75 protein-coding genes and 1 pseudogene (1 of these 76 cut by a window edge) are annotated in these 54,535 nt (G+C 37.5%); 19 read left to right on the forward strand and 57 right to left on the reverse strand.

All coding sequences use genetic code 11. From position 1 onward, the window contains the following. From IGI38_RS11705 to IGI38_RS11750, 10 genes are all read right to left on the reverse strand, one after another. The coding region (locus IGI38_RS11705; protein ID WP_438730426.1) for a PBSX family phage terminase large subunit at positions 1 to 930 on the reverse strand (930 nt) is incomplete at its 3' end. After that, on the reverse strand, positions 923 to 1,378 hold the full coding sequence (locus tag IGI38_RS11710; RefSeq protein WP_438730428.1) for a terminase small subunit: 456 nt from the start codon (positions 1,376 to 1,378) through the stop codon (positions 923 to 925). The genes IGI38_RS11705 and IGI38_RS11710, both read right to left, overlap by 8 nt. Before the next feature lie 18 nt (positions 1,379 to 1,396). After that, the gene (locus IGI38_RS11715; RefSeq protein WP_438730431.1) at positions 1,397 to 1,621 is read right to left on the reverse strand and encodes a hypothetical protein; all 225 of its coding nucleotides are present in this window, start codon (positions 1,619 to 1,621) and stop codon (positions 1,397 to 1,399) included. Between the two features lie 157 nt (positions 1,622 to 1,778). Further along, on the reverse strand, positions 1,779 to 2,558 hold the full coding sequence (locus IGI38_RS11720; protein ID WP_438730434.1) for a toll/interleukin-1 receptor domain-containing protein: 780 nt from the start codon (positions 2,556 to 2,558) through the stop codon (positions 1,779 to 1,781). 456 nt (positions 2,559 to 3,014) lie between these two features. Beyond that, positions 3,015 to 3,434 carry a transcriptional regulator gene (locus IGI38_RS11725; protein ID WP_438730436.1) on the reverse strand — a complete coding sequence of 140 codons (420 nt, stop codon included), beginning with the start codon at positions 3,432 to 3,434 and terminating at the stop codon, positions 3,015 to 3,017. Positions 3,435 to 3,959: 525 nt separating this feature from the next. Next, positions 3,960 to 4,169 carry a hypothetical protein gene (locus tag IGI38_RS11730; RefSeq protein WP_438730439.1) on the reverse strand — a complete coding sequence of 70 codons (210 nt, stop codon included), beginning with the start codon at positions 4,167 to 4,169 and terminating at the stop codon, positions 3,960 to 3,962. A gap of 35 nt (positions 4,170 to 4,204) precedes the next feature. Next, complete coding sequence (locus tag IGI38_RS11735) at positions 4,205 to 4,441, reverse strand: hypothetical protein (protein WP_438730441.1); 237 nt, start codon at positions 4,439 to 4,441, stop codon at positions 4,205 to 4,207. Beyond that, positions 4,410 to 4,538, reverse strand: coding sequence for a hypothetical protein (locus IGI38_RS11740; RefSeq protein ID WP_438730444.1), 129 nt, complete (start codon positions 4,536 to 4,538; stop codon positions 4,410 to 4,412). Before IGI38_RS11740 ends, IGI38_RS11735 begins: the two co-directional genes overlap by 32 nt. A 55-nt stretch (positions 4,539 to 4,593) precedes the next feature. Further along, complete coding sequence (locus tag IGI38_RS11745) at positions 4,594 to 4,911, reverse strand: hypothetical protein (protein ID WP_438730447.1); 318 nt, start codon at positions 4,909 to 4,911, stop codon at positions 4,594 to 4,596. Between the two features lie 11 nt (positions 4,912 to 4,922). After that, positions 4,923 to 5,519, reverse strand: a complete 597-nt coding sequence (locus tag IGI38_RS11750; RefSeq protein WP_438730450.1) for a DUF1642 domain-containing protein — start codon at positions 5,517 to 5,519, stop codon at positions 4,923 to 4,925. 331 nt (positions 5,520 to 5,850) lie between these two features. Here IGI38_RS11750 and IGI38_RS11755 point away from each other — a divergent pair, with 331 nt between their 5' ends. Beyond that, positions 5,851 to 6,087, forward strand: coding sequence for a hypothetical protein (locus IGI38_RS11755; protein WP_438730453.1), 237 nt, complete (start codon positions 5,851 to 5,853; stop codon positions 6,085 to 6,087). A gap of 57 nt (positions 6,088 to 6,144) precedes the next feature. Here IGI38_RS11755 and IGI38_RS11760 read toward each other — a convergent pair whose 3' ends face one another. From IGI38_RS11760 to IGI38_RS11845, 18 genes are all read right to left on the reverse strand, one after another. Beyond that, positions 6,145 to 6,837, reverse strand: a complete 693-nt coding sequence (locus IGI38_RS11760; protein ID WP_438730456.1) for a DNA-methyltransferase — start codon at positions 6,835 to 6,837, stop codon at positions 6,145 to 6,147. Between the two features lie 81 nt (positions 6,838 to 6,918). Next, positions 6,919 to 7,179, reverse strand: coding sequence for a hypothetical protein (locus IGI38_RS11765; protein ID WP_438730292.1), 261 nt, complete (start codon positions 7,177 to 7,179; stop codon positions 6,919 to 6,921). 46 nt (positions 7,180 to 7,225) lie between these two features. Next, entirely contained in the window at positions 7,226 to 7,405 is a 180-nt protein-coding gene (locus IGI38_RS11770) for a hypothetical protein (protein WP_438730458.1), read from the reverse strand. A gap of 33 nt (positions 7,406 to 7,438) precedes the next feature. Continuing rightward, positions 7,439 to 7,693, reverse strand: a complete 255-nt coding sequence (locus tag IGI38_RS11775) for a hypothetical protein (protein WP_438730460.1) — start codon at positions 7,691 to 7,693, stop codon at positions 7,439 to 7,441. Continuing rightward, entirely contained in the window at positions 7,693 to 7,878 is a 186-nt protein-coding gene (locus tag IGI38_RS11780) for a helix-turn-helix domain-containing protein (RefSeq protein WP_438733365.1), read from the reverse strand. Before IGI38_RS11780 ends, IGI38_RS11775 begins: the two co-directional genes overlap by 1 nt. Before the next feature lie 134 nt (positions 7,879 to 8,012). Next, positions 8,013 to 9,014: a tyrosine-type recombinase/integrase gene (locus tag IGI38_RS11785; RefSeq protein ID WP_438730463.1), complete on the reverse strand. Its 1,002-nt coding sequence runs from the start codon at positions 9,012 to 9,014 to the stop codon at positions 8,013 to 8,015. A gap of 19 nt (positions 9,015 to 9,033) precedes the next feature. Beyond that, positions 9,034 to 9,237 (reverse strand): hypothetical protein, encoded by a 204-nt coding sequence (locus tag IGI38_RS11790; protein WP_438730466.1) that lies wholly within the window; start codon positions 9,235 to 9,237, stop codon positions 9,034 to 9,036. Further along, positions 9,234 to 9,533, reverse strand: coding sequence for a hypothetical protein (locus IGI38_RS11795; RefSeq protein ID WP_438730468.1), 300 nt, complete (start codon positions 9,531 to 9,533; stop codon positions 9,234 to 9,236). The genes IGI38_RS11790 and IGI38_RS11795 overlap by 4 nt, the downstream gene beginning before the upstream one ends. Beyond that, positions 9,530 to 9,814 (reverse strand): hypothetical protein, encoded by a 285-nt coding sequence (locus tag IGI38_RS11800; protein WP_438730471.1) that lies wholly within the window; start codon positions 9,812 to 9,814, stop codon positions 9,530 to 9,532. The genes IGI38_RS11795 and IGI38_RS11800 overlap by 4 nt, the downstream gene beginning before the upstream one ends. Next, entirely contained in the window at positions 9,811 to 10,668 is an 858-nt protein-coding gene (locus tag IGI38_RS11805) for a DnaD domain protein (RefSeq protein ID WP_438730474.1), read from the reverse strand. The genes IGI38_RS11800 and IGI38_RS11805 overlap by 4 nt, the downstream gene beginning before the upstream one ends. Before the next feature lie 2 nt (positions 10,669 to 10,670). Continuing rightward, a complete protein-coding gene (locus IGI38_RS11810) occupies positions 10,671 to 10,838 on the reverse strand; it encodes a hypothetical protein (protein ID WP_438730477.1) in 168 nt (55 codons plus the stop codon). Positions 10,839 to 10,852: 14 nt separating this feature from the next. After that, positions 10,853 to 11,476, reverse strand: coding sequence for a DUF669 domain-containing protein (locus tag IGI38_RS11815; RefSeq protein ID WP_438730479.1), 624 nt, complete (start codon positions 11,474 to 11,476; stop codon positions 10,853 to 10,855). Beyond that, the gene (locus IGI38_RS11820) at positions 11,477 to 12,142 is read right to left on the reverse strand and encodes an AAA family ATPase (RefSeq protein ID WP_438730482.1); all 666 of its coding nucleotides are present in this window, start codon (positions 12,140 to 12,142) and stop codon (positions 11,477 to 11,479) included. Continuing rightward, the gene (locus tag IGI38_RS11825) at positions 12,139 to 12,639 is read right to left on the reverse strand and encodes a hypothetical protein (RefSeq protein WP_438730485.1); all 501 of its coding nucleotides are present in this window, start codon (positions 12,637 to 12,639) and stop codon (positions 12,139 to 12,141) included. Before IGI38_RS11825 ends, IGI38_RS11820 begins: the two co-directional genes overlap by 4 nt. Beyond that, on the reverse strand, positions 12,626 to 12,754 hold the full coding sequence (locus IGI38_RS11830) for a hypothetical protein (protein WP_438730487.1): 129 nt from the start codon (positions 12,752 to 12,754) through the stop codon (positions 12,626 to 12,628). Before IGI38_RS11830 ends, IGI38_RS11825 begins: the two co-directional genes overlap by 14 nt. 1 nt (position 12,755) lies before the next feature. Beyond that, complete coding sequence (locus IGI38_RS11835) at positions 12,756 to 13,202, reverse strand: hypothetical protein (protein WP_438730490.1); 447 nt, start codon at positions 13,200 to 13,202, stop codon at positions 12,756 to 12,758. 68 nt (positions 13,203 to 13,270) lie between these two features. Further along, positions 13,271 to 14,056: a DUF6551 family protein gene (locus IGI38_RS11840; RefSeq protein ID WP_438730493.1), complete on the reverse strand. Its 786-nt coding sequence runs from the start codon at positions 14,054 to 14,056 to the stop codon at positions 13,271 to 13,273. Beyond that, positions 14,040 to 14,885, reverse strand: a complete 846-nt coding sequence (locus IGI38_RS11845; protein ID WP_438730496.1) for a ParB/RepB/Spo0J family partition protein — start codon at positions 14,883 to 14,885, stop codon at positions 14,040 to 14,042. Before IGI38_RS11845 ends, IGI38_RS11840 begins: the two co-directional genes overlap by 17 nt. A gap of 224 nt (positions 14,886 to 15,109) precedes the next feature. Between IGI38_RS11845 and IGI38_RS11850 the strand changes: the two genes are divergently transcribed. Beyond that, positions 15,110 to 15,340 (forward strand): hypothetical protein, encoded by a 231-nt coding sequence (locus tag IGI38_RS11850; RefSeq protein ID WP_438730499.1) that lies wholly within the window; start codon positions 15,110 to 15,112, stop codon positions 15,338 to 15,340. A 119-nt stretch (positions 15,341 to 15,459) separates the two neighbouring features. After that, positions 15,460 to 15,840: a DUF2513 domain-containing protein gene (locus tag IGI38_RS11855; RefSeq protein WP_438730502.1), complete on the forward strand. Its 381-nt coding sequence runs from the start codon at positions 15,460 to 15,462 to the stop codon at positions 15,838 to 15,840. On the opposite strand, the gene IGI38_RS11860 is transcribed toward IGI38_RS11855, so the two are convergent. Next, a complete protein-coding gene (locus IGI38_RS11860) occupies positions 15,821 to 16,024 on the reverse strand; it encodes a hypothetical protein (RefSeq protein ID WP_438730505.1) in 204 nt (67 codons plus the stop codon). The genes IGI38_RS11855 and IGI38_RS11860 overlap by 20 nt on opposite strands. Positions 16,025 to 16,113: 89 nt before the next feature. On the opposite strand from IGI38_RS11860, the gene IGI38_RS11865 reads away from it, so the two are divergent. After that, on the forward strand, positions 16,114 to 16,353 hold the full coding sequence (locus IGI38_RS11865) for a hypothetical protein (RefSeq protein ID WP_438730508.1): 240 nt from the start codon (positions 16,114 to 16,116) through the stop codon (positions 16,351 to 16,353). Here the strand turns inward: IGI38_RS11865 and IGI38_RS11870 are convergent. Beyond that, positions 16,343 to 16,498 carry a hypothetical protein gene (locus IGI38_RS11870; protein WP_438730510.1) on the reverse strand — a complete coding sequence of 52 codons (156 nt, stop codon included), beginning with the start codon at positions 16,496 to 16,498 and terminating at the stop codon, positions 16,343 to 16,345. The two genes, IGI38_RS11865 and IGI38_RS11870, sit on opposite strands and share 11 nt — an antisense overlap. An 86-nt stretch (positions 16,499 to 16,584) precedes the next feature. On the opposite strand from IGI38_RS11870, the gene IGI38_RS11875 reads away from it, so the two are divergent. Next, complete coding sequence (locus tag IGI38_RS11875) at positions 16,585 to 16,749, forward strand: hypothetical protein (protein ID WP_438730513.1); 165 nt, start codon at positions 16,585 to 16,587, stop codon at positions 16,747 to 16,749. Between the two features lie 22 nt (positions 16,750 to 16,771). On the opposite strand, the gene IGI38_RS11880 is transcribed toward IGI38_RS11875, so the two are convergent. Then, entirely contained in the window at positions 16,772 to 16,909 is a 138-nt protein-coding gene (locus IGI38_RS11880) for a hypothetical protein (protein ID WP_438730516.1), read from the reverse strand. Between the two features lie 116 nt (positions 16,910 to 17,025). Here IGI38_RS11880 and IGI38_RS11885 point away from each other — a divergent pair, with 116 nt between their 5' ends. The 3 genes from IGI38_RS11885 (at position 17,026) to IGI38_RS11895 (ending at position 18,525) form a co-directional block, all read left to right on the forward strand. Then, entirely contained in the window at positions 17,026 to 17,277 is a 252-nt protein-coding gene (locus tag IGI38_RS11885) for a hypothetical protein (RefSeq protein ID WP_438730519.1), read from the forward strand. A gap of 188 nt (positions 17,278 to 17,465) precedes the next feature. Further along, entirely contained in the window at positions 17,466 to 17,633 is a 168-nt protein-coding gene (locus tag IGI38_RS11890; RefSeq protein ID WP_438730522.1) for a hypothetical protein, read from the forward strand. A 184-nt stretch (positions 17,634 to 17,817) separates the two neighbouring features. Next, positions 17,818 to 18,525 carry a hypothetical protein gene (locus IGI38_RS11895; protein WP_438730524.1) on the forward strand — a complete coding sequence of 236 codons (708 nt, stop codon included), beginning with the start codon at positions 17,818 to 17,820 and terminating at the stop codon, positions 18,523 to 18,525. Between the two features lie 49 nt (positions 18,526 to 18,574). On the opposite strand, the gene IGI38_RS11900 is transcribed toward IGI38_RS11895, so the two are convergent. Then, a complete protein-coding gene (locus tag IGI38_RS11900) occupies positions 18,575 to 18,781 on the reverse strand; it encodes a hypothetical protein (RefSeq protein WP_438730526.1) in 207 nt (68 codons plus the stop codon). 12 nt (positions 18,782 to 18,793) lie between these two features. After that, entirely contained in the window at positions 18,794 to 19,030 is a 237-nt protein-coding gene (locus IGI38_RS11905; protein WP_438730529.1) for a helix-turn-helix domain-containing protein, read from the reverse strand. A 160-nt stretch (positions 19,031 to 19,190) separates the two neighbouring features. On the opposite strand from IGI38_RS11905, the gene IGI38_RS11910 reads away from it, so the two are divergent. The 3 genes from IGI38_RS11910 to IGI38_RS11920 all read left to right on the forward strand — a co-directional run bounded on the left by IGI38_RS11910 (position 19,191) and on the right by IGI38_RS11920 (position 21,996). After that, positions 19,191 to 19,925, forward strand: a complete 735-nt coding sequence (locus tag IGI38_RS11910) for a S24 family peptidase (protein WP_438730532.1) — start codon at positions 19,191 to 19,193, stop codon at positions 19,923 to 19,925. Positions 19,926 to 20,222: 297 nt separating this feature from the next. Next, complete coding sequence (locus IGI38_RS11915) at positions 20,223 to 20,543, forward strand: hypothetical protein (RefSeq protein WP_438730535.1); 321 nt, start codon at positions 20,223 to 20,225, stop codon at positions 20,541 to 20,543. Positions 20,544 to 20,607: 64 nt separating this feature from the next. Beyond that, positions 20,608 to 21,996 (forward strand): recombinase family protein, encoded by a 1,389-nt coding sequence (locus IGI38_RS11920; RefSeq protein WP_438730538.1) that lies wholly within the window; start codon positions 20,608 to 20,610, stop codon positions 21,994 to 21,996. 25 nt (positions 21,997 to 22,021) lie between these two features. Here IGI38_RS11920 and IGI38_RS11925 read toward each other — a convergent pair. The 4 genes and pseudogenes from IGI38_RS11925 to IGI38_RS11940 form a co-directional block, all read right to left on the reverse strand. After that, positions 22,022 to 22,399 (reverse strand): annotated as a pseudogene (locus tag IGI38_RS11925) (ABC transporter transmembrane domain-containing protein); the annotation flags it as partial. 22 nt (positions 22,400 to 22,421) lie between these two features. Then, positions 22,422 to 22,817, reverse strand: a complete 396-nt coding sequence (locus IGI38_RS11930; protein ID WP_438730541.1) for a hypothetical protein — start codon at positions 22,815 to 22,817, stop codon at positions 22,422 to 22,424. Between the two features lie 49 nt (positions 22,818 to 22,866). Beyond that, a complete protein-coding gene (locus IGI38_RS11935; RefSeq protein WP_438730544.1) occupies positions 22,867 to 23,787 on the reverse strand; it encodes an alpha/beta fold hydrolase in 921 nt (306 codons plus the stop codon). Positions 23,788 to 23,885: 98 nt separating this feature from the next. Continuing rightward, on the reverse strand, positions 23,886 to 25,352 hold the full coding sequence (locus tag IGI38_RS11940) for an ATP-binding protein (protein WP_438730547.1): 1,467 nt from the start codon (positions 25,350 to 25,352) through the stop codon (positions 23,886 to 23,888). Between the two features lie 252 nt (positions 25,353 to 25,604). On the opposite strand from IGI38_RS11940, the gene IGI38_RS11945 reads away from it, so the two are divergent. Beyond that, positions 25,605 to 26,504 (forward strand): hypothetical protein, encoded by a 900-nt coding sequence (locus tag IGI38_RS11945; protein WP_438730550.1) that lies wholly within the window; start codon positions 25,605 to 25,607, stop codon positions 26,502 to 26,504. Between the two features lie 65 nt (positions 26,505 to 26,569). Here the strand turns inward: IGI38_RS11945 and pnuC are convergent, their stop codons facing one another. The 9 genes from pnuC to IGI38_RS11990 form a co-directional block, all read right to left on the reverse strand. Then, positions 26,570 to 27,313: a nicotinamide riboside transporter PnuC gene (gene pnuC / locus IGI38_RS11950; protein ID WP_438730553.1), complete on the reverse strand. Its 744-nt coding sequence runs from the start codon at positions 27,311 to 27,313 to the stop codon at positions 26,570 to 26,572. 54 nt (positions 27,314 to 27,367) lie between these two features. Continuing rightward, a complete protein-coding gene (locus IGI38_RS11955) occupies positions 27,368 to 28,075 on the reverse strand; it encodes a deoxynucleoside kinase (RefSeq protein WP_438730556.1) in 708 nt (235 codons plus the stop codon). 218 nt (positions 28,076 to 28,293) lie between these two features. After that, positions 28,294 to 29,298, reverse strand: coding sequence for an SIS domain-containing protein (locus tag IGI38_RS11960; RefSeq protein WP_438730559.1), 1,005 nt, complete (start codon positions 29,296 to 29,298; stop codon positions 28,294 to 28,296). 19 nt (positions 29,299 to 29,317) lie between these two features. Further along, entirely contained in the window at positions 29,318 to 30,373 is a 1,056-nt protein-coding gene (locus IGI38_RS11965) for an SIS domain-containing protein (RefSeq protein WP_438730562.1), read from the reverse strand. Between the two features lie 15 nt (positions 30,374 to 30,388). Then, a complete protein-coding gene (locus IGI38_RS11970; RefSeq protein ID WP_438733366.1) occupies positions 30,389 to 31,213 on the reverse strand; it encodes a PTS system mannose/fructose/sorbose family transporter subunit IID in 825 nt (274 codons plus the stop codon). After that, positions 31,200 to 31,988: a PTS mannose/fructose/sorbose/N-acetylgalactosamine transporter subunit IIC gene (locus IGI38_RS11975; RefSeq protein ID WP_438730565.1), complete on the reverse strand. Its 789-nt coding sequence runs from the start codon at positions 31,986 to 31,988 to the stop codon at positions 31,200 to 31,202. Before IGI38_RS11975 ends, IGI38_RS11970 begins: the two co-directional genes overlap by 14 nt. Next, positions 31,958 to 32,479 carry a PTS sugar transporter subunit IIB gene (locus tag IGI38_RS11980; protein ID WP_438730568.1) on the reverse strand — a complete coding sequence of 174 codons (522 nt, stop codon included), beginning with the start codon at positions 32,477 to 32,479 and terminating at the stop codon, positions 31,958 to 31,960. Before IGI38_RS11980 ends, IGI38_RS11975 begins: the two co-directional genes overlap by 31 nt. A 16-nt stretch (positions 32,480 to 32,495) precedes the next feature. Then, positions 32,496 to 32,915 (reverse strand): PTS sugar transporter subunit IIA, encoded by a 420-nt coding sequence (locus IGI38_RS11985; RefSeq protein WP_438730571.1) that lies wholly within the window; start codon positions 32,913 to 32,915, stop codon positions 32,496 to 32,498. 81 nt (positions 32,916 to 32,996) lie between these two features. Next, on the reverse strand, positions 32,997 to 35,768 hold the full coding sequence (locus IGI38_RS11990) for a sigma 54-interacting transcriptional regulator (protein ID WP_438730574.1): 2,772 nt from the start codon (positions 35,766 to 35,768) through the stop codon (positions 32,997 to 32,999). A gap of 416 nt (positions 35,769 to 36,184) precedes the next feature. Here IGI38_RS11990 and IGI38_RS11995 point away from each other — a divergent pair, with 416 nt between their 5' ends. Together IGI38_RS11995 and IGI38_RS12000 are read left to right on the forward strand one after the other, a co-directional pair. Beyond that, positions 36,185 to 37,039 (forward strand): RNA polymerase sigma factor, encoded by an 855-nt coding sequence (locus IGI38_RS11995; protein WP_438730577.1) that lies wholly within the window; start codon positions 36,185 to 36,187, stop codon positions 37,037 to 37,039. Continuing rightward, a complete protein-coding gene (locus tag IGI38_RS12000; protein WP_438730580.1) occupies positions 37,029 to 37,721 on the forward strand; it encodes a DUF2461 domain-containing protein in 693 nt (230 codons plus the stop codon). The genes IGI38_RS11995 and IGI38_RS12000 overlap by 11 nt, the downstream gene beginning before the upstream one ends. A 237-nt stretch (positions 37,722 to 37,958) precedes the next feature. Here IGI38_RS12000 and dhaM read toward each other — a convergent pair whose 3' ends face one another. The 7 genes from dhaM to glpO form a co-directional block, all read right to left on the reverse strand. Continuing rightward, a complete protein-coding gene (gene dhaM, locus IGI38_RS12005; RefSeq protein WP_438730582.1) occupies positions 37,959 to 38,327 on the reverse strand; it encodes a dihydroxyacetone kinase phosphoryl donor subunit DhaM in 369 nt (122 codons plus the stop codon). Beyond that, positions 38,320 to 38,898: a dihydroxyacetone kinase subunit DhaL gene (gene dhaL, locus IGI38_RS12010; RefSeq protein WP_438730584.1), complete on the reverse strand. Its 579-nt coding sequence runs from the start codon at positions 38,896 to 38,898 to the stop codon at positions 38,320 to 38,322. Before dhaL ends, dhaM begins: the two co-directional genes overlap by 8 nt. 90 nt (positions 38,899 to 38,988) lie before the next feature. Then, on the reverse strand, positions 38,989 to 39,972 hold the full coding sequence (dhaK, locus tag IGI38_RS12015) for a dihydroxyacetone kinase subunit DhaK (RefSeq protein ID WP_438730586.1): 984 nt from the start codon (positions 39,970 to 39,972) through the stop codon (positions 38,989 to 38,991). 43 nt (positions 39,973 to 40,015) lie between these two features. Then, positions 40,016 to 40,381 (reverse strand): GNAT family N-acetyltransferase, encoded by a 366-nt coding sequence (locus IGI38_RS12020; RefSeq protein WP_438733367.1) that lies wholly within the window; start codon positions 40,379 to 40,381, stop codon positions 40,016 to 40,018. Positions 40,382 to 40,448: 67 nt separating this feature from the next. Beyond that, positions 40,449 to 41,171: an MIP/aquaporin family protein gene (locus IGI38_RS12025; RefSeq protein ID WP_438730588.1), complete on the reverse strand. Its 723-nt coding sequence runs from the start codon at positions 41,169 to 41,171 to the stop codon at positions 40,449 to 40,451. 94 nt (positions 41,172 to 41,265) lie between these two features. Beyond that, positions 41,266 to 42,774: a glycerol kinase GlpK gene (gene glpK / locus IGI38_RS12030; RefSeq protein ID WP_438730590.1), complete on the reverse strand. Its 1,509-nt coding sequence runs from the start codon at positions 42,772 to 42,774 to the stop codon at positions 41,266 to 41,268. Positions 42,775 to 42,798: 24 nt separating this feature from the next. Further along, positions 42,799 to 44,604, reverse strand: a complete 1,806-nt coding sequence (glpO, locus tag IGI38_RS12035; protein ID WP_438730592.1) for a type 1 glycerol-3-phosphate oxidase — start codon at positions 44,602 to 44,604, stop codon at positions 42,799 to 42,801. A gap of 405 nt (positions 44,605 to 45,009) precedes the next feature. Between glpO and IGI38_RS12040 the strand changes: the two genes are divergently transcribed. From IGI38_RS12040 to IGI38_RS12050, 3 genes are read left to right on the forward strand one after another with little or no spacing between them, the layout of a single operon-like run. Continuing rightward, the gene (locus tag IGI38_RS12040; protein WP_438730594.1) at positions 45,010 to 45,693 is read left to right on the forward strand and encodes a response regulator transcription factor; all 684 of its coding nucleotides are present in this window, start codon (positions 45,010 to 45,012) and stop codon (positions 45,691 to 45,693) included. Continuing rightward, complete coding sequence (locus IGI38_RS12045; RefSeq protein WP_438730596.1) at positions 45,690 to 47,123, forward strand: sensor histidine kinase; 1,434 nt, start codon at positions 45,690 to 45,692, stop codon at positions 47,121 to 47,123. The genes IGI38_RS12040 and IGI38_RS12045 overlap by 4 nt, the downstream gene beginning before the upstream one ends. A gap of 54 nt (positions 47,124 to 47,177) precedes the next feature. Further along, the gene (locus tag IGI38_RS12050) at positions 47,178 to 47,603 is read left to right on the forward strand and encodes a hypothetical protein (protein WP_438730598.1); all 426 of its coding nucleotides are present in this window, start codon (positions 47,178 to 47,180) and stop codon (positions 47,601 to 47,603) included. Between the two features lie 55 nt (positions 47,604 to 47,658). Here IGI38_RS12050 and IGI38_RS12055 read toward each other — a convergent pair whose 3' ends face one another. Both IGI38_RS12055 and IGI38_RS12060 read right to left on the reverse strand, forming a co-directional pair. Beyond that, on the reverse strand, positions 47,659 to 49,452 hold the full coding sequence (locus IGI38_RS12055) for a heavy metal translocating P-type ATPase (protein WP_438730600.1): 1,794 nt from the start codon (positions 49,450 to 49,452) through the stop codon (positions 47,659 to 47,661). A gap of 319 nt (positions 49,453 to 49,771) precedes the next feature. Further along, entirely contained in the window at positions 49,772 to 50,878 is a 1,107-nt protein-coding gene (locus IGI38_RS12060) for an LPXTG cell wall anchor domain-containing protein (RefSeq protein ID WP_438730602.1), read from the reverse strand. Between the two features lie 164 nt (positions 50,879 to 51,042). Here IGI38_RS12060 and IGI38_RS12065 point away from each other — a divergent pair, with 164 nt between their 5' ends. Beyond that, positions 51,043 to 51,990 (forward strand): IS30 family transposase, encoded by a 948-nt coding sequence (locus tag IGI38_RS12065; RefSeq protein ID WP_438725454.1) that lies wholly within the window; start codon positions 51,043 to 51,045, stop codon positions 51,988 to 51,990. Positions 51,991 to 52,112: 122 nt separating this feature from the next. After that, positions 52,113 to 53,621 (forward strand): helix-turn-helix domain-containing protein, encoded by a 1,509-nt coding sequence (locus IGI38_RS12070; protein ID WP_438730604.1) that lies wholly within the window; start codon positions 52,113 to 52,115, stop codon positions 53,619 to 53,621. A 75-nt stretch (positions 53,622 to 53,696) separates the two neighbouring features. Here the strand turns inward: IGI38_RS12070 and IGI38_RS12075 are convergent, their stop codons facing one another. Both IGI38_RS12075 and IGI38_RS12080 read right to left on the reverse strand, forming a co-directional pair. Beyond that, a complete protein-coding gene (locus IGI38_RS12075) occupies positions 53,697 to 54,386 on the reverse strand; it encodes a response regulator transcription factor (RefSeq protein WP_438730607.1) in 690 nt (229 codons plus the stop codon). An 11-nt stretch (positions 54,387 to 54,397) separates the two neighbouring features. Next, positions 54,398 to 54,535: the final stretch of a DUF4118 domain-containing protein gene (locus IGI38_RS12080; protein ID WP_438730610.1), read on the reverse strand. 2,433 nt of this gene lie beyond the right edge of the window; the window shows 138 of its 2,571 coding nt (coding positions 2,434–2,571); its start codon lies beyond the right edge, outside the window; the stop codon is at positions 54,398 to 54,400.

Here is a 54,535-nt window from a genome sequence, read left to right on the forward strand (position 1 = left end):
GGAAAGGTCACTAGGCGCCTTTTTTATTGCTTTTCCTTGTGGTGAATAGTAATACATATTCAAAAGTATTACGTTCCCTTTAGCAGTCAATCCGAAACATAGACAAACAGTAGCCGATGTTTGGTGCCCAACGTCTGTAGCGTAGTATAGTGCTACTATCCGATCATCATCGGGCAGCTCATCTAATTCATGAAATAGATTCATATTATAAACATTCGTTCCTAAACCAACTGGCTCACCAAGATACAAGTAACGGTAATAATCAAAGTCATTTTCTTTTACACGCTCTATATCGCTTAACATTTGATCGGTGACAAACCCCAACCTATCGTCTTGATAGCTGGATTCATGGATTAAATAATTTGAGTGCCCTTGTAGGGTTTCAACCCATTCATTGATCCAAGAGTAGGGATTTCTAGGTGGGTTGTATGACCAAAAAAACTGAACCTGAGTTGCTAGTGCATGTTTTTGCCTCATGAATGTGACGTTCGATTGGTCAAAATCCTCTGCATTGTTGAATTCTGCCGCTTCTTCGTACCAAACGGCAATAATATTACCAATATCATTTGATTTCAATTTTTGGAAATCATCTTGACCATAAAAATAAAAGGTCGATCCAGTTTTTTTGTGAGTGATTTTAAACGGGCTAACGGTGCATGAAAACTGATTAAATACAGCGAACTTATTTAACGCCCACTGAATCTTTAAATACACACTGTCTCGAATGGTATTCGCTACTTTACGAATGACGACAACATTTGCTTTTTCACCCTTTAAAATGTATTGAACCATCATAAAGACTAATTTGAGCGCAATCACCGATGACTTAAAACTGTTCCGTCCACCTTTCAGCACGTTATAAGGTTTTTTAGAAAGCCAAATGGGTTTAAAATGTGGGTTGACTTCCTTTTGGATATGAATCTTACTCATCAGAATCACTCCACTCATCAACGATAGTTATAGGCTCATTGTTCACATCAGGCTCTTTTTTGTCATAAGCGCCGGTCACTTTAAAATAAATATCTAACGCTTTTATTCGCTGGTCTGGATCAGCGGAATATTGATAAGTCATATCTTTAACTAATTTATTGCCTTGTAAGTGATCAATCTGCTTACTCTGACTTGTGATAGGCTTCCCAGTTAACAGATCGATTAGATTATTCATGGCATCTTCTATGCTAAAGTCTCGTTCTTCTTCAATAGGTTTCACTTTGCTGGCCATATATTTTACAATTTCAAGTTTTTTCAAGTTTTGCCCAGCAATTCTTCCAGCTGTTTTTTTACTGTATCCCGCTTTGATGGCGGCTTGAGTTGCATTACCACCGTTAATAATATATTCATCTGCAAAAGCTTTCTGTTTTGGTGTTAAGTTTGCCACATCAACGCCACCACCTCTCTATATGTATTTTCTGATGTTCTCTTGTATATGGTCATCTTTCCAATATCCGTTTCCACAATAGACTAGCTTGCAATAATCAATCTCTACTGGCGTTACCTCTCTGATCATTTCTACAATCGAATACTTCGCCTTCATTTGAACAGACATCACTACACGTTTATACTGTCCTTTCATTGGCAGCGGGTATTTATTGTTTAACGACACGTACCAGTAAGTTCTCATAATAATTAGTCCTTTTTTGTATTGTTTTGTGATCGTTACGATGCTATACTTTAGTTACAAACAACCCTAATATTCTTTTTCAGTATCTCTCTGACCACTGTTACCCGACGGTGGTCTATTTTTGTAGGCAAAATAAAACAGCCTCACGAGGAGACTGTTAAGAATTATTATTTGTTTGATACAGGTTCAGCCACCGCTCGTGTCTTTTCATCAATTTGACTTTACACATAAGCTGCCACCCATCCATATGAATGCCCATCCCTGCCTTTTTATTAACAACTATTTCAGCGACTTTCAATTCAAGCAATTCTGAAAATAGGTCTTTGTTTGAATTGTAGTCATAATCTGACATCGGAAAATTATATACTCCGCCTTTGCCACCTTCTAAGAATAAATTTTTTATAGCAGGAATTTTTGCGAATAGTTGATCCACTCGCATGAGTAAGTTGTCGTCGAGACTATTTTTTTGCTCAAACTTATTGATTGCTACTAAGAGATCGTCATTGGCTTTCAATATCGGATTGCTTTTATCCCCTTCAAGGCAATCAACTAGAACTTCAAAGATTTTATCTAAACCATATTTATTGCTTATCGAAACTGCTTGCAGGGAGTTAATCGGCGAAGGCAACTTCGACACAGTCATATTTGTATGACATGCTGGAATAACACTTATCCCTTTTTGCCACCCTGCACCCATTTCGAAGTTGACCCACGGTCGTTGTACGGATTCTTCACTGCAAAGGGCGATCATTACGTCCGCATTATTCAAAGCATTTGTAATTTGCTCTAACCACATCTTGCCAGTTTCGATACTGGATCCGTCCGATGAAACAAAAACATCTACAAGTCCAAGGAACTTTTTTTCAATTTCATCTTTTAGCAATTTAGCTAACGGCGCTTCTTCTGAAATATGGCTGATAAATATTGTTTTTTTCATACGTTTTCCTCCTTGTTCGGAACCATCGTATGTTTTAAAAAAATATTTGTCAATCCTGCCTCGGACAATATCTTCCACATTGATTGTTCCACTTTGAATTCCCATTTGTATCAACTCCTTTTCGCTAAAAATAAAAAGACCGCCCAAGTGGTCCGCATTGTTACACTATCAGCTAGGTTATTCACCACTTGGGCTGCGTCTTCTACTTCCGCCACAGTGACATAAAGACGGCACGTGAACTTTAAACGAAATGAAGTTTTTCAACTCCATTCATAGTTTATTTTTTTGTGTGCCGCCATTAAATCCACCAAGCTAGACGTTTTTATGTTAAGAGGTATAAGGAGAAACTTCATGCCAATAAAGTTAGTTTGAGTCGTCTGCTTGGCGGATTAATTCATAACTCTCTGATAATACTATTTTAGGGTATTGACAAGCGGAATAATACCGCTTTTTTTCTCATTCTGGTAGTATTCCACGTTGTTTTGCCAAAGTTTCTAGTATCTTATATCTTTTACGATATACACTGCCCGTTGAACAATGAACTTGTTCTGCTATTTCCGTCCAACCAAGATAGTCACTATCGCCCCACATAAATTTATCGACAATTTCTTTTAGTTCGTCACTAAGCAATTCATAGGCATTAGTAATATCAGCATACAACTTTGAGTAATATAGGTAGCTCTTGTTGTCTTCTCTCTTAATTAAATCAGTCAGAGCTTTTTCTGTATGAGTTTGACTACCCTTAATCCAAGAATTTGCATCTTCTGGTTTCCACTCTCTAGCAACCAAAGCCTCGGCTATTTTACTTGGTATCTTTTTATATGATCGGAAGTCCTCTTCCAAATCCGCTAATTTAGTTTTAGTTAATTCTGCCATTCCATAACCTCCGCATATTTGATATAATTGACTGACAGGTCAATTATGTTTTCTGCGCTTGGTTAAGGAATCGAGCGCTTTTTTGTTGTATAATAATCCTGAGCTAGAGAATGTCATCCTCTCAGTGATGTTTATGAATAACCCCTAGCTCAGGGACTGTCGGGTGGAAGCGGCAGTCTTTTTTTACCTTCAGCACCATTTACGATTGATATAGTACCGTTCGCGGTTGCCATGACGATAGAATCTGTGGCTATAATCTCCTTATCAGTGAGTGGTCCACTGAAATACTGATAAGGAGATATTTTATGCCTAATTACATTTGTAATAAGAATGCTGACGATAAAGGCCGGCACGAAATCCACACAGATTCATGCACACATTTACCTTTACCTAAAAACCAATTGACTGTTGGTTACTTCAGCAATTGTCAAGAAGCCATAAATCATATGGTTCGAGTCAACCCTAATGGTAATTATAATTTTGATGGCTGTTACTTCTGTTGCTACGCGTGTCACAAAGGCTAAATTATTGAGGAGCAGTTACCGCTGCTTCTCTATTTTTTTGTACAATGGATCGGTATTTCTCAACTGAGTGGTATTCAATTACTTGCTCTAAATGCTTCTTGTACACTTTATTAACAGCTTCTGCTTCCAGTAATTGCGCCTCTAAATTCTCACAATAATCTAGTAGTTGTTCTCTGCTAAAGTCTTCTATTCCATTAGTTATTTTTTTCATTTATTTTTCCTCCTCTAATGCTTCGGTTACCGGATCTAATTTGCTAAATTAACCAGATTGCTCAATCGACCAACTTCTAATTGAATAATGACTCTCGTTTTAAGAGACTCATCACATTGATAAGCGGCGGCAATGATAGCTGATGCACGTTGTGCCGCATCTATCGGATCATTGTAAACATCTGCCAAACTAACACTAACTGTGCCTAACTCTGTTTTAATTCTCTTTTTCCGCTGTCTTTTATTCATTCCGCCACCAACTTTCTTCCGCATTCATGGCAAAATTTTCGTCTAATATAAATACAAGTGCCATCTTCGTATCCCTCTGGATATGCTTTAATACGGATAGTTCTTCCAGTTGTATCAACATGTACGTAATCCTTCTCTTCTACTTCATGAATGGAACCGTCACAATATTTACACATCTATTCCGCCACCTCTTTCGAAAAGACTGCTATGACTTGGGTTTGCTGATCCGGTGTCAAAGCTATATATGCCAGAGAAACGGACACAAGAGTTTCTCCAAGTGCAAGCAAGTAAACAGCATCCATAGAAGAACTTCCTTGCTCTTCAACGGACCACTTCAACCACTCCAACACGACCTGCTGGTTTTCGTTGAGCTTAGGCCGTAAAGATAGTTGATATATTTCAGCCGCACGATCGAATGGTTCTGCCTGATTTGTTTCATGCATTATGTCAAACGCCAAGTTATTGATTTGATTCATTTTGCTTTTCTCTTCCATTCCACTCACACCTACACTTTCACAGCAAAATGTTTAATATCAGGGAAATATTCGTCAAGTTCTTCTTCAGTGAACTTTTGAGCGTTTCCTTGTCTAAAAACAACTTTCCCATCTTTATCTATGCAGTAATGAACTGAAAGTTCCACATATGGCAATGGCATGACGTAGAGTTGCTCCTCGACCTCGTAGCCGTCAACCATGCGGACAAGAGTTTCTATATCTTGGTTTAGATAAAACCATTTTTCAAAATCTGTTAGTCCTTCACTCAAATCTACTGGTGCTTTGCCAACTTCACAGAGTTCAAAGATGGCAAAGTTTAGGTTATGTTTATTTTCTTCAAACCACTCCGCCACAAACGCTGGCACTTTGACTTTCTGCGGTTCTGCTTCTTGACCGAATACAGCGTGATCTAAAGTGATTCTCAAGCTCTGAGTCGTTTCTGGATAAGCCTCGGCAATCTTGTTCCATGCTTGTTCGTCGGTTACCTGCGGTGCGTCAATACATTTGATCACTTCAATCACATTCGGCGTTCTGACGATCGCGCATGGATATGTTCCAGGGTATTCGCTAATTTTTTTAATTTGTTCGATTGCTTCTTCTGTTTTCATTTCATACCTCCTAATTAACTGACCTACATTTTCGATGGCCCTTTTCCTACATTTTCAATGGCCATCTTTTTTCTTACTTGATAGGCTGAGATTACTGACTTATCATCTCATCAGTCTTGGCAATCATTTTAAAAATATACGTGCTATACTAATGAAGAGCTAAATAAACAGTCGAAGTACATCAATTTAGCTCTAAACCAGTTGCGGAAACAGCTGGTTTTATTCGTCAATCATAGTCATTGGATTATGTTTTACTTACGTTTCGCCTCTTATTCACATTATTATCCTTTTTGGTGTTATGGTTGTTGAGTACCATAAGGATGTGAAAACAATGACTAACTTTTATCCTGTACACGTTTATGTTTCTAATTATCGAATATATGCTTCCCTAGAAAAAGCAAACTTTGATAATCCTAGTGCGAAGACTATTAGAAGTCTATTTGCTGTTTTAAACTTAAAAGAGATCAAAGCTATGAAAATGAAACTCTCCATTTATGACCTTGACATCAAGAGTTTTGATAAAATACAAGATGCGATAATCGATTGTCAAATGCAAATGAATATTTGATACTTACACTGAGCTTAGTACTCAGTGTTTTTTCTTTGATAGGTGTGGTTACCGGAACTAACCAAACAGATCCAGTTGAGTTGTATTGTTTTTTATTCTGTCTAAAGACATTTCAAAATAGTCTTTATTAGTTTCATAGCCTATATATCTTCGATCGGTATTTAAACAAGCAATTGCTGTTGTTCCGCTACCCATACAGTTATCAAGAACGATCTCGTTTTTATCTGTAAATGTTTTGATCAGATATTCAAACAACGCAACAGGTTTTTGTGTTGGATGGCTCTTCTCTTTGTCTCTCTTAAACTTCAAAATGCTAATCGGAAATCTTTTCCCGTCTGATTCTGTCACTACTTCTCTTTGTTGCCTGTAATTTGTACTCCCCATTCCGTTTTTGGCTTTATACGCTGCAAAGCCATCTCTCATTTGCGGATTGTATTTTGGAGTGCTTTTATAAAAGACAAGGATATTTTCGTGGATCTTCATCGGCTTAATATGTGCCGCTAGAAATCCCGTAGCATTATCTTTTTCCCATATCAACTCATACCTGAAGATTTTTTTGTTGCTGGCTATTACTTCAGTGGTAAAAGGCTGACTTGCAGTGAGAACAATAGCGCCATTGTCTTTGATGATTCGCTCGTACTGGACCCATAAAAGATCAAAAGGTATGACTGAATCCCATGTATTTGCAGTCGTTCCGTAAGGAAGGTCACATAAAATCATGTCGATGGATCTGTCTGGAATTCTTTTCATTCCTTCTAAACAGTCCTCGTTGTAAATTAAATTTGTTTTCGTTATTCTCACTCCCCTTTTTTCCTACTTGATAGCTGTCGTTTATTGACTTAAGTAGTTTCTAAGGCTCTCAAGCCCTTTACCTCTTTTTTTAGTTCTCCGATCGATCCAAGTTCCTGTTGTGCCCCAATAATCAATGATTCCTTTTTTTGTCTCGATAGCGAATTGATGATTATTAGGATAGTGTTTGTAGTCATAACCGAGTTTTTCTATATTTCTACTAGCAGAGTTTCCCATGTGCTGAACATGTTTCTGCCTACGTTCTTTGAGATACGGCTTAACATCTCGCCAATAATCTCCCATATCTCCCAATTAGATTCCTCCTCTGTATCCTCCGTTAGCATAGGTATTATTTGTCTTCTTTAGAAAATTTATCTATTTGTTCTTTTGCGAATTGGCTCAACCCAATACTTTTTTTGGGTCTATTCTTCAATAGTTGTTCTCTTTTCTTTTTGTAACTTTCCCAATCTTCAAAGAAAACTTGTAATTCCTTCTCAGACAATCCTTTTGTAAATTCTTCCAACTCCATATACTTTCAGCCTTTCCTACACTAATGCCCCAGCTAGCCTGCTAAGACTTCACTCTTAATAAAGTCGATCCAGTATCTAGCTTCTTTGCCGCACGCTTGAATGGAATTTTCTTGTCTATCTTCATAGGCTTTGGCTAATCCCTCTAACTGACTAACTAATTCGGTAGCTACATTCCCTAATAGCTGGATGTTTGGTTGGATTTTTTCCATATCAATTCCATGAGATCCGTGTGGAACAGTATCACCGATAGTCAATTTTAATAGCTTTAAGATTTCTTCTTCATTCATCATTTATCCTTCTTTCTCAATTCATCTACTGTGATATCAAGTGCATCTGCTATTTTGCAGACAAGTTCAAATCTCGGGTCTTTTATGTCTCCTGTCATGAGTCGCGTCATGTGTCCAGTTGAAACGTTAATAATCTTCGCCAAACGATAGTCTGTCATCTCTTTTTCGATGAGCCGTTCATTTATCCGTTTTGTATTTAACGTGTCACACGCCTCCTTGTACGACCTTTTACGATAGCTTACTTAAGTAAGCTAATGCCCCACTTACAGGAACTTTCATACTGGGGGCCGACAATGTTAAACATTAATCGTATTACTTGTTAAGCTATAAATTTACTGTGTTTCTGTTTAAAATCTACTCCTGTAGAATCGATGTAATGCTGCGTTGTTTTGATATCCTCGTGACCCAAAAATATCCTTACATCGTTTATGTCCACTTCTTGATTAATTGCGAATGTTGCCGCTGTACGTCGGAATTTATGCGGATGAGCCTTAGTAATATTTGCTCGATTGGCGATCTCTCTAATCATTTTTTGAACCCCATTTGTAGTCATAGTCGTTCCTGGTCCCTTTAATCCACAAAGAATGGGGCCTTGAAAATGTGGTTTAACTTTCAAATAATTATCAATCGCTACTTTCGCCTTAGCGTTGAAATAGACTACTCGCTCCTTATTACCTTTACCGATCACAGTTGCTTCGCCGCGTGCTGAATCATAATCTTCCATACGGATAGACACTAATTCGCTAACTCGGCACGCTGTAGAAAGCAACATTTCGATCACAGCTCTTTCTTTAGGCTTTCTACAAGCATTTCTCAATAACTCGACTTCTACAGGTGTAAAAGCACGTCTCAGCCTTTTTTCAACATGAATCTTCTCAACGCTTTTCCCAATGTCTTTTATAAGATACTCCTCTTCATATAGCCATTTGAAAAAAAGACATATTGTTCCTCGTTCACGTTCAAGTGTTGAACTAGCTAGTCGATCAATCATTGTTCTCTGTGCAAGATAATTCTTGATATCCCAAGTTGTAATATCTGAATATGGTTTTCTGATCCATCGCATAAATTTATCGAGTGTTCTCATTCTTAATGCTATTGTTCCGTCAGACAGATTTTTGAGTTTCATTGAAACAAAGTATTGCTTGTATGCGGCAATATCACTAGTTTCGTCATAAATTACTAGTTCATTTTTTTCCTCTTCAAGGCTAAAATTTCCAAGATGCAACGTCAAAACGATTTTTAGTCTTTTCAATTGATCATTGTTCAAATCAGGTTCCATGCGGCGAATAACAGAGTTAATTACTATATTTCTCGCTTCCATGATTACCACCCTTTCGAGGTCATCTCACATACATATCAAATTGTTTTTCTACTTCCTCTCGAATGATTTCCATTGGTTTTGAGATTGAAACGAACCAATTGTTTGCCGTTAATATTTCACTAATTAATTGCTCCTTTGGTGTCTCTTTCTCATACCCATCAGGCATAGATTTAACAAAAATCCGTACTTGTCGATCAATTCTCTGACGCTCCCACAACTTCATAGTGGCCCCTCCAGATATCTATACGTTTTTCCAAAGCTATCCGTTCCGTTTTGTCTTGCCAAATTCTTGATATGTGTTTCAGAGAGATTTGATCGTCTCGCTATTTCAACACAAGTTCCAGTTAAAACAACCTTATCTCCAATACTCACTTGAATCATTTTTCTTGGTCTTTTTGATGATTGGTTCCAGATTCTCTTACCTAGCGCATTAGCCTCCTTCTGGATCGACTCATCTTTCCAATAATTCGGGTGCGCCATCAGATGTCTAAATCGCTCTTTATCAGTTAAACAAGTCATGCGCTCACCGCCTTATGTTGCAATCTTTGACGCATCTCTTCTGCTTTTTTGCGCCATTCAGAATACCCCCGTTTTTGTAAATCGCTGTATTCATATCGATCGTTATAAACAGCAAGCCAATATATCTCCATGTATCGACAAAAATGGTAATTTGATTCTTGGGTTTCCGCTTTTATTTGCTTCGTGATTTTTTCAAAACGTTCCAGCGTCCCAATTAACTTTTCTCGAAATTCATTAGGCAACAGTGAAGTAATTAAGCCAGCTAATTCTAAATCAGTCATTCTGCCACTCCTTTATCATTTAATTGTCGATACTTCTCGAACATTTGCTCTGCTCTTTCTTTTTCTTCAGCGTTTAGCTTGTCATCCGGCGGATTTGCTATGTGATCCGGCAATTGTTCTACTCGTTTGTTGAAATACCCTGTCTTTTTGGGTTTTGTATTGGCTTTGGCTTTTTCCAAAGTATCGATCTTTTTCTCTGCCCATTTGTTCAATATGACGTTGACATAAGGTTTTACCCCATTCACACTAACGGAATTCTCATAAGCTAATTCCAACGCATAAACAATCATTTCGTTTGGCCATTGATTGCACCATCTCAAAATCGCATCTTGTAAAATACTGTTCATCGGCCGATTTTGACCCCAGTATTCGTTTGCTAAACGAAGAGGCGATTTTTCATCATGATGATTATCTTTTGTTTTGTTTAGTTTTGTATTGTTTATATAAGCTGAAGTATCTACTGTAGAATCTACTGAACTATTTACTGTAGTATTTACTTTCGTATTTACTGTAGTATCTACTGTAGTTTTTCCAGTAGTAAGATTATTTACTTTCGTTTTTACTGGAAAATTTCCAGTTATATCAGAGAGAACGTATAGCCCTGCTTTTGTGCGACCTCTCTTTTTATATTGAAGGAGTCCAGTTTGGATTAACTGATTTCTGTTGTTAATCAAAGTTTTTTCAGACGTTTTAGTCATTGATTGTAGCCTTGTATTGGCGATCGATAATTCGCTCTGCCATCCACTTTTGTTTGCTATTGCCATGAGCTTATACCAAAGCAGTTGGGGACCAGCGCCAAGCTCGTTATATTCAAGCCAATTTTCAAAGGCATTAATCTGTCTGATGTAGTCCAAAGTTAAACCTCCTTTCTACTAGGATCGGAAATAATCAAACCACCAATCACATTGTTCAAATCGCCAGAGAAAATAGTTGATAAACGCTCCACATCCAGCGATTCAAACAATTGAACTGACAGTACCCGATTCGTTTCATCATAACCAATGAGCTTAAAGGGGTATTTCATTTAAATCACACTTTCTAAAATGGAAGATCATCGTCAGAAATATCGATTGACGATCCGCCAAAGCCACCATTCGCAAAACTTCGCGTATCTCTGACTGGATCAACACCAGTCAGTGTATCTTGGAACGTATTGTTGTGAGCAACCATATTAGCAGCGCTGTCGATTTGATTTTGCCGTTGTTGGGTCATCTGTTGTTCGTTTGGTCGAATTACACCGTTTGGCTTGCTTCCTTCAGGATCAGTTTTCTGTTGGCGTTTAACATTCAAGTTCCACTTGCCGTTATAATCACTTTTCTGCCATTCAACAGCTATATTTAGTTTTTTCCCTTTTACTGCTTGAACTAAGTGTTGAAGGGTCTCGATTGGTGTGCCATCCGGAACTCCAATTGCGGCTAACAAAGTGTTGAACCGTTTCGTTGAAAGCTCTACGTCTCCGTTATCCCAGACGATGTTATGATACAAAACTTTCCCTCCGGCATATTTGCCGTCTACAACTTCATAATTAAGTACGGCCATTTCTTTTGTTCCGTCATTAGTAAGCTTGTACTCAGAATCTTGAAGGATCACTACATTGTAACTCCCAGCTTCTTCTACGAATTTTCCGAACACATTAGTTGAATCTGTAGTAAATAGAACCATTTAAATTACCTCTTCCTTTTTGATATTTATTAATTCATTGGCTTCGATAAGTTTTCGATTATCTAAGCGATTTTTTGCATGATTACCATTCTCTGGATCTAAATCAATTAGGCGCTTGCCACCGTCAATATAAATCCGACCTACTACATCAAACATCGAAGTAAACGCATTGAATGTTTTTTCGTTCATGTCTGCGCTGAATCGGCCTTTTCCATCTAAACCTGCCACGCCGTTATCAAGTTGATGAGCGGTCGCATAAATTGTTTTATTGCTCTCTCTTAATCGAGTTCCTAGCTGTCTAAACCATAGTTGTAACTTTTGATAGTTCTGACGTCCGTCTTTTGACGCACCATCTATATTTTCCAACACAAGATTTTGCAAAGCTGTTACATTATCCAGAATGATGACATCGTATTCTGGCTTGCTTAACGCACTGTATACCCATTTATTTACTAAAGCCTGAATATTTGGTGCATCATGACTTTCTAATTGAACAACTGAGGTATCCTTATCCGATCTAATCACATTGGTAGAAAGGTCAAAACTAAAAAGCATTTTATTCCCTTGAAACAGTTTGGTTAATGATGTTTTACCAGTGCCTCCATCACCGTAAATCATGTACATACTGGCTTGTTCTGGTACGGATCCGTTAGGATAGAATTTCATTTTTTCACCTTCACTTTCGGCTCGATTCCTTTCACATCAGCACTCAGATGCGGTATCAATTGTCCGTTCTCATCAACAATTTGGTTCTCATCGGTTAAATGGAACACTTGATCTGCTACCAACTTTTTTATGTCCAGTTGAATTGGACTGTACTCCGTTTTCTCTTTGATTAACTCCGGATGCTCCTTTTTCATATATTCAATAAACCGCTCTTTTTGTTCTTTATCTTTCGGCAATTGCAGTTTGTAATAGGACGGTTTGGTTAAATCAGGATGCTTTTTAGATACAATAAAACTTTCAGTCTCGATTTCTTCTTGATCGCCTAGTTGCTCTAAAATCAAATACTTCACTGATTCAATTTCTTGTTCATATTCCTGATCAATTTTCGTTCTCACCGCTTGTAATTCTTGAATTTTTTCCGTGTGCTCTTTGTATTTCGTTAATTTCTCTTGTTCTAGTCGCTCTAGTTGCTTGGTTAAGTGTTCAAGGTTCGTCATCCTCGTCATCCCATCCTTCCATGTTTCTAGGTGGTTCCTGTCCAGCACCTTGAATTACATTTGTAAAAGCTTGATTATCAAGATCGGATATTGCAGTGTCGTAATCAAAACTCATGTCAAGCACCTTCTTCACTTATCTCATCAATACCAAATCTCAACTTAATAAACTTAATCGCTGCTCTGTACTCTTCACCGTATCGACTGTTACCGTGAGTCTTTTCAACCGCAGCTTCAAAATCGCATAGTGTTCCGCTAAAACATCCACGACTGACAAATAGCCCGCCATTTTTATTTCTTGCAACAGTCAACGTTCCGTATTCTGAACCGACAGGGGTTATCCATAAAATTCCGCTAATATCACAGACCCAAGCGTTACCACAGACCCGAGCGTCACCATAGACCCGAGCGTTACCATGCTGATTTATGTTTTCTTCTTTCTCGACGAATCCGCCAAGTTCACCTTCGTCAACATTTCCGAAGCTTTTTAAAGCTTTAATCCGATATAGTGTTCGTCCAAATCTTTCGATTTTTTCATCTGTTAGTTCAAATTTTTTGTTATTCATGGTATATTCTCCTTAGATGTATTCCTTTATGTGCTCACTAATTGCTTGCTGGCGTAGTGAGCTTTTAATTATCTCAAACGATTTTCAAATTTTTTGTTACTATTGTACAATTCAAGTAAGGCTGAAACAGTTGCTTCTTCCAATGTTTGGTTGTATTGTTTCTTGTTTCGAGTAGCTAAATTTAGCAATACTTGTAATCCGTTGTTTACCAATCTTTTTTCTAGGAAGCGTTGGTCAAATTTCGGATTTTTTTCATATCTAACAAAGAATTCTGTCATTCCGATCATCATCGAACGTTGAAATGCTTTTCTTGATAGCCCAAATACTTGTTTGATGAAACGTAAAGTTTTTTGTAGTCTGTCCCGACCATATTCTTTATATATTTTTTCTAATGCAATATATGCTGATATATAACCGTCACGACCTGTTTGTTGGTAATCAATTGATAACCCGGTTTCTTCTACTGTTTTATTTAAGGCAATAGCGAATGTATCCCCTCGTTTAATTTCAGCGTTTGCCTGATCCAAACGAGTCGCCCGACTCGACTTAAGGTTAAAATAATCCCACGCTTTCGCTTCATCTAAATAAGTCATACCTTCATAAACAATACATTCTGCAGTTTTAGCACCTAAAGACTGCAATGCTTTTAATCTATGTTGACCATCAAAGACCCAATATTTACCATCACGTTTGCTTACTAACAGACTTCCTAATCCACGCGGATCAAAATTATTGATAATTTTTCTTACTGTCGATTCACGTACAACTCGTTGATAATCAGCAACATTAATTTGTGTCAGTGGAATACGTGAAATACTTTTCGGGTAACTATTTGGATTAAATTGTTTTGTCATTGTGTTTTCCTCCTTGGTATGCATCCATTAAATTTAATAATTGTTGTAGCGCCGCGTGCGCTTTTTCCATAAATTCTGGTCTTTCTTCATATGTTTGACAGATTGCGTCGTACAACTTTTCGCCGTTATTATCCACGTAATGTATAATCTGGTTGAAGTTCAAGTCCAAATTTTCCACCGCCATCAACATTTTTGTTTCATCTGGTGTCATTGGTTTAGGAATGTTGATTGGTACCACATTTGATTTCTTCTTTTCTACGATAATTCTTTCTGACTTTTTTGGACTAACCTCTCCAGATACGACTTTCTTATAAAGTTCTTCATCTTCTTTTTTAGCTCTCATAACTCGTTTCATAGTGGACTCACTTATTCCTGCAATATCAGCTAATTTTTTTCTAGTGCTATATTGTTTAACTTTTGGGTCCGAGGACCTAGAAGTTAAATCATTGCGTGTACCTTGATTTTCTTTCGCTTGATTGCGAATTTTGCCAATCAAATCATCACTTCTTAAAACGATGTCCGCTCTTTGAACTGGGGTCAAATTTCTCCGTTCAATCGCTGTATCCCTTACAAATTCAATTGATTCTGATTTATCGAAGTTATGAACTAAACATTCAATTTCCATGATTCCAAGTTGTTTGCACGCTCTCACTCGATGTCTGCCATCTAAAATTGTCATGTCATTTCTGATGTGAATCGGTGTTTGAACACCTGATTTTTTAACACTGTCTACAAAATGTTCGTACTCATCAGTTGTCATTTCAGGAACTAATTTGGATAATGTTTTGTCTTCTTTCAATTCGTTAATATTTACCGTTGAAAACTCCACGCCCTCACCTCCCAGCACGTCGCTCAAACTCAAATTCTTCTCCTAGCAGTAAATTGCCGCCTACACCAGCAAGTAAGATAATTCGTAGCCATATTGGTATGTAACCTGTTACCGCTGCTCCTGCGCCAAACAGTGACAGCCCAAGAGTGGCACGTCGGAGCCAATATGTTTTTTTCATTTCCAACTTCCTTTCTGTTGTATAATCTCCCTAAGGAGGTGAAAAAATGGCGGTGAATCGAACACCCATTTACTTTTTTAATCGTATTTCAAACCGTGAGGTCAAGTATGTTATTCATACAATGGAATGCCCTTATTTACCCGAAGAGTTTGCCAGAGTCTACATTGGCATTGCTCCGAGTTCCACACATGCTCTTTGCCGCGCAGAAAAAATATTCCCTAAGAAATCATTTGTCCTTTGTCCTAAATGTTGCCGTGAAGATGATTTCGAACCGTAATCTTTGCTGGGGCGAGTAGATGCTTGCCCCTTTTTGTTATTGTTTGTTCCGTTTTCACCTCATTGTTATAATTAATTATCAGCACTGCCATGCTGAAATTTATTATTGGAGGTGAATTTATGAAATTAAATCCTGATTGTATCCGAGATTTATTATTAGAGATTGAAAAAACAACGGATTCAAACACCATGTTTTATTGTCAAGATAATTCTCAAGATGAGTTCTTAAAAAAATATGATAAGAATGAACTCTACTACCATTTCAGGCAAGCTGATTTGAGTGACATGCTTTACAAAGTGCAATATACTGTATCTGGAGACTTTTCTTGTATTGATCTTTCTCCTAAAGGGCATCAATTCTTAAGCGATATCCGTTCCGAAAATAACTGGAGAAAAACTAAGGAAATAGCTTCAAATGTTGGTAGTTTTTCATTAGATGCTCTTTCATCAATTGCTACTGGAGTCATAACAACTATGATTACTAATAATCTAAACCCTTAACCCGAACAATCAGCTTTAACTCGAGCTCAGCATACCCTGTTGAGCTTTTTTTTAAATCAAAATGCGTCACACCTAAAAGCTTATTATCATCTAACAATATTGTTCTTTCCGAAAAAGACAAACCGTGAATAAAGGTTGATTTCTTTGGATTATCATTAACCTTCTGTTCTTTTTCTTTCTCCATTCTCTCCACCTCCTTTGTAAGTTTTAGTTTTGTTATTATTTGTTCCAATTTCACCTCATTGGTATACTGAATGTTGGGAGGTGAAATATATGAATCAAATAAAGTTTGAAATCAAAGGCGTTAATGACGATATGTTCACAATAAATGGCATCACTAAAATCATTGCATACCCGTCAGAGTCTGAAATATCTATAGATGATATAAACTTAGATACTTATACGTCCTTCAAATTCTTTTACTCTGGTTATCCCGATGAGCAGAATAGAATTGAGGAAAAACAATTGATTGTGAAAACTAACGATATTATTTACATGAAAATTAAGGATTAAGTACCGCCTTCAATGACTCTGCTAATGCTGACACCATTTCAGAGTCATTGTTTCTCGCTGCCTGTTCGTAGTGTGTGATAACTGCGTCAAGCACTTTAATCTTCGCCTCCACTTTCAATTCGTGGATTTTTTCTGCCTTCTCCATTCTCTCCGCCTCCTTTGTAAGTTTTAGTTTTGTTATTATTTGTTCCAATTTCGCCTCATTGTTATACTGGGTTGGGAGGTGAAAATATGGCTGATATTAAAGATATAAATTACGTTGTCAAACAACTAGCGGAAGAATTTAGTGTATCCGATGAGTCTCAACCGGTTGCTTCGTCACAGATGATTAACATGTTCGCTAGAAGTCAAGAGCTTTATAAAGAAAAAGCTGAGTTTGACAAAAACAACAAGTAATTTTTTTGGGATAAGTTCGGGCTTATCCCTTTTTTACTTCGTATTGCATTCCTTCGGCGTTGAACGTCCAAATTCCTGTTTTGCATTCAATTGTTAATTTCGTTGGATTTTCTTTGTTATCTACTTTGATAACGCCCTTTTCATTAGTTGATTCGATCATGTTATCCCTCCTTTGTTAGGGTTTAGTTTTGTTATTATTTGTTCCGTTTTCACCTCATTGTTATAATTAATTATCAGCACTGCCATGCTGAAATTTATTATTGGAGGTGAAATCATATGAATCAAATAAAATACGAGTATCACTTCAATGACAACGATCATTTCATAGAAACTCCATTTGTTAAAAGTGATTCTGACGTAATCAGGACGTCGATAGATACCCCTGAATTACAAGGTGCGTTCTTTAAGTATCCAAAAGGCATTGAAGTTTTGGTGATTAGCAACATTACAGAAGGTAAAGTTGCGTATTACACAAACTGTCCTTTGAAAGAAATCGCTCATAATCGCTTTATTTTCGATGTTTCTTAAAACCAAAACCAGCTTTCGACCATTCCCATGTTCCGCTTTTCATGGGGATGGTTATTTTTTCTTTCTCCATTCTCTCCACCTCCTTTGTTAGGGTTTAGTTTTGTCATTGTTTGTTCCGTTTTCACCTCATTGTTATAATTAATTATCAGCACTGCCATGCTGAAATTTATTATTGGAGGTGAATTAATATGAGTAAAACTGACAAAGAACTTGCCATTGATGTAGCTATTGCTTACATTGAAGCTACTTCAGTGAAAGTAAAACAGAACAACGGAACAACTATAGTTATTCCTTTTGATCACTTGAACAACATTATAAAAACTGTTCACAAAACATTATCTGATCTTGAGAAATAGATATTTGAGCTGAAATGGTATATTTTTCATTTAGAACTTCTAGGTCGTCTAGGAGTTCTTTTGCTTGTTCAAACGTTTCTACTTGCGTCTCTACTATAATTAATTGTTTTCTCTCCTTCATACTTGCCCCTCCTTTGTTAGGTTTTAGTTATGATATACTCACGTTGAAAGTGAGGTGAAAAATATGAATATCTATAATGATCCAAGTATCCAATCTGCTAAAAGACTTGTTGAAAGGGTTCAAAAACAGTTGGAACCTACTTACAAGGCTTTAGAAAAAGTTAATGCTCAACTCGATCCTGTAAAAGCTAGTATTAATGCAATCAAGGAAATCAGTCATGCTACTCAAATTGCTCATCAATCTTCTTATATCAACGCACAAAAACAAATTGAGAATATTAGCTCTATCATTAGTTCAATTCCTCAAGTAAATGAGTATTACAAGGAAATATATTCCAATTTGGACGATAACAACGAGCTTGTTTCACCAGAAAACTTTAACGTTTCAGCTCGTGAATTGATCGATGACTTGTCTGCGCTATCTGCAAAACAAAATTTTTCGAATGACGAGCGTCAAGATATACTACAAATCGCTACCATTCTTACCTCGGATGAAACGAATGACACTCTTAACACTTCCGACAATGATTTCGATGAATCTCAAGAATCCGAGTGCAAAGATAATATCCTTTGTAGCCTCAAAGAATTGCTTGAACAATATGCTCCCTCCTTACTAGACTCAGATTTTTATTTTTCCGAAATGGCCAGCATCATAATGGCGTATGTTGCTGATCTTTTTATCAGAGCAATTTCAGAGAATCAGAATCCGATTTATCCGTTAGTAACAATTGTTTCATTGATATCTTTTTTTAAATATAAGCGAAACCACTAGTCAGCCCCCTCGGCTGGCTTTTTTTGTTTTCCTGTTACATGTAATTGATTCATGTTATCCCTCCTTTGTTAGGGTTTAGTTTTTGTTCTGTCTGTGGATTATTTTCACGTTCTAAACGTCTTAATATGATATCGCCCATACGCTCACTCACTTGTTGACGCAACTCCGACGACCATTCTTTTTTGGAAATATCTTCGCAGATTGTTCCGTCTCTATTTTTTAGAATGACCTTCATTTCCTTTTTCTCTTTCGCCATGATGCTCACCTCCTATGCGGGTTGTTTCGGATTTTCCGAATCGTCAGACAAAAAAATTTCGTTAATTGACACATCGAGAGCGTTGGCGATATTTTTTACATTCTTATAACTAGCATTTCTTAATTTGTTAATGTCACTTTCGTAAATAACTATCATTCTCTCTGTAACGCCAGCCCTTATTGCTAGTTCCCTTTGTGTCATCCGCTTTTGTCTGCGCAAATCGTAAATGCTAGCTTTTTCTTTGTTCATTTTATCGCCCCCTTTCATCTTATAAACCTATTATATACTTCGGATTTTCCGAAGTCAACACTTTGTTTCAGTTTTTCCGAAACTAATTTCAAGAAAAGTATTTCATTTTATCCGAATCGATGTTATATTAGATGTAGCTTAATTTTAGGAGGGATAAACAATGTTTGCTAAAAATCTTAAATATTTACGTGAAAAGAATGATATGGAACAAATTGAATTAGCAAAACGTTTAGGAAGAAAAAGTTCATCGTCTGTTAGCGAATGGGAAAAAGGTAAATATACTCCTAAAATTGGCGTTATAAACGATATTGCTGAAATTTTCAGAGTTTCAATTTCCGATTTAATGGATAAAGATTTAACGCAGGCATCCACCACCCTATCCCTCGTAACCGAAGCCACCGCCAAACTAGATGAAAGTAGACAAACTATTGTTCTTAACGTTGCTAGAAAAGAGCTCGCCGAGCAAGAGCAAGAAAAACAGAATAATGTCATTTCCATTGAAGAACATAGGCGAAAACGCCTACAGCAAAAAAAGGCTAAAATTTGTCACGCTGGTGCTGTTTCCGCTGGTACTGGCGAATATCTAGGTGACGAAACGATAGAAACAATCGAGTTGCCAGAAGACATGATCCCTGTTGTTGCTGATTTTTGTCTTACCATAAATGGTAAATCGATGGAACCGATTTTCGCAGATCACAGCTATGTATTTGTGGAAAAACAAGCAGAATTGGCAAGCGGTTCTATTGGGGTTGTCGTAGTTAATGGTGAGGCGTTTCTTAAACGTATTTGGTTTGAGGATGACCACGCAAGGCTTGAATCATTCAATGATGACTATGAAGATATCATTGTCACTGAAGATGATGAGTTTAAAATAATCGGAAAAGTTGTGATGTAATCAATCATCTTGCCTATTACGCTGGTGAAGATGATGAAATATATATTATTGGAAAGGTTGTGAATTAGGGTGCTTAAGTATATATTTTTGGGGTTGTTTTTACTGTATCTTTTGATCTCTATAACGATAACAGTGATTACTCTTAAAAAGAAGCCTACGGCAGAAATTAAAAAAAATAGAAGAAATGCTTATATATTTTGTTGTTTATGGCTCGTCTTAACCTTGGTTATTTTTAAATTAGAGGACAATCCGTCCGAGAATACTACCATTTATACTCAGGAGACGACTGACAATCGAATGGATTTCTACGAATTGGATGAAATCATAGAAAAAACAGAACCTGGAACACAATTAATTGATTATTCCGACTTCAATGACTTCGCTATAGGCACTTTTACTTTGGAAGGAGCAATTTCTAAATATGGGATTCCAACCAATGTGACAGGCGCAGATGAGGGAAATGACTATATAGAAGTCTGTTTCCCTACTGACGAAAGTGGCTATAGTGCAGATTTAGTTTTTAAAAGAATGAAGTCAAATTTTGGGGATTGGGTACTGGATAAAAAGAATGTCGTAGAAACTAGCGGTATTGGTTTTTCCAAATATACCTCCCCATAATAGACTAGCCTTCGGGCTTTTCTTTCACTCTAATGAGAACGTACATTCGAAAGGACGTGATATTATGAAACGAGCAGGAATTTATATTCGAGTTTCAACTCAAGAGCAAGCAAACGAAGGATATTCTATAGGCGCTCAAACTGATCGATTAACTAAATATGTAGAAGCTAAAGAATATGTATTATGTAAGAAATACATAGATGCCGGTTATAGCGGTTCAAAAATAGACAGACCAGCGATGAAAGAGTTGATCGAGGATGTCACTAATAAAGAAGTTGATGTTATCGTGGTTTATAAATTAGATAGACTTTCTCGATCACAAAAAGATACCATGTATTTAATCGAAGATGTATTCCGACCTAATGACGTTGAATTAATATCTATGCAAGAAAGCTTTGATACTTCGACAGCCTTTGGAAATGCAACAGTTGGAATGTTGTCAGTTTTTGCTCAGCTCGAAAGAAAATCTATTTCTGAAAGAATGATCACCGGCAGAGTTGAACGAGCAAAAAAAGGAATGTACCACACTGGTGGTCAAAGTCGCCCTCCTGCTGGATATGATTTTAAAGATAAAAAACTTGTCATAAACGAATATGAAGCTGCCGCTATTCGGGATCTGTTCACATTGTTTAATGATGGGCTCGGAAGAAGTAGTATTTCCAGCTATCTACAAAAGAACTATCCTGGTAGAAATAAATGGTTGCCTAGTAGTATAGACAGAATGCTAAAGAATAACATATACATCGGAAAAGTAAAATTTTCTGGAGAATCATTTGAAGGTATTCATGATCCGATAATCGATGAAATCACCTTTTACAAAACTCAAAAGGAAATAAAAAAAAGAAAGATCAACAATATTCAAAAATATGAATATGTTTCTCTTTTAGGTGGTCTATGTGAATGCGGATTTTGTGGCGCCAAAATGGCGAATCGAAGAGCTGTTGGCAGACAAGATAAAGTTTATCGATATTATCGTTGCTATTCAAAAAAAGGAAGTCCTAAACATATGATGAAAATGCAAGGCTGCCCTTCTTCTGTTCAGCAACAAGATGTAATCGATGCTGCAGTCATAAAAAAATTACAGTCTTTAGATATTGATGGCGAAATTAAAAAGCGAATGACACCAAAAACTAACAATAAGTCTATTGAAACACAAATAACTAATATTGATAAACAAATTAATAAGCTTATTGATTTATTCCAAGTTGACTCTATCCCTATGGATGTACTAACGGAAAAAATAGATAAATTAACCTCGGAAAAAGAAAGTATGAAAGCTTTAATTAATAAAAATCAAATTCCAGATATTGCCGACTTCAAACAACGGCTTCAAATTTTAGAAAGTTTTGACTGGGATAATTCCGATAAATTGGAGCAGCGGGGTATTATAGAAATGCTTGTTCACAAGGTTATCATTCATGAAACTTATATTGAAGTTATTTTGATTGAGTAGTGTTGCATTTCGATGTGCAACATTGCTCAGAGATTTCAAACAAATCAGTTGTCAAACGGCTGATCAGTTTTCCCGTCTTCTGATTGTCATAATATTCATATGGTTGAGTCTGTAAATGAGCGAATAATTCCCGACGCATATCGGTTTCAATATTGACACCCAATTTATGTCCAAAGAAAACTACGATATACTGGAGTAGCGTATTTAATACATAAAATAAAAAAAGAGCGAAGCAAGCCAACAAAATCACGCGAAACTCTTTTTGCGGCATAATTTTATCGATAACTTGATTCACAGCGACCGGAAATGCCAACTCCAACATCCCCGCAAACACTGCACAGGTGAAATCTAAAATGAACAGCCCTTTATACGGACGATAATAACTAAAGAAACGTTTTAACATCTTTAAACTCCTTTATCCTCTATTACAAACAGTTAGGTATCCCTACTTCCACCCACCCATTTCTTAACCATCTATCAACCTCATCAAAACAAAAATTTTCCTTTGAAGGTTCTTTAAGCAAAAACACTTTGATCTTTTTACCATGAATTCGATTTTGCATCAAACAATAGGTCAATTCAGAAAAACTTGCCGCGCCAATATATCCTGACACCCCATTCTTATCTTGATTAAACAGAAAAAAGAGATCTGCCTCTTCAATATTTCTGAAAAAGGTCGTCAAAATTTGCGGATACTCTTCCTCTAAGTTCTGACTGACACGAGGGTAATCAATTACGTCGATGCCGCTATTATTAAACTCCTCCTGCAAATGCTGATAGTCTTCTTGAAAAGCAATACTTCCCGACACAATAACCTTCATGGATTATCCTCCATTTCTATTTTTCAATAAAGTCCAATATAGCATAAAATCATTTCGTCTTTTCAATAAATGCACGAATCGCTTGATCGACAAAATCACCATTGCCATCAATCATGTGCCCACCTGTGTCACAAATAGCAGTATCCACGTTTTCTATCCGCTGAAGCAATTTTTCTATATTTTCATATTTAGCCATTGAATCATCCTTTGCATGACAAACTAAGACTGGCACTTGAATTTTTTCCAGCGGATAGTCCTCATAGTTTAAAGTCATATCCGTATTAGTAATCTCACTGTCCGTCTTAACCCCTTTTCGCCTTGGAGTTGCCGGCAGCATCGTTTCAAAAAGAGTGTTCGTGGCAACCGTCGATCCCATCATCTTATTGAATACAAAAGCAAAATGTTTCATAGTAAACCACATGATAAAATCATTTACAAGCAATGATGGGGGACCTTGCACCCCCATCTGCTTGACTTCCTCCAAGGACCTCTTTTTATCCGGTGCTCCGGAAGACAAAAGGATGATTCCCTTTACTCGTTCTGGATGATCCAAAGCCATTCGCAAGGCGGTTGCTCCGCCTGCTGACGTTCCTAAAATATAACTTTTTTTGATCTTTAACTGATCCATCAGTTCAACAAAAGCGCTAGCTTGATTGTTTGGAGTAGCTTCTTTAGGCAACTCTGTCCCTAAATAGCCAAAACGTGATGGTGAAATTTTTCGTTGGTTATCTCCCACTACTTGCCGCAGACTCGTCAACCCTTGATCATAACCGCCGAAAATCCCATGTGAAATCATTATAGTCTCACCATGACCCTCATCAAGATAAGTCATTTTTCCAAAGGATGTCTTTATAGTTTTCACGTCATAGTGATTTAAACGTTGATAAGCCGCTTTGATATCCATTTTAAAGCGATAAAATTCAATACAAATAATTACCAAGATCACTAGTATTAATAAATATACCCACATTTTTTTCTCTCCATTTCTCTTTTTTAGTATAACAAAAAATGATCACGAAAAAACTGCGGATACTCTCGCACCCGCAGTTTTCAACCTGTTTAAATCAATTACCCCTCTTTAGGAAATCGAATCGTAAAAGTCGTCCCTTCATTCTTTTGACTTGTTACGTCAATCGAGCCATGGTGTAAGCGAACCAGTTCTTTTACAATCGATAACCCGAGACCGGACTCTCCGATTTTAGTATTTTTTCTAGATGGATCAGCTTTATAGTAGCGATCCCAAATATTTTTTTGTTCCTCATCGGTCATTCCAATCCCATTATCTTCAACAGAAACGAGTACATCAGAAGCCGTTTCTTTCAGCTTTACCTTTATTTCACCATTTTTAGTAAACTGGATAGCATTCTGTATGATATTTACCATAATTTGAATAAAGCGGTCATGATCGGCAAAAACGTCGATTGGTTCATCATTTAACAAAGTGACTTGATCATTCATTGAATCTGCTTTTTTATTCAGTTGAGTGATAATCGTTTTAATCGCATCCGTCGCGTTAAATTGAGTTGCTGATAATGTAATTTGATGGCTTCTGATATTTTCATAATCTAAGTTTTGCTTCACTAAACGAATCAATCGATTCGTTTCATTCTGCATTAATGAAATGGCTTTGCCTTTTTGATTTTCTGGGATCGCACCATATTCAAATCCTTCCAATAATCCTTTGACTGTGGTCAGTGGTGTTCGCATTTCATGAGAAGTATTGGCCATGAATTGTTTACGTAGTTCTTCCTGCCGGATAATTTCCTTCTCATTATCTTGCAGAGCTATCGCCATTTTATTGAAGTCATGTGCCAATTCATTAAATTCATCTTTATTATTCTTCTCTTCGATCTGAATCTCATAATTTCCATTGGCGATTTGATTAACCGCTCGTTTCAAATTATTTATTTTCTTCACCTGTGCGGCAGCGAGACCAAAACTGATCGCACCTCCAAACAATAAGGAAATAATGAACCCTTTCAACAAATTATCCGATATCATTTTTTCGCTGTTCTCTAAATCATGAGCTGACTTGGATGCGATCAATATACCATCCACTTTATCCGAGATAACAATTTTAGAAAGCACATAGGATGTTTGGTTCGGGTCGCCTTTAAGATCACGTTTGATAGTTTTCTCTACAGGATTACCCTGTTCTATTTCCTGCAACTCTGATTGATTCAAGATAGAATTTGAAATGCTGGACATATTATCAGGATAGATCACATTTTTTTTGTTATCAATCAGTACGAAATTAATCCCTTTTTGAGCTAATACTTGTTCAGCATTATTTAGATAGAGCACCAAGATCTCTTCCCAACCTAATTCCCCATAAGGAGTCATAAAGAGGCCTGATGAATCTGATTTCAACTTATTTAATGAGTCATTGACAGATTCAATATACTTTTCGATCTCATTATAGTTCTGAGTGACCAAAGTTCGCTTATTGATATTCGTGAAGGATACACCAATCAAAACGACTGTTAAAATAATAAGTAACCAGAATGCCAATAACTGCTGATACAAATATTTCATAATGTCTCTCACCTGTTCTGTTTATTGATTATCCCTACAATAACTTATATTCCAAGCAAATTCTTAGAAGTCATTAAAAAATCAAATATTTTTCTTATTTAATGTAAGAATGATTCGTATTAAAAAAAATACTGATAAAAGGCTTAATCACCAATCAGCTTTTCTATCTTCCTACAGAATGCTACACTTATAGTAATTTGAAACGATCCCACGGCTTTCAATAATTAATAAAATGTGAGGAGTATTGATTAGATGAATGAAAACTCAAAGATAGATTCTGCCCTGCAATTAAAAAAATATGTTAGAAACCAACAGTTATCTAATACAGCAGAAATACAGTCTTACTTAGAAAATTCAGAGATCATCGCAAAAATATTAGCTGAACCTTATCGGACAGATACCTTCACAGGCCTTCGGAAATTAGAGTTTTTATTAGTCGAACTTTCAGAGATTCCTTATTTTGACCACCTGGACCAAGTTCAATCGATGTTAGAAACACTTTATACCTCAACAAATTTCGAGGAAGGCTTTTCGTTAACGGGAAAACAGGCCGGCGTTTTGGCTTGTCATAATGCAATTTGTACACTGATTTTCCTTCGCGCTGGAAAAAAAGAGTGGGCAGAGCAAGGGGTTAAATGGATTATTATCTTTCTGCCATTCGCTAAAAACGAGCCTTCGAGTTGGCATGGAAAGGATCTTTTTCATCGTTTTGGCGGTTGTGTTGGGAATGGCCCTTGTTACGATGGATTAGTAAAATCGGTCAAAGTACTTTCAGAGTATTCTGCAAAGTATGGAAATTTCCCTGGTCTTCAAGAAAAATTAACCCAAGGATTGAACTATATTTTGAACCATCGCATCATTTTCCATCAAGACAATAACGACTATTTGTATAATGATTTGATCACACTTTTCTATCCCTACCCATATCGCACAAATGTTATAGAGATACTGGGCGTTATGAAGAACGAAAACCTGCTTGCTAGGCCAGAATGTCGAGCCGCTCTTGATTATTTAAAATCAAAACAACAGCAGGACAATTATTGGCAGTCAGAGAAGATTTTTATGAAAAGCTCTTGGATACCGTTTGATTCGTTGAAAAAACCAGGAATCTGGATAACCGACGAAATCGAATGGCTCTTCTCAAACGAATAGATTACTCGAAAAAAAGATCTTAATGACATAGAAATTAGTCATTAAGATCTTTTCTATTGCTTGGATTAATGGCTCAAATGATAATATTCTTCTTCCATCCGCTGCATTCTTTCCCGTTCCTTCTTGTTGTACCAGGGAGAAACAGTAAACGCTAGAACGTCATTGATCAAATAAACTGAGCTATTAACAAACATCGCCAAACTTGCGGAACCATGTCTGAATGACATGTACCAAAGAACCATTTGCGCTAGCCCTGAAGCCAACCACCAAAAATACTGATTATTGTAGCGTAAGAAGCTAATGATTCCAGCACTTAGACTAATTGAAAAAGCAATCGCATCGATCCAAGGACGAGGATCATCGGTAAACCGTTGAATCAAAAAACCTGAAGCAAAATAGACAATAATCGTACTTGCAATCGCAATGATCCATGTTTTACCAGTAAAATTGCGGATTTTTGACGCCATATTATGATTCCACTCTTTACTTAGTAATACAGGAATATCCAGCGTAATCATATAAGCAATTTGTTCGCCGATACTTAAATAATTTTTAGCCGAGTAACCAACATAAATAAAGCAAATTGCGGAAAGAATCCCTAATACGCCATTGATCGATTTTGCTGCATTAATAGAAAGAATACATAGTACCCCCAAAGTCGTTCCGATGAATGTGATCACAGTGAGTAGTGTGATCGACTGATTCACTAAGGTCATCACCTGACAACCTAAACTAAAGAAAAATAAATAGTAATTTTGTTGCGGCCATCCTTTTAATTGATGAAGTAAAAACTTGAAATAATTTAACATGATTGGCTCCTTCTAAAAACAGTCGTTCTTTATTTGTTCATAAAGCAGGAAATACTAAAAAATACCTTTTTCAATATTTCCTTTTGAATAGTAGTTAGAGTTTTTGAACTCCAATAAGTTTAACCTGTTCGTTTCTTCCTTGATCTGCTTAATGACTGTTTCAGCCGCTTGCGGATCAGCAACAAAATCGTAGCGATCACCATCGATCTGAATTTTCGGACAGATAGTAAAACTGTCATACCATTTTTCGTAACGTTCATTGACCATTCGATAATAATCAAAAAGCTCCGGATTTGTGGCAATTTGTTCATAATCACGTCCGCGTTTTTCGATCCGTTCCAGCATCACATTAAAAGAAACTTTGATGTGGACCAGCAAATCTGGTCTTTTTTTCGGAGCAACTTGTTCCAGTTCCTTTAGCATCGTATCAAGTAAACTGTCGTATTGCAGCACTTCATCCTGACTTACACGACCTAGATCTGCGTTTAAATGAAAAAGCAGACTATCCTCATAAATCGAACGGTCCAACACATTATCCGCTTGCTTTAAAGCATCTTTCATCGCCAAAAACCGTTTATTTAAAAAGAATATTTGAAGCAGAAACGTATATTTTTCTGGATTTGAGTAAAACAATGGCAGTACTTCGTTATCATCCACATTTTCGTAAAATGGTTTTGAATTCATTTCTTGTGACAGCATATCCGTCAGACTGCTTTTACCGGCTCCGATCGTACCAGAGATTAATAGCATCGTTTCATCCATCCCTTCATAGTAAAATTAATTTTTTTCTTTCAAATCCTTGATAATAGTACTCCTAAATTTTTTTGAAGTAAAGACTAGATTTTGTGCATTTTTAGTGATATGCAAAAAAACAACACTATATATAGTGTTGTCGATTTCACAATAATGAATGTGCTTTCTTTATTATTTTACATATTTTCTATAAAAAACCTCTTTGCCATGGCAAAGAGGTTTACTGATTAATAATCAAACTGACGGTAGTAACGGCGAATATCTAATGGATGACAATTCAATTTTTCAACATGAGCATCAATCCGCTGTGTTACACAATGCATCAACAAATGCGGTAAGACCCTTCCACGATTCTTTTCACTGATACCATCAATTGGGTAATCTTTCGAATCGATAAGAGTATAGTTTCCGCAAATGCGTGGTAATAGATTTTTTACTCGCTCTGCTAAAGAACGTTGTTCATCTTCACCTAAGAATAGCGTTACCGCTGTTGTTTCATCAACGATCTCCAGTGTTCCATGTAAGAATTCTGCAGCATGAATTGATTTAGAACGCAACCAGCTTTGTTCTTCCCAATAACACATCGCATAAGAGTAGACAGCACCCCATTGATTTCCAGCACCAATGAAATAATGCATGTCATCATGACGATGTTTTTCAGCGAATTCTCGACCGAAATCCTCTGCTTGTTTCTCAGCCTCAACTAAGCCTTTTGCCAAATATTTTTCTAGTTCAGCATAATATTCCGCGTAGTCTGGGAAATCGCCATTATTGTGCATCAAACGATCAGCCGCCATAAAGAACTTGATTTGCTCCGTGCCGGGAGCTGGATACGTAATTACATGATCGCAGCTCTCTGCCAGACTAGTTTCTGCTGTATCGATAAAACCAAGCAACGTTGCACCAACTTTTTTAATTTCTCCAACTGCTTTTACTACTTCCTCGGTTGTTCCTGTCACAGAAGAAAGGATCACAAGTGATTCCTTAGTTAGTCTTCGATTTCCAGTAGTGTAATACTCCGCAGCGTGCTGAACATAAACAGGCAAATCACTGCGCCCGTTAATATAGGTTACTGCCTGCATAGCTGAAGCGTAGGTTCCGCCAATTCCTAGATAAAAAATAGCATCGTAGCCCTTTTCCAAAACTTCATCAATAATCTTTTCAACCTGCGGACGTAACGCTAAAGCTCCTTGAATATCATCGATCTGTTGCTGTTCATCAAATTTCAACATGTCATAAACTCCTCAACTTTTATATTTTACTCTTTAAAACAGAATCAAAATCATCAAAAATTCGTTTACTTAAATCAATACCTTTGGCCGTAGCCGTTCGATAGGCCATCAATTGAAACGGAATAATCAATAGCAATGGAGAAAAGATCTCTGAAACAGTAATATCTAATCCTAAGGTATCACTATCAGAACTTTTTTCTGTTGTTACTCTTAGAATATTTCCCACATAGCCAGCCATATAATCTGCCAGTGCTTGCGATCGGCTTAAATTTACACTTGGTGTTTCAATAAAGAATAGCGTGTGCTCCCAATCAGCCTCTAAATAAGGTCCATGCATATATGCCTCCAGCTCAAAGCCTTGGCTGGGACGACGAACCGTTTCAGTGAATTTTGTTTCAAATTCTTTTGCTGTTCCCAAATTTGGACCATAACCTAACGCGACAAAACGACCGCCAAGCTTTAATAGATTTTCATGCTGTTCAAAAAAAGCATTCGATTTATCGATCACTGTTTGAATAGTGCTGATTATCTCAGATAATTCTCGCTTTAAATCTGTTAATTGCTGTTCATCAATATGATCTTTTGAGACACCTACTTTAATCGCAAGCAACAGCAGCTGGAAGACCGTCGCTGAAAATCCTTTAGTAACAAATCCAACTGTTTCGATCCCCATATTCAAATCAATCACGTTATCAACCACTTGGGCAATTGGACTCTCTAGGTCACTTGTTAAAACGATCTGCTGAATCTCGCACCCATTCAATTTATTTAGGGCATCAATCGTTGAAGCACTTTTCCCACTTTGAGAAACCCCAATAATCGTATCCGTTCCTTTTATCAGTCGCCCATAATGATTAAAATTGTAGGGCTCTTCAATCGTGATATTAATATCCGCGAGTTTCTCGAATGCAATTTTGGCAGATAAACACGCATTAAGAGAAGAGCCGGTAGCCAAAATAGTTACTGCATTCATTTTGGCCAGATTTGCATCAGCAGAAAAATCATACTCGTTCAAAATTTTGGACAATGTTTTCTGCTCTTGATGGATATAATCAAGCATCGTCATTGTTGTCATACTATTCCTCCATTCTTAAAAGAAACCGATCCATGAACCAAGGATGCCGAAAATAGCTAATCCTAGCAAAATCGTCAAGGCCTTTACCTCTTTTTTCAGCAGATAGAAGACTGCACCAAACGCTCCAAGAGATAATATTCTAGGTACGATATCATCAAAAATATTTTGAACCGTCACAGCATTTTCACCAGTACCGATTTTTAATGGAATGTTGATATCAATCATTGAAGCTGTCATGCCGCCTACGACCATCAGCCCTATGATTGACGCTCCCAGCGTTAAGCTTCCCATCATTCCGTTCTCCTGGATCTTCTTCAGGAATCCCGTTCCTAACTTATAGCCCCATGATGTAGCGAAATAGCGGAACAATAAATGAGGAATATTAAAGATCAATACGAATAAAATCGGTCCTAAAATATTTCCTTGTACGGCCAACGAGGTTCCCACACCGGTAGCGATCAAGCGCAATGTTCCCCAGAAAAACGAATCCCCAATACCAGCTAAAGGTCCCATCAATGAAGTTTTGATATTATCAATAGTCGAAACATCGAAATTCGCATCATTCGCGTTTTCTTCTTCCATCGCCGCATTGATTCCTAAGATCAAGGTCACGATATGAGGCGTGGTATTGAAGAATTCCAAGTGGCGTTTCAAGGCTCCCGCCATTGCTTCCTTCGTTTTGTATAATTTTTTTAGGATGGGAATCATGGCATAGCAGTAAGCCAAATTCATTTGACGTTCGTAGTTCCACGAAAATTCCATTTGGAATGAACGCCAGAATACTTTGCTCAAATCTTTCTTAGTAATTTTCAACTCATTCTTTCCGTTAGAAGTCATCATCATCAACTACCTCCCCTGTAGAAGTTTGGGCGCTATTATTCTGTCCACCACGGATATTCATAATATTTACGACAACAACCGCCACAATTGCTCCAAAAATAGCGATTCCGGTTACCGGGATTTCTAAATAAGCCGCTAATGCAAAGCCCAAGAAGAAGTATGGCGCAACCTGTTTATTGATCAGTAAACGAGCAAGCATCGCAAAACCTAATGCTGGAATCAAACCAGTTGCAACGGATAGACCATGTTGGATAAAGTCAGGAATCATATCCAATAAATTGCCAATCGTTTTACTTCCCACCATAAACGAGATCATTACAACTAAACCCAGCATTAAAGATAGTCCAAAGCCTGCTGTTAAGTGCATTCGTTCGACACCTTTATAATTTCCCTCTTCAGCGTACTTATCTGCTTTTTGGTTCATGACTGGAATCAAGATTCCAAGATAAATATTTTTCAGTATCAACGTCAATGTCGCAATCGGCAATCCTAACAACAAAGCCGTTTCTGTTCCAGCACCAGCGGTAATAGCAAATGCTGTTCCTAAAACACCGCCTGTTACTACATCTGGCGGAATCGCTGCTCCTACAGAAAATGAACCAATAAATGCTAACTCTAAGGTTGCACCCATGATAATACCAGCCTTCATATCTCCCAAAACGATCCCGGTGAATAAGCCCGTAACGATTGGGCGAGATAATAAGGATGTTCCTAATGCGTACTCAGACTGGGCAATAAATGCGACTAACCCAAGTAAAATTGCTTGAAAGAGCATAATTCTTCAACCTTTCTTTTATAAAGAACTTCAGTGACAGCAACCTTTTTATCTGTTGGGACTTGTCTAATTTCAACTTCGATCCCTTTATCTACCATTTCCCTTAACAAATCTTCTTCGCTGGGCAAGACATTCACGGCCTTTCCGATACTTCTTGTCCCTTCTTTGGCCTTGATTCCGCCTAAATTGATTTTTTGGATCTGCGGATGCGCATCTGCTAGTTTTTTCGCATCGGCGATGGATTCCACTACGATAAATAATTTGTACTTATCTGTCACACCGCTTTGTAGAGCTGCAATCGAATCCTCGATATTTTTAATAACCAATTTTACACCCTGCGGTTTAGCTAATTTGATGGTCGTTTTTCGAATTTCATTGGTTGGTACATCATCATTGGCGATCAAGATGCAATCTGCTCCCAATCCCTGGGTCCAAGAAAATGCGACTTGTCCATGAAGCAAACGATGATCCACTCTAGTTAATAAAATCATTTCTATCCCTCCGTTTTTAAAATTCCTCTTCCGCTATGTTGTTGCTGAGCAATTGATTACAAAATTGAATTGTCTGCTTCGATGTTTCCAACGTAGTTTCAATCAGCGTTGGAAGTGATTCGGCAGATTGAAGCTGCATCGACAGTTCAATCAGAAAAGGCAAGTTCATTCCTGCTACTAAGTAAAAATTCGATTGATCAATGTGCGCTAAAAATTCATTATTCACACTGCCGCCGAATAGATCTGTAACAACAACTAATTCCTGCTCACTATAACGAGTCATTATTTCATTTACTTCTTTTTCTAAATCAAATCCTTCAGTTAAATAGCAATCTAATGTTTCAAGCGTAATGTGATCTCCGCAGATCAGCGTCAACGAAGATTTTATTCCTGATGCTAAATTCCCATGTGATGCTAGAACTAGTTTTCTTTTCAATACTATGTCACCTCTCAATCTCCTCTACACCTAAATAAAAGCAAGCAGTGTGCCAACTTTAGTGGCGTACTGCTTGCTTTGCTAAAATTCATCCTCTTTCATCGAAGTATCAGCATTTTTATAAACGATATCAAAGATATAAGCGATCTCAGAATTTGGGATCGTGACACTATAATCTCTCTCGATGACACTAAAAGCCTGTTTAATGATTTCCAACTGTTCTTTTTGACACTGATACAAGTCGGAATAACCTTCATACGTTTCAATTGGAACATTTCGGATCAATCGCTCAATTAAACAACTGACATGCACATAAAGCGCAAGTTTTTTCGCGTTCGACAGTTGTATTCTGTCAGCTAACTCCAAATCACGCATGAACAAATCAATCTCACTCATAACTTTGTCGGTATCTAAAATAGTGACTGAATCAATCACCTTCTCCAGAGAAAAATTACGAATCACATTCGTATTAAAAATCTTATTTTCCTCTATTGTCATCGCTGGAGCTAACCATTCATTTAAAATTTGTTGTTCGTCTCCCGAAATCAGTTCCTCCAATGATAGATAAGGAATTTCAGCAACTTGCGGATCATCCGTGCCGATAATTCCCAGAACATCATAGATTGAAAAAACTGTTTCATCCAGCTTCTTTTCTTCCAGCACACGATATTCATATGGCAGTATCTTTAGCTCACAGGTGCCTGGTAAACTTTTTTCCAGTAAATGACAAATCTTATTTGCAGTTCCAATCCCCGTTTGGCAGGTCGTTAATAAGGCTTTTGTCCGATTTTCTTCTGGGTAAATGATTTCCCAATCAAAACTGGCCTCAGCAGCCGATCTGCTTGCTAGTTCATTTAATGTCCGCTGATATTTGATATTCTCGCCAACTGAAATAGCTAGTGGTGTGGTGACATTATTCATAATGACAATAGGAACATTGATTTGCTTTGGAAAATATTGATAGATTTCCTTGAGGCTGCCCATATCTACTAGAATGACTAATCCATTAGAGATATCATTATTTTCACTGTAATCCAATATTTCTTCTGCGATCTGTTGCGGTGTTACATCTAATGGCATGTCAAAGGATTCAAAAATGTCTTTTTCTAAAAAGCTATTTGCCACGTTGGCAATGCTGCTGGCAGTTGCATACCCATGTGCAACGATTACAGCCTTTGTCATCCCTTGTTCCTTCGTCCAATCAGCTTTTTTTAAGTACAAAGTTAAGACAATTCGATCCATTGCCGTTATTTCGATGTCGATCTTAGGTCGGCATAGCTCCAGGATACGCTGGACATAATGATAGCTAGCGGGGTAAGCTTCTGATATCTGCTGTTCAAGCTGGCGAATCAATTGCATGATTTGGACATCTTCAGGCAACCAACGGCTAGATCCCCGTTGAAATAAGTAGTACCCTACCGCATAAACACTATTTCCATTAAATTTAATCTGATAAGCGCTCTCCATTTGGCGAAATGTTTCGCGAACATACTGTGTTAAGTACAGCAGCATCTCATGTTTTTGTTGACGATCCGTTTCAAAAAGCAAATAATCAAACAGCCGATCAACGATTTCTTTTAGTTTTAAGTGGCAATCAACTAATTCCCCTTGATTCTTTTGATATTCTAAAATAATTTTAGCAAATGAATCTTCCACTCTTTTTTGACTCTGCGTATTAGACAACATCAAATTATCTAATCTTGAATCGCTGTGGATCAACACCTCATCTGGCAGTGCAGTTTGTAAATTTTGACTATTCAACGAAAGCAATGATTCTGGGAGATGATAAATCGTCAGCTTGATCCTCTTACTATAGACATCTTCGGAAAGGGCTTTAGCTGCCATCACCTTAATAATATTTTTTAACTCGCCAATATTTCCATTAAAATTTCCATTAGCCAATAATTCCAGTGTTTGTCCAGTAATACTTAGTTCACGTTTAATCTTCAGCTGTTCACTGATCAAAAAGGAGTAAATCAACTCCAAACGCTCATTTCTCGCTCTTTGCTGCAAAGAAGGAATGGTCACTTGGATCGGAATTCGACGAATAAATGTATTCAAAAAGTTGCTCGTTAGTTCTTCCGTTGTCGCAAAAAATAATCTTGTTTGAACGTGAATCGGGTGCGACGTCTCCCCCATTCGATAAATCTCTCCTTGATCTAAATAGGTAAACAATTTTTCTTGGCCTTCCGCATTCAATCGATGAACTTCGTCCAAAAACAAGATACCACCATCAGCAGCCTCAAATGCTCCTTTTCTATCAGAATCAGCTCCCGTGTACGCGCCTTTCACACTACCAAAAAGATTACTGGTCAACAGTTCAGGATTATTGGCATACTGCGCACAGTTTAAGGTGATGAAAGGGGCGTCCTCTTCAATAAGTTCATTTTGGATACAATAATGATGAATTAGTTTTACCAAATAGCTCTTTCCTGTACCACTCTCACCATTGATCAAAACCGGTAATCCCCCATCAGGATAATTGAGAGCCGCTTTGATTTGTTCAATAACCCGATTTAAACTTTTGTCATGACCAATCAAAAGAGAAAAGAAATCCTGTTCTTTACCAAACATAGGCTGCTCAGACAAGATTGCTTGAACACTTTCATAATAATTTGCATTTAAAACAAAGAATTGCTTTTCAAAAGCTCCTTTATGAAAATAGTAGACCGGTCGAGAATTTATCTTTACCAACTCACCCGTTTCAGTCAGCTGATTCAAATATTGACTCACGGTATTTCGCTTAACGTTAAAAATTTCAGCCAATTTTGAAGCTGTAAACAGCTCACTAAGATCCTCCAAGTTAAGAAAAGCCGTTTGATTCTTCAAATAGATCAATAGTTCTTCCTTCATAGACGTTCCCCCTTCTCTTTATATTAAAAAAGCGAATACAAAGTCAATCCTAACTTTCTAATTCAAAATAATAAATAAATAAAAAAAAGATAGCCACAAATTGTTAATTAACGAGATATACTCTTTCTATTTTTATCACGCAACTAGTATGCCAAGCACTGTCTGCAGACTATGTGTATGTATTTGCAAGAGTTCATTAATAAATTCCTCAACACTCTCAAAAAGGTCTCGAACTGTTGAGAAGAGTGTTGGAAGACTATTAAGCTCCAAATCCTTCCGATTCGCTTATTCTTTCTTCTTGGCAATATCTTATAGCGCACCTTTAAAAAATCTGACACAATAAAGATAGAAAAAAACGAAAATGCTGTCACACTTCCCCTGTTTGTGTGTCTAACTAAATAAAGGAGGCTAAAAAAGTGAAAAACGACCAAGAACAATTATTGATCCAATCCTCATTGGATGGAAATCCCGAGGCTCTGACAGAACTGCTAGATCAAGTAAAAGATCGTGTGTTCAATCTTTCTTTACGCATGTTAGGAAATGTATATGATGCTGAAGATGCTACACAAGAGATTTTGTTAAAGACCATGATGAATCTGTCTTCATTTAAACAACAAAGTCAGTTCAGCACCTGGGTTTACCGAATTGCTGTCAATTACTTAATCAATGATCATAAAAAACGGTTATTTCGAGAACAATTAACCTTTGACTTTATGCAAAAAGATCTTGAACAACCCATTCCAGAAACTAATATGATCTTCCAAGACATTGAAGAAGCTGAGCTCGAGGAAGAATTAAAGCTCTCGTGTACGAATATCATGCTTCAATGTTTAACACCACAAGATCGCTGCATTTTCATTTTAGGAACGATGTTCAAAATGAATAGCCAATATGCTAGTCAATTACTGAAAATAACTCCAGAAACTTATCGAAAAAAACTTTCCCGAGCTCGAGCAAAAATGGGCGAATTTTTGGATACTTATTGCGGCGTTGCTGGTGGTCGGTGCAACTGTAAAAGAAGAATTCCTTTTGCTATTCAGCAAAAACGATTGAATCCCACGCAACTCGACTATTCTTACTTAAAGAAATTAGAGTTAGCCGATATTTTTCAACAAAAGAACAATATGGATTTTTTAGATGAACAAACTCTGCTATTTGAAACATTGAGCCACTATCAAGCAACCTTTGATCCTCAACAATTCTTGAAAGAATTATTAGCATCAAAACAGTTATCAGAATTAATTAAGGAGGATACTTTCTATGACTTATAAAAGAATTTTTGCCTACTTATCAGAGTTAGAGAAGAATAATAATCAAGAATGGTTTCACGAAACAAAACAAGAGCGAAAAGCGGTCATTGAACAATTCAATCAATTAGTCGATAACTTCTCGCATTCGCTCCATGAAAAGGACCCTGAGATACCTTTGATCCCAGCAAAAAATTTGACGTTTAAGTTCAATCGCGATACACGATTTAGTCATGATAAATCGCCATATAATCCTGTATTACGTGCACATATCGGCCCGAATGGAAAACTACCGATTCCTTGTGGGTACTTTCTTTTTTTGAAACCAAATAATCAGTCCTTCTTAGGCGGCGGTCTATTTGCAGATATGTTTTCTGATGCTACCGAACTCATTCGTAAAGCTTTGATTGAACACGAAACCAAATTTTTTTCGATCATTGAAAAACCTGAATTTAAGAAATATTACTGTGTAAAAGGTACTCAATTAAAACGAATGCCGCGCGGGTACGAAAATTACGCTGATTCGCCGATCGCCGACTATTTAAAATATAAAAGTATGTATCTAGAACTTTCCTTGGAAGACCAGGAAATCTTTACTTCAAATGATTTTGTTACTGAAGCAGTTGATAAATTTTTATTAATGAAAGAATTCAATCACTTTTTGAATGAAGCCCTTAAGGATTTCCGCTTTCCAGAACGAAAATAAACAGTCTCTTTCATAGCAGCCCTCTAGATTTAGGAGTAGATGTTGACAAATTCGAAGCAATGTTTTTTAGATAATTCCAGCGTGTTCCTCCTTTGAAAGATCATAGCATACCCTCTAGAAAAAAGGTTTTTATCTTTTTAATGCGTAATGACATAAAAATGCAACCATCCTATTTATGCGTTATTTTAAGCAAAAAAGAGAAGTCAGCAAAAGCTGGCTTCTCTTTTTATTTACCACTTACTTAATTTTTAATTCTGCTAATTGTTTTTCGATTTCCTTTTCTTCAGCGTCTGCTGCTAGTAGTGCACAAGCAGTATATGCACTTTCAACCAACGCTGTATCAAATAATGTAACCTTTTTATCTGTCATCTCGATCGCCATTTCTAGATTCATCTTTGCGCTGCCGAGATCATAAAAAGCTAACAGCTCTTCTGCCGAGTTTTCCTCAATAGCTTGTGAGATTCGTTCCATGGATGTTCCGATCCCACCATCTTCCAATCCTCCAGCAGTCGTAACAGGAACATCCTTTGCGACTTCACTGATCAAACGTTTCAAGCCTTCTGGAATTTCCCTCGTATGCGAAACTAACACAACACCTCTACTCATTGAAGACACCTGCCTCAATCATTGATTCAAAGAAATAGGCGGACGACATCGCTCCTGGATCGATATGTCCGATCGAGCGTTCGCCAACGTAAGATGCTCTGCCTTTTGTTGCTTTGATTTTTTTTGTTTTTTCTACTAATATTTCGATTGTCGCCGGGTTCAATGTTCCGTTATTTAAATTCTCTACGGCAGGTACCCATAAATCTAACATGGTTTTTTCGCCGACTGTTGAGTTCCCTCTTTTTTCGATACCGGCAATCGCTGCTTTTAGCAGTATTTCAGGATCGTTTGAATCCTTGCTGGCTTTCATCATTTCCATCATAGCCGTTCCATAAAGAGGACCGGATGCCCCACCAACTTTGCTGATCAGCGCCATCGCAGCCGCTTTAAAAATATCCGGCAGTTCGCCAGATAGATCCGCATTCATTACTGCGTCCATGCCGCGTGCCATATTATTACCATGGTCACCATCGCCGATCGGTGTATCTAGTTCACTCAAATAATCCTTCTTGATTTGAATCTTTTCATTGAATAACTCTAAAGTCTTACGCAAATTTTCTGGTGTAAACATGATGAACCTCCTCGAATACTCTTTTTGTTCAGCTTGCGATTTATTCAAATCAGCCAGCTCAAAATTGAAACTCAATGATACTTATACTTTTTACCAAGCAATTGTATGAACAGACTCATCTAATAGACGCAAACGTTCGTCATCTAGTTTGATCATAGTGATCGATGCTCCTGCCATCTCAAGAGAGGTCATATAATTGCCGACTTTATTAAAAATAAGCTCTATTTCTTCTTCTGCAAGTATCTTCTTCGCATCATTGAACATAATGAACAGTTCCATTAGTGGAGTTGCTCCCATACCATTGACAAATAGTCCATATTTGTCACCTTTTTGCCAGTCAAATTCCGCTTTCAGCTTACTGATGATCTCTTTCGCGATATCATAAGATGATTTAATTTTTTCACGACGATAACCAGGTTCACCATGGATACCAACACCGAATTCAATTTCATCATCGGCCAAAACAAAACCGGGTTTCCCAACTTCTGGAACAGTTGCTCCAGACAAAGCGATCCCAACTGTTTTGATATCTTTCACTAATTCTTTTCCGTAACTAGCTAATTCTGAAACAGATTTCCCTTCACGAGCCATACCGCCTAAAATTTTATGCACTAATACGGTTCCTGCAACACCACGACGTCCTTGTGTATAGGTACTATCTTCCACAGCAATATCATCATCCACCAATACAGAATCCACTTCGATACCATCCATTTCAGCCAAGTCTTTAGCCATATCAAAATTCATCACATCGCCAGAATAGTTCTTGACGATCATCAGTGTTCCTTTCCCCTTATCCGTTGCTTTAATCGCTGCATGGATTTGATCTGGTGTCGGTGAAGTAAAAACCTGACCACAAACTGCCGCACTCAGCATACCATCACCAACAAAACCAGCATGAGATGGTTCATGACCGCTTCCGCCACCGCTGACCAAGGCAACTTGATCAAAATCATCACTGCGGGCAACAACTAGTGTTTCTGGAACTTGCTTCACATAATCTGGATATGCACCAACTAAACCGCTTACCATTTCTTCCACGACATTTTTTGGATCATTGATAATTTTTTTCACTTGCTCTTCCTCCTAAGCTTTTTCCTTTATAAAAAATATAATCTTACATGTAATCTTCTCTGAGTAACCCGTAAATAAATAAACCCTGCCAAAGCGGGGTACCTTCCCCTAATGAAGCAGCTTCGTAGAGATAGTCATGACTTTGAAAATCATAGTGAAAAACAAAACCTATTTTCCAGCAATCCGATAGCATTTCTTCAAGATAAATATTGCCGATTACTTTATTTTTCAAACACACTGCCCCGAAATCATCAGAGTGACTGTGGGTTTGAGCGATTTTAATAATTCGTGACCGATTGATTGGTTCATAAGGTTCATACTTTACAATGCGTGAATCTGATAAATATTCCAGTAGATCAGACCAGTCATTCAGCACAAACTTTCTAATTGTCAGTCGTTCTGTTTCTATCGTCTTCTTCCCTTTCGTAAACTAAAAACACACTAGGGTAATAGATAGCTTCTATTACCCTAAATACTTATATTGGTAAAACCATAAACAATAGCGCAGCTAAAATACCGCCAATAATCGGACCTACGACCGGCACCCAAGAATAGCCCCAATCAGACTCGCCTTTATTTGGGATAGGGAGAAACGCATGGGCGATTCGTGGACCTAAATCCCGAGCTGGATTGATTGCATAACCTGTGGTACCACCTAACGATAGCCCAATTACTAAAATCAAAATACCAACAGCAATTGGATTTAGTCCATCACCAAATTTACTCATGCCGAAGGTCAATAAAGCAAAAACCAGCATGAAGGTTCCGATAATCTCACTAATTAAGTTGGCACCTAGACTACGAATCGCTGGGCCTGTTGAGAATACACCTAAAATCGCTGCTTGATCTTTAGTTTCTTTCCAATGTGGATAGTAATGAATGTATACCAAAACAGCACCTATAATCGCTCCGATCATTTGTCCTAAAATATAAGGAACAACCATATCCCAGCCGATTTTCCCAGCAACTGCCATTCCAATAGTCACCGCTGGATTTAAGTGTGCAAAGGACATATAACCTGCAGCATACGCACCAATAGTAACTGCCGCACCCCAGCCTAATGTAATCGCAATCCAGCCAGCACCTTCTGCCTTAGTCTTGCGTAAACTTACACCAGCTACAACACCATCACCTAATAATACTAAAACCATCGTTCCAATAATTTCACCAATCACTTGCGTTGACATACTTGTGTCCATAAACTCATCCCCTTTACTTATTGTTATAACATCAGCTGTACAGAAAATTTTTCTCTCACAAAAATATGACACTCTATACAGCTGATTGATTCACTTATTTTTCTTTTGGTTGATGTTTATATTGCATCGTTGCTTGGACTGCTTCTTGCCAGCCTTTATAAAGGTCATCAGTAATTTCTTTATCCATTGCTGGTTCGTAGCGTTGACCGTCGGAAGCAAATTTCTTAATATCATCGATATCTTTCCAATAGCCGACAGCCAAACCAGCTAGATAAGCCACACCCAAAGCGGTTGTCTCTAGATACGGCGCACGCTCTACTGGTGTTTGTAAAATATCTGCTTGGAATTGCAGCAATAGATCGTTTTTCGATGCGCCGCCATCCACCCGCAATAGTTTAATATCAGTACCCGAATCTTTATTCATCGTTTTTACAACATCCGCTGTTTGATAAGCTAAGGATTCAAGAGTTGCACGAATAAAATGCTCTTTCGTTGTACCACGAGTCAATCCGAAGATCGCGCCACGCGCTTGTTGATCCCAATAAGGTGCGCCAAGACCAGTAAAGGCAGGAACAACATACACATTCTCACTGCTGTCTACTCGTTTTGCATAATCTTCTGATTGCGGCGCTTTTTGGAACATCCGTAACCCGTCACGTAGCCATTGAATTGCAGAACCAGCAACAAAAACACTTCCTTCTAAAGCGTATGTCACTTTGCCGTCAATGCCATAGCCAATCGTTGTTAATAATCCGCTTTCAGAAAGAATGGGTTCTTCACCAGTATTCATAACAATAAAGGCACCCGTACCATATGTGTTTTTAACCATTCCTTTATCGAAGGCCAGCTGACCGACTAATGCAGCTTGCTGATCCCCTGCCATACCGGCAATCGGAACTTTATTTCCGTAGAAATGATAATCTGCCGTATGTCCATAAATTTCTGAATTAGATTTAACTTCTGGCAGGATTTCTTTCGGAATATCCAAGAGATCCAAAATTTCTTGATCCCATTTCAGATCATAAATGTTGTACATCATAGTCCGACTGGCATTCGTGTAGTCAGAAACATGGACTTCCCCGCCCGTCAGTTTCCAAACAAGCCATGTATCAATCGTTCCAAATAATAGTTCGCCTTTTTTTGCCCGCTCTCGCGCACCTTCGACATGATCTAAGATCCACTTCACCTTTGTCGCTGAGAAATATGAATCGATCAATAGGCCTGTTTTCTTCTGAATCATCTCTGAATGGCCTTGTTCTTTCAAATCATCAGCAATATCACTCGTTTGTTTCGATTGCCAAACAATTGCATTATAGATTGGGTGGCCGGTTTCTTTTTCCCAAATGACGGTCGTTTCACGTTGGTTGGTTATTCCAATTCCTTCAATTTGATCAGGTTTCAATCCACCTTCAATTAGCGCCCCTGCGATAACTGATTGAACCGAATTCCAAATCTCATTTGCATCATGTTCTACCCAGCCTGGTTTTGGAAAATGCTGCGTAAATTCTTTCTGAGAAGAGCTTACTTCCTTACCTGCTTTGTCGAAAACGATTGCCCTGCTTGACGTTGTTCCTTGATCGATTGACATGATATAAGACTCCATGTTCCCACTCCTTTTATATTATATTTATTGCTTTTTTAAATCCGTTAATTGGGTTTCTTTGATTTGCTGCTCCAATTCTGATTGATAGGCTTCTTTTGTTGCAGAATCCCATTCAAAATAGTCCGCCATAGCCTCGACTACCGCATCTTTTATCTCCATTAATCGATGACTGATGAATAGCATGTAGTTGGTTCGGCGTAGTAAATAGTCGACTGGCGTCAATGTCATCTCAGATTCCATTGCATAACGTAATGACATTGATTCTGCTAATGAAAGTCCGTCAAAGTTTCCTTGATCCTTCAAAGCAAATACTTTTTCCGTGTTTGATCCATAGAGTTCTGCCAAAAAAATGGCATCTTCAGAGCTCAAACCTTGATCTTCACCTTTTTGAGCGATTTTTTCTAATTCCTTATTAACGTTTTCCGAATCGATTTCTCCGCCGGAAACAGGATACTTTTCAGAGTCGACTAGTTCAAAATTAGTATCTGGTAATAAAGAAATGATTTTCTCCATAGCACCAGTTGCCATCAACCGATAGTCGGTCAGTTTGCCACCTGATAAAATCAAAAGTCTGTCTTCAGCAATCGTCAGATCACTTCCGCGAGAAACTGCTGAGGGATTATCTTTTGGTTCTTCCTTCGCCGCACTCGTAATCGTTTTTTCAACTTGCGGGCGCGATTGTTTGCCATTGGCATAATCTCCAGCAGCTTTGATAATTTTCTCAAAGTTCTCTTCGCTGATTTTTTCTTTTTTCGTACCATTATAATCACCGCCAGCTTCACTGATTAGCGGTCGTAAACCAGCCCAAGCAGCTTCGATATCGTTGATAGTCAGTTTAGCTTTCGGATATCGCCGATTAACGATCTTCAATAAATAGTCCACATCAGCTTGTTCCACTGTTGGGTGGTTGAAATCCCCTTGATAATCCGTATCCGTTGTACCAAAATAGGTTTTGCTTTCTCTTGGGATAACAAAAATCATCCGACCGTCATTCTCCCCAGTATCAAAATAAGTTGGTTGCGGCACCTTCAACTTTTCCCCGTCAACAACCAAGTGAACGCCTTTTGTTGGTCGCATATGCGGTTTATGATCAATTTTTTTATCTAGCTTATTCACAAAATCAGACCAAGGACCAGCAGTATTGATGACTAACTTACTGTTGATTGTAATCGTTTGATCATTTAATAAATCTTTAGCTTTTACCCCTGATACTTTCCCTTTATCATCATGAATGATTTCTTCTACCTTCAAGCGGCTCACTGCAATTGCGCCATCATCAACTGAGCGTTTGATATTTTCAATTACTAAACGAGCATCATTATTCCGATAGTCTAAATAAACCCCGCCGCCTAATAATCCGTTTGACTCTAATTGCGGCTCACGTTCTAATATCTCTTCTTTACTCAACATATAGTTAGCATATTCGCCGCCAGTAATTCCTGCTAAATGATCATACAGATCCATTGCAACTTTGACAGAAAACAGATTAAAGGTAGAACCTGGCTCGTCAAAAATCGGCAGAATCATTGGATCCGCTTTCGGAATATGCGGAGCAATACCTTGAATGACTGCTCGTTCGCTAACGGTATCGGAAACCACTTCAACATCAAAGGTTTTAAGATAGCGCAATCCTCCGTGAACCAGTTTAGTAGATCGAGAAGAGGTTCCTTCAGCAAAATCCTGCATTTCTAATAGCGCCACGGATAATCCTGAAGCTGCTGCCTGCAAAGCTACACCTGCCCCGGTAATTCCACCTCCAATGATTATTAAATCAAAGGTTTGCTCACCCAATTTTTGAATCATTTTCGATCGTTCTCTAAAAGAAAACATGCATAAACACCTCGTTCTTTCTTAATAGCCTATTTTTTAGAAAAATAGAGAGCTTACTTTATAAATGAGTTGTGAAATTAACATCCCCTTTTAAAAAGAGTAGTTTAAACGAACCTTACAAAATCAGTGTATCATAACGAAAAACGCTTTCAAAAAATTTAGATTGTAAATTATTGCTCAATTCCTCCGAAAGACTATCATATTTTGCTTACATTGCTTTTTCACAGCTATTCCCTTATCGTTTTAAATATGTGAAGGAGCGTTTTTCTATATTTCATTTCTATCCAAAAAGAATGCCGTTGTGCCAAGATATATTTACGCCCCAAAATAATATTAAAGAACCCACCGGGACTTTTTTAATACGTTATAATTGAAGCAATAATTTCTAAATACAAGGAGGTTGCCATGAAGATTTTAATAATTGAAGACAATGAACAAATCGTCAAAGTTTTAACTCGCTATTTAAATGAGGCTGGCTATGAGACGGATGTCGTTTACGATGGAAAAGACGCCCTTCCCTACTTTGATTGTTTTCCTGTCGATTTCATCCTCTTAGACATTATGCTTCCACATGTAAATGGATTTGAAATCTGTAAAAAAATTCGTGAAAAATCAACAGTTCCGATTATTATGATCACTGCTAAATCTGAGGATGCGGATCAAATCTTAGGGTTAGAGGTTGGAGCGGATGATTATATCATTAAACCCTTTTCTCCAAAGGAGGTCCTCTATCGAATCAAAGCTATTATGCGCCGGATTGATTTTGAAAAAGAGTCATTAGTAAAACAGCTGTCATTAGGTTCTCTGCACTTACTTTTAGAGAGCAGGCAAGCAACCGTCAGGGATAAAGAAATTAGATTGACTAAAAAGGAATTTGAATTACTCGTCCTATTTGCACAATATCCACATAAAGTCTTTACTCGCGACAATCTGTTGGATGCTGTTTGGGGATATGATTATTATGGAGACAGCCGTACTGTAGACAGTCATATCAAACGGCTGCGGGCGAAATTGAAAAAAGCCGGGGTTGAGGATTGCAAAATTGAGACCGTCTGGGGCGAAGGTTATCGAATCGAGGAATGTTCATGAAAAAAATAACTTTTCGACTCATTCGACAATTTGTCACATTATTATTGATTTTTGCAACAATGATCGCTCTTCTATTTGGAATTCTTTTTGCTAAACAAACAGAGGATCTCCATCTTGAGGAGATGACGCATCGTAGCGAATTGATTAGCGACACCCTTTCAGACTATTTTGAAGATGTTCCTCTTGTACATTCAAATCATACTAGTGGTTCAAATGGTTATGGCGCCTTTTTACGTTTCTTGAATCAAATTGCTGGTGAAGATATTTGGATTTTAAATGAACAAATGAGTTCTCTTATCAATTATTCTCATCACAATCAGAAACAATCCCCTTCTGGTACAACAAATTTGGTTAAAACAGTTTTTCGCACAAAAAAAATACAGGTTGCAAAAAAACGGAAATTCTTTCAGTTGCAAGAGCTTAGCGTCGCCACGCCAATTCTTTTGAATGGTGAAGTCGAAGGCGTAGTACTCATGCGCTCAAAGGTTGATGCAATTCACAAAAATCAGCTGTCTGGTTATTTGATGCTGCTAATGAGTCTAGTCATGTCCGTTTTAATTGCTAGTCTGTTAGCTTGGCGACTCTCGAAGCGATTTGTTAAACCGATTGAAGATATGCGATACTACACGGATCAATTAGCCCATGAAAACTATCAGGAAACACTTATAATCAACACACGTGATGAGCTGCAAGACTTGGGTGATCAGCTCATACTTTTGAGTCAGCGTTTAGCTGAAGCAAAGCAAGCTCAAGAAGGAAAAGAACAAGCTGAGAAAGACTTTCTTTCTCAAATTTCTCATGAATTACGAACACCTGTCATGGTTATCAAAAGTTCATTAGAAGCGATTAACGAAGGGCTTCTGGATTCTCATGAAGAAAAAACATACTTAAAACAGCTTTTATTGGAAAGTACTAATTTAGAACGTTTAGTTAATGATCTTCTAGAACTTAGTCGTTTACAATCAACCGAATTTCAATTACATAAGGATGCGATTAATCCTTTAGACTGTATTGAAGACGCCTTACGCAGTTATCGGCTTCCGCTAAAAGAAAAGAATCAACAGATAACGTTAGTCAACCAACTAACCGAACCAAGAATGATTCATGGCGATTATTTGCGAATTATTCAAGCGTTGAAAATTCTGATTGATAATGCCAATAAATATGCACCAAACCATTCCCTGATCGAACTGCAGATTGCGGAACAAGGAGTAAATTTGATAATTACTATTGAAAACACCTTGATCACACCCATTTCTGATATCAATCATCTCTTTGATTCATTTCAACGTGGGAAACAGAAGCAGATTTCAGGAACAGGGCTCGGTTTAGCAATTGCTAAACAAGTCATTCGCAGACATCAAGGAGAAATTTGGGCAGAAACAGGACAGAAACAATTTAAAATCATGATTTTACTTCCTTATCTATAATTGACATACTTTTGCCATAATTTATCTTTATTCTATTCTTGAGGAGGAGATTAAATGGGTAAAAAGAAAATTATACTAAGTTTGGTGGCATCCGCTGGTTTGATGAGCTTTCTAGGTCCTAAAGCAGAAGCAGCACAGCAACATCATGTACTCAATCAATTGCATTATCATACAATCAACACTATTTACAAGACATCACAAAATTGTACCATTTTACAAAATCGCGTGTTAAATCAATATGAACAGCAGTCACATGCTCAAAACACACAAAGTAATACTCAATCACAAATGAGCAATGCCCAAATAACAGAAAAACAGGAAGCTGAAACAACAACGCAACAACAAGCTGCTCAGCAACAGGTAACTCAAAAGCAAGCAGACCAACAACAAGCAGATCAGCCACAGGCGGCTCAACAGCAACGTGTTCATCATAATTACACATCTCAGCGATCGAATGGCCATCATAATAGTCACCACTAAAAAAAGCAAGATTTCATAAATGAAATCTTGCTTTTTCTTAATATATATTAAGTAGTTAATCTTTTCTAGCTCTTAAAGCCGATAAAATGGAAACTGTATCAATCACTTCCTGCAAGGTGGCACCTAACAGTGCTGGGATAACACCCGTGCTGGCAATCAGCATTAAAACAACACAAATCACGATTCCAAGCAATACCGATTGTTTAGCAATGTGCATGGTATCCTGTGATAATCGAACAGCTTCGGAGACTCGCCCTAAGTCATCCTTTAAAATGACCGCATCGGCACTTTCACTGGCGGCTGTAGAACCGTGGGCTCCCATTGCAATTCCAACATCAGCAACTGCTAAAGCCGGCGCATCATTAACACCGTCCCCGACCATTATTCCAGGACGATCTTCGTCGTTCAAATGTTTTATGACATTAATTTTTTCAACTGGCAGACATTCAGCATGAATCTCTGATATTCCCACTTCGTTTGCTATTTGATTCGCAATTGTTTGATGATCTCCGGTAAGCATAATCGTTTTTTTTATTCCTAATTTTTTTAACGCTTCGATCGTTTCTGCGGATTCTTCGCGAACAATATCCTTAAAGGTGATATATCCAATATATTGATCATTTATAGAAATATACACTACAGTAAGTTCATTGTTGAGTTCGATACTAGAACCGGCAAAAGAGGCTTTCCCGACACGAAGAGGCTTACCATTCACTTTGGCTTGAATCCCTTGTCCGGTAACTTCCTCCAATTCGGAAACTGGTAGTAAAGTAATTTCTTTTTCTTTCGCATAAGCGACCAGTGAACGGGCCAGAATGTGACTTGATTCTTGTTCGCCACTCGCTGCATAAGTTATCAGTTCTTCTTTTGAATAGGCATCCGTTTCTACCTGAATTTCTGCTACAGAGAGTTTGCCTTCTGTTAGTGTACCTGTTTTATCAAAAGCAATACTTTTTGCTCGTGCCAATTTTTCAATCGTAGTTCCCGTTTTCACAATGATTCCATTTCGACTTGAGCGACTCATTCCAGCAACTAATGCCACAGGTGCTGCTAAAATTAAAGGACAAGGTGACGCAACTACTAAAACTTCCGCAAAACGAACGGGATCTTTTGAAATAAACCAAGCAATACCACCAATCAGATAAGCGATAATCGTAAAAGGAACGGCATAGCGATCTGCTAATCGAACAAAATGTGCGGGTTTTGCTTCAGATTCTTTGACTAATTTTACCAATGTTTGATATTGACTATCCTTCGCTGATTTTGTTACTTTGTAGCGAAGCGCTGCGTCTCCATTGATTGACCCAGACATCAACTCATCGTTTAGTTTCTTCTCAATCGGTTTTGATTCACCAGTCAAGGTTGATTCGTCCACAAAAGATTCACCTGCTGTGACCCGACCATCAACTGGCACCAATTCTCCCGGTTTTACTAAAATCAGATCACCCACCTGAACGTCCTCAACCGCAAGTTCACTTATTTTTTCGTCATCAATTCGATGAGCGATTCGAGGCGAATTATCCAAAAGCGAACGTAATTCTCGACTTGCTTGATGGCTAGCATAATCTTCTAAACTATCCCCGCCAGTCAGCATGATAAGAACAACTAAGCTTGCCCAATAATCGCCTACTAATAGTGTCGCAACAATTGCTGTGATCGCTAAAATATCTACACCATATTTTCCAGAGCGTAGTGTTTTAATCATTCCAATCAACATAGAAACTGTCATGATTCCACCAACAATTGAAACGAGCCAAAAGGCCCACTTGTTCTGATGGAAACCAAACTCCATTATTAATGCGACGATCCCAACCATCACTGTTAACAATAATTTCTTTATATTACTCATTTGTTGCGCCTCCATTTTTCTTCATAAACAGATTAGCACTCTGATATTCTAATTGAAATTAGAAGTGTCTAAATGAGAAAGATAATCATTAACGATTGATATACACACACCGTTATTTACAATAGTTATTATTAAATATATCAAACAATTAATTTCCTGCTTTGATTATTTTGTCGTAGATCCACCTTTGTGTTTACTTGGTTTCAACGAGGTTTAATCCATAATTCTTTAGGTGAATTCGAAAATGTTAACCTTCATAAAATTCGACATATAATATAGAAAAAACCGACTGAGTAGTCGGTTTTAAATAGGTAGAGAATTATTTTTTATATTTGAGTATTAATAATACAACACCCATTAAACTAAAAATTCCACCTAGAATAACTACATAGTCAGATGTAGTTTCTCCCGTTTTTGGTAATGTTTTATAACCCGAAAAAAATTTCGTCTTATTTGTTGTTACATCTGTGTAATTATTTTCGCCATTTTTGGGTGTTGTTTGATCAACAACAGAACCAAACTTGCGAGTATTTATTTTTTTAGTTTTTGATTGTTGCATAGAACTACTTTCTTTTGAATTTGAAGTGTTGCTTGTATCGCTTTCCGAATCAGTATCAGCGGTAGATTCTGTACTTGATTTCGTACTTGATTTCGTACTTGGTTCTGTACTTGGTTCTGTACTTGGTTCTGTACTTGGTTCTGTACTTGGTTCTGTACTTGGTTCTGTACTTGGTTCTGTACTTGGTTCTGTACTTGGTTCTGTACTTGGTTCTGTACTTGGTTCTGTACTTGGTTCTGTACTTGGTTCTGTACTTGGTTCTGTACTTGGTTCTGTACTTGGTTCTGTACTTGGTTCTGTACTTGGTTCTGTACTTGGTTCTGTACTTGGTTCTGTACTTGGTTCTGCATAATCCGGCGGCGTGCCCTCTGGTGTAATCAGCATATCTTGAATCACCGTTTTTCGTTGACTATATGGCGTTAAGTATTTATTATCTCCAGGACTACTATCAGAAATTTTCACGGTAAATAAGCGTGTCTGACCAAGCGGGATTGGTTCTGTTAAGGTTATTAAAAACTTAAAGTATGCTTGTTTCTTATTTTCTTCAAAGGAAAGTTGTCCGCAATCAATCTGGATGCCTTGTCCGACATCTTCAAAAGTCACCAATGCTTGCTTTATGGCTTCAATGTCTCCCGAGAATGATACTATTGTGGAAACTTCCACTGGTTTACCCATAGGTAACTTCGCTACACCCGAGTTAAATAGAGCAAAATCGTCGGTAAAATGGATGTTGTCCACATTTGCCCATTTGGCTTGACTTACTATCTCTGTAGTTTCATTCGTTATAACGGCTTCAGCTTTACTTGTGTAAGAAATTGACGTAGCGAACAACAAGAAAGCAGACAGTAATACATGTAATGTTCTCAAGTTGATCCCTCTTTTCATTAATTTCTAAAAAGAGAATAAACTAAATAACACTGTTTATATTATGTTTTTCTTTTGCTGAATTGTAATATTAATCGCAACAAAGAACCCATCAAAAATTTCTAGTAAAATGAGTTTAGGATAACAAACTACTAGGAGTGATTTTGATGGGTTCACACAAAAAGCTTACACGAGATAATCGAAAATGTATAGAGACGATGATTTATGATGCCAAGAGTATTCAAGAAATAGCGGACAGAATTGGTGTTAGCCGAACAACGATTGATCGTGAGTTGAAACGAGTACCCGAAGATTTGATCTATAATGCCGACAATGCGCAATTAGATGCGGAAATGAAGCGCAGTGCCTGTGGTGCGAAGTCCAAATGGACTTCTGAATTCGCTTATCAGATTGAATGTGATCTTGAAGACAGCTGGTCCCCTGAACAAATTGCGAATGATCGTCAAATAGTTTCATTCAAAACCATTTACAATTGGCTCTATGCCGGTATTCTTAATGTGTCTAAACAGTGTCTGAGACATAAAGGCAGAAGACAAGAAAAACAAGAAGAGGCACGAGGCAAAATGACTGTAGGGCATACCATTGATGAACGCCCAGCTTCTGTGTCAACTCGAGAAGAATTTGGACATTGGGAGTTGGACACAGTTGTTTCTAGCAGAGGGGAAAGCAAAGCCTGCGAAGCAACGTTTATTGAACGGAAAACACGCTTTTATTGGGCGATCTCAATGAGGGATCGTACCGCGAAGTCAATGGCACAAGCGATTAAAGCTTTTGTGCAAGACCTAGGGAGTCACAAGGCATTTTTAAGCTTTACGGTCGACCGTGGGAAAGAGTTTTCTTGCTGGAAAGAAATTGAGAAAGATTTAGACGTACCTATGTATTTTTGTGATCCATACTCCCCATGGCAACGCGGATCTAACGAAAATGGGAATGGTTTATTTAGAGAATTCTTCCCTAAGGGAACTGATTTTTCAAAGGTACCCCCTACGGAGAAACAGGAAGCATTACGCAAGATAAATATGCGTCCTAAAAAAACATTGAACTGGAAAAATTGTTGGGAAGTCTTTCAAGAAGAAATGTTGCAATTAATTTGACAATTCAGCTTTTGAAAAATTGGAGAATTTTGAATAATTTGATTTCCTAAAAAAACACGATGGTTTATTAAAAGCCTCCCATGCTCTATACTTTAGATAAGAAACTTTTTAAGGAGAGCCGTATGCAAACACAGGAAGCAGTTAAAAAATATCTATTAAGTAAGAAAAACCGAACAAAACTTAAGCTTTTTCAACTGTTGACCAAGCATTCTGAGCCCGTCAGTCAAAGTTATCTAGCACAAAGAAGTCAGGTTTCAGACGCAACCCTGCTCCTCTATCTAAAGGAACTGAGTCAAGATTTACAGCAAATAATCCATCCTGACTGCCGAGTAATATCAAAACAACGTTTCAGTCAAATTGATATAGCTCTTTTTGATAAAGCTGAATGCTATTACAAGATGTTCGGTGCTTATTGTAAATCTTCTACAAATTTCACAATTATTGCAGCTTTACTTGATCGCGAAACTAATTCAATTTTAGCACTCAGTTATAAAACGAATTACAGCGTTCCTTATTTGTACTCACGAATGAAGGAAATTGATGAATTTTTAGCATTGTTTGGATTAGCGATTTCCTTCTCCAAATCAGGTAACCGAAGAATCCACGGCACTGAAATTCAGATTCAATATTGTTTGTTAGATGTTTATTGGACAATTTTTGCCAATACAAGCCTCCCTTTTAATAAGGACAGTATTGATGTTTATCAATTTGTTTCTACCTATCTAAAAAAGGAATTGATTCCACGTTTATCTAGTGGGCAACTGGATAAGATCGCTTTGTTGTTGATTTTATGTACCGAAAATTTCCCTTACAGCTCGCTTAAAAAAGTACAGGAAGACTTGGCAAATAGTGAAAATAGCCGAATCTTTTTGAATCCAATGATTGATGCCTTCAATCCTTCACTTCACTTGAACGATGAACAAAGGATAATTCTGAATATTTTGATCCGTTTGTCCACCACAAAAATTGATTCCGATGAAGAGAACTATAAGCAATATTCGACTTTCATTCAGGAAAAAGTCCCAGCTGTCTTGTCAGCAAAAAAAATAGTAGACAATTTTTCCAAAAGATTTCAGCTAAAAATACCGGAAAACAAACGAGTTCTGCACATCCTGAATTTGTCACGAAATCGGTTGTACAATGATTATTTAGCAGAGAACCATTCAAACACTATGCTGCCAAGCTACTTCCTCCATAAAAATAGTGAGAATTTCTCACAGGTCATTGATGATATACGTCATTTTTATCACGATTTTGAGCAGCATGACGATTTTTTTGGGGCTAGCTCTAATGCCCAAAACACAGATTCAATCATCGAAGACCTGTACCATCTATACGATCGATATCATGCTGTTAACCCCATTAGAATTGGAGTTAACTATACTCGTGATTACTATATTAGCGATGATATTATGGGAAAGATTGAGCAGTTATTTACTGACAGTATAATTCTTCAGAAAAATGAGATGAATAATTGCGACTTAGTCATCAGTGATTGTCCTTTGCCAAAATTAAAGTCGAAAATCAAAAAAATTTATGTAATCAATGACCTATCAAATAAAGAAAACTTCGATATATTGATTGAACAGGTTGCTCGTGAAACTTTTGACTTAATCAATTCAAGGTTTTAACATTTAGATGGTTAAAGCAAAGCGGCCAAATTACTTTCTAAATCAATAGTAATTTGGCCGCGAACTTTTGCTTTATTATTCCGAACGATGATCACGCAAACGATAGCCCACTCCGATCTCAGTAATCAAATATTCTGGTTTCAATGTATCGCTTTCGATCTTTTTACGAATGTTAGACATATTCACCCGCAATGTCTGCGAGTCATCGCTGTAAGGGCCCCATACTTCTGTCATCAAGGTTTGATACGTAACTACCTTCCCCAACTGACGAAACATCAGCGCTAAAATTCGATATTCGTTTTTTGTAAGATGGATTTCTTGTCCCTTTTTATAAACTAACTGTTTTTCGAAATCAATTTTCAAGTCTTTGTTTTCCACGACAGTTAGTGATTCCGTTTGAACGTTTTGATGGCGCAAGGCTGTACGAATCCTCGCAAGTAATTCATTCGTTCCAAATGGTTTAGTTACATAATCATCCGCACCTAAATCCAACGCTTTAACTTTCTCCTCTTCATTATTTCTAGCAGAAATAATGATGATTGGCAGATGCATTCGCTTGCGAAGGATTTTTAACAAATCAATCCCATCAATATCTGGTAATCCTAAGTCTAACAAAACTAAATCAAACGATGTTGTTTGAAAAGCAGTCAATGCCTCCATTCCAGTACTAGCAATCGTTAACTGATAGCGTTCCTGTCCCAAAACGACTTCCATAAAATCCGTAATATTTGGATCATCTTCAATCAATAAAATGGATTGCTTCATAATTCTTCCCCTCACTTCAAATAAATTCGAACCAATGTTTTGCCCCCACCTATCGTCATTTCCATTTTACCATTGTGCGCATGGACGATTGTTTTTACAATACTCAATCCGATTCCTAAGCCATTTTTTGAATCAACCGGTACTTCATT

The organism is Enterococcus sp. AZ128 (assembly GCF_051714485.1).
Classification (GTDB): Bacteria; Bacillota; Bacilli; order Lactobacillales; family Enterococcaceae; genus Enterococcus_A.

Coding starts and splice junctions, on each gene's coding strand:
- IGI38_RS11715 (WP_438730431.1), bottom strand. CDS start 1,621: ATGAGAACTTACTGGTACGTGTCGTTAAACAATAAATACCCGCTGCCA.
- IGI38_RS11720 (WP_438730434.1), bottom strand. CDS start 2,558: ATGAAAAAAACAATATTTATCAGCCATATTTCAGAAGAAGCGCCGTTA.
- IGI38_RS11725 (WP_438730436.1), bottom strand. CDS start 3,434: ATGGCAGAATTAACTAAAACTAAATTAGCGGATTTGGAAGAGGACTTC.
- IGI38_RS11730 (WP_438730439.1), bottom strand. CDS start 4,169: ATGAAAAAAATAACTAATGGAATAGAAGACTTTAGCAGAGAACAACTA.
- IGI38_RS11735 (WP_438730441.1), bottom strand. CDS start 4,441: ATGCGGAAGAAAGTTGGTGGCGGAATGAATAAAAGACAGCGGAAAAAG.
- IGI38_RS11740 (WP_438730444.1), bottom strand. CDS start 4,538: ATGTTGATACAACTGGAAGAACTATCCGTATTAAAGCATATCCAGAGG.
- IGI38_RS11745 (WP_438730447.1), bottom strand. CDS start 4,911: ATGGAAGAGAAAAGCAAAATGAATCAAATCAATAACTTGGCGTTTGAC.
- IGI38_RS11750 (WP_438730450.1), bottom strand. CDS start 5,519: ATGAAAACAGAAGAAGCAATCGAACAAATTAAAAAAATTAGCGAATAC.
- IGI38_RS11755 (WP_438730453.1), top strand. CDS start 5,851: ATGACTAACTTTTATCCTGTACACGTTTATGTTTCTAATTATCGAATA.
- IGI38_RS11760 (WP_438730456.1), bottom strand. CDS start 6,837: ATGAAAAGAATTCCAGACAGATCCATCGACATGATTTTATGTGACCTT.
- IGI38_RS11765 (WP_438730292.1), bottom strand. CDS start 7,179: ATGGGAGATTATTGGCGAGATGTTAAGCCGTATCTCAAAGAACGTAGG.
- IGI38_RS11770 (WP_438730458.1), bottom strand. CDS start 7,405: ATGGAGTTGGAAGAATTTACAAAAGGATTGTCTGAGAAGGAATTACAA.
- IGI38_RS11775 (WP_438730460.1), bottom strand. CDS start 7,693: ATGAATGAAGAAGAAATCTTAAAGCTATTAAAATTGACTATCGGTGAT.
- IGI38_RS11785 (WP_438730463.1), bottom strand. CDS start 9,014: ATGGAAGCGAGAAATATAGTAATTAACTCTGTTATTCGCCGCATGGAA.
- IGI38_RS11790 (WP_438730466.1), bottom strand. CDS start 9,237: ATGAAGTTGTGGGAGCGTCAGAGAATTGATCGACAAGTACGGATTTTT.
- IGI38_RS11795 (WP_438730468.1), bottom strand. CDS start 9,533: ATGACTTGTTTAACTGATAAAGAGCGATTTAGACATCTGATGGCGCAC.
- IGI38_RS11800 (WP_438730471.1), bottom strand. CDS start 9,814: ATGACTGATTTAGAATTAGCTGGCTTAATTACTTCACTGTTGCCTAAT.
- IGI38_RS11810 (WP_438730477.1), bottom strand. CDS start 10,838: ATGAAATACCCCTTTAAGCTCATTGGTTATGATGAAACGAATCGGGTA.
- IGI38_RS11815 (WP_438730479.1), bottom strand. CDS start 11,476: ATGGTTCTATTTACTACAGATTCAACTAATGTGTTCGGAAAATTCGTA.
- IGI38_RS11820 (WP_438730482.1), bottom strand. CDS start 12,142: ATGAAATTCTATCCTAACGGATCCGTACCAGAACAAGCCAGTATGTAC.
- IGI38_RS11825 (WP_438730485.1), bottom strand. CDS start 12,639: ATGACGAACCTTGAACACTTAACCAAGCAACTAGAGCGACTAGAACAA.
- IGI38_RS11830 (WP_438730487.1), bottom strand. CDS start 12,754: ATGAGTTTTGATTACGACACTGCAATATCCGATCTTGATAATCAAGCT.
- IGI38_RS11835 (WP_438730490.1), bottom strand. CDS start 13,202: ATGAATAACAAAAAATTTGAACTAACAGATGAAAAAATCGAAAGATTT.
- IGI38_RS11840 (WP_438730493.1), bottom strand. CDS start 14,056: ATGACAAAACAATTTAATCCAAATAGTTACCCGAAAAGTATTTCACGT.
- IGI38_RS11850 (WP_438730499.1), top strand. CDS start 15,110: ATGGCGGTGAATCGAACACCCATTTACTTTTTTAATCGTATTTCAAAC.
- IGI38_RS11855 (WP_438730502.1), top strand. CDS start 15,460: ATGAAATTAAATCCTGATTGTATCCGAGATTTATTATTAGAGATTGAA.
- IGI38_RS11860 (WP_438730505.1), bottom strand. CDS start 16,024: ATGGAGAAAGAAAAAGAACAGAAGGTTAATGATAATCCAAAGAAATCA.
- IGI38_RS11865 (WP_438730508.1), top strand. CDS start 16,114: ATGAATCAAATAAAGTTTGAAATCAAAGGCGTTAATGACGATATGTTC.
- IGI38_RS11870 (WP_438730510.1), bottom strand. CDS start 16,498: ATGGAGAAGGCAGAAAAAATCCACGAATTGAAAGTGGAGGCGAAGATT.
- IGI38_RS11875 (WP_438730513.1), top strand. CDS start 16,585: ATGGCTGATATTAAAGATATAAATTACGTTGTCAAACAACTAGCGGAA.
- IGI38_RS11880 (WP_438730516.1), bottom strand. CDS start 16,909: ATGATCGAATCAACTAATGAAAAGGGCGTTATCAAAGTAGATAACAAA.
- IGI38_RS11885 (WP_438730519.1), top strand. CDS start 17,026: ATGAATCAAATAAAATACGAGTATCACTTCAATGACAACGATCATTTC.
- IGI38_RS11890 (WP_438730522.1), top strand. CDS start 17,466: ATGAGTAAAACTGACAAAGAACTTGCCATTGATGTAGCTATTGCTTAC.
- IGI38_RS11895 (WP_438730524.1), top strand. CDS start 17,818: ATGAATATCTATAATGATCCAAGTATCCAATCTGCTAAAAGACTTGTT.
- IGI38_RS11900 (WP_438730526.1), bottom strand. CDS start 18,781: ATGGCGAAAGAGAAAAAGGAAATGAAGGTCATTCTAAAAAATAGAGAC.
- IGI38_RS11905 (WP_438730529.1), bottom strand. CDS start 19,030: ATGAACAAAGAAAAAGCTAGCATTTACGATTTGCGCAGACAAAAGCGG.
- IGI38_RS11910 (WP_438730532.1), top strand. CDS start 19,191: ATGTTTGCTAAAAATCTTAAATATTTACGTGAAAAGAATGATATGGAA.
- IGI38_RS11915 (WP_438730535.1), top strand. CDS start 20,223: ATGGATTTCTACGAATTGGATGAAATCATAGAAAAAACAGAACCTGGA.
- IGI38_RS11920 (WP_438730538.1), top strand. CDS start 20,608: ATGAAACGAGCAGGAATTTATATTCGAGTTTCAACTCAAGAGCAAGCA.
- IGI38_RS11930 (WP_438730541.1), bottom strand. CDS start 22,817: ATGAAGGTTATTGTGTCGGGAAGTATTGCTTTTCAAGAAGACTATCAG.
- IGI38_RS11935 (WP_438730544.1), bottom strand. CDS start 23,787: ATGTGGGTATATTTATTAATACTAGTGATCTTGGTAATTATTTGTATT.
- IGI38_RS11940 (WP_438730547.1), bottom strand. CDS start 25,352: ATGAAATATTTGTATCAGCAGTTATTGGCATTCTGGTTACTTATTATT.
- IGI38_RS11945 (WP_438730550.1), top strand. CDS start 25,605: ATGAATGAAAACTCAAAGATAGATTCTGCCCTGCAATTAAAAAAATAT.
- pnuC (WP_438730553.1), bottom strand. CDS start 27,313: ATGTTAAATTATTTCAAGTTTTTACTTCATCAATTAAAAGGATGGCCG.
- IGI38_RS11955 (WP_438730556.1), bottom strand. CDS start 28,075: ATGGATGAAACGATGCTATTAATCTCTGGTACGATCGGAGCCGGTAAA.
- IGI38_RS11960 (WP_438730559.1), bottom strand. CDS start 29,298: ATGTTGAAATTTGATGAACAGCAACAGATCGATGATATTCAAGGAGCT.
- IGI38_RS11965 (WP_438730562.1), bottom strand. CDS start 30,373: ATGACAACAATGACGATGCTTGATTATATCCATCAAGAGCAGAAAACA.
- IGI38_RS11970 (WP_438733366.1), bottom strand. CDS start 31,213: ATGATGACTTCTAACGGAAAGAATGAGTTGAAAATTACTAAGAAAGAT.
- IGI38_RS11975 (WP_438730565.1), bottom strand. CDS start 31,988: ATGCTCTTTCAAGCAATTTTACTTGGGTTAGTCGCATTTATTGCCCAG.
- IGI38_RS11980 (WP_438730568.1), bottom strand. CDS start 32,479: ATGATTTTATTAACTAGAGTGGATCATCGTTTGCTTCATGGACAAGTC.
- IGI38_RS11990 (WP_438730574.1), bottom strand. CDS start 35,768: ATGAAGGAAGAACTATTGATCTATTTGAAGAATCAAACGGCTTTTCTT.
- IGI38_RS12000 (WP_438730580.1), top strand. CDS start 37,029: ATGACTTATAAAAGAATTTTTGCCTACTTATCAGAGTTAGAGAAGAAT.
- dhaM (WP_438730582.1), bottom strand. CDS start 38,327: ATGAGTAGAGGTGTTGTGTTAGTTTCGCATACGAGGGAAATTCCAGAA.
- dhaL (WP_438730584.1), bottom strand. CDS start 38,898: ATGTTTACACCAGAAAATTTGCGTAAGACTTTAGAGTTATTCAATGAA.
- IGI38_RS12025 (WP_438730588.1), bottom strand. CDS start 41,171: ATGGACACAAGTATGTCAACGCAAGTGATTGGTGAAATTATTGGAACG.
- glpK (WP_438730590.1), bottom strand. CDS start 42,774: ATGGAGTCTTATATCATGTCAATCGATCAAGGAACAACGTCAAGCAGG.
- glpO (WP_438730592.1), bottom strand. CDS start 44,604: ATGTTTTCTTTTAGAGAACGATCGAAAATGATTCAAAAATTGGGTGAG.
- IGI38_RS12040 (WP_438730594.1), top strand. CDS start 45,010: ATGAAGATTTTAATAATTGAAGACAATGAACAAATCGTCAAAGTTTTA.
- IGI38_RS12045 (WP_438730596.1), top strand. CDS start 45,690: ATGAAAAAAATAACTTTTCGACTCATTCGACAATTTGTCACATTATTA.
- IGI38_RS12050 (WP_438730598.1), top strand. CDS start 47,178: ATGGGTAAAAAGAAAATTATACTAAGTTTGGTGGCATCCGCTGGTTTG.
- IGI38_RS12055 (WP_438730600.1), bottom strand. CDS start 49,452: ATGAGTAATATAAAGAAATTATTGTTAACAGTGATGGTTGGGATCGTC.
- IGI38_RS12065 (WP_438725454.1), top strand. CDS start 51,043: ATGGGTTCACACAAAAAGCTTACACGAGATAATCGAAAATGTATAGAG.
- IGI38_RS12070 (WP_438730604.1), top strand. CDS start 52,113: ATGCAAACACAGGAAGCAGTTAAAAAATATCTATTAAGTAAGAAAAAC.
- IGI38_RS12075 (WP_438730607.1), bottom strand. CDS start 54,386: ATGAAGCAATCCATTTTATTGATTGAAGATGATCCAAATATTACGGAT.